We start from the raw sequence: 57,671 nt of genomic DNA, 5'->3' as shown, positions 1-57,671 counted from the left end.
ATCATTGGCTTATTATTTGTTTTGCTTTCGTTACATTATTTCTCTCGGGAACAGGGGTAACCTTGCTGGCAAAACGATATCAACGTCGAATATTTTCATTAAAAAGAGACGACAATAAACAGGCTATTTCTGTCATTTTATCTCATTCGCACACTCCAACACCGGCTCGCATAGAATCTGAGGCAAACTTATTTAATGCGCTTGCGGATGTAGGTATCGAGATACCCTCGGTGTGTAATGGTGCTGGTACCTGCGGTAAATGTAAGTTCTTTTCTGAAAACAGGCTTCGCGTTGCTCCTACTGAACGTAGGCTTTTGTCAGCAACTGAATTAGCTGAGGGTGTTCGGCTTGCCTGTCAGCATAAAGCTTCTGAAGTCACCGGTGTAATTGATGTGAGCGTGACAGGCTTTGCGACAAAGCGTCAGGACTAGGTATTGCGAATAGGCCTTTAAAGCGAGCTTCACTGGTAGCACCTCTTTCAGAGGTCGCAGTGATACCTACTTGTACAAATGGCGTATGAAAGATAGCAATAGGCAGTGCGTAAGTTGACGCACTTCTTATCATTAAAAGTGTTAATCAATATGGGCGAACCAATGAAGCGTTTCAGTTTTGTACTTTTTATATTTGTCGCCGTAATCAATATGGCAAACGGGGCACAAGCGGAAGAGTCTCGTTTGAGTAAAGGGTTACTGGCGGTTGTAAATAAGTCTGATAACAGCATTAGCGTGATTGATATAAATGATAAACAGATTATTAAAACACTGCCTACCGGTAAGGGACCTCACGAGCTTGTGATGTCTCACAATCAAAAGTGGGCGGTAAGTACCAATTTTGTAGGCGGCGACAGCTTGACGGTTTTTAATTTGAGGGAGCTTGAAGTGGAGAGAACAATTCCACTCGAGGCGTTGAAAGGTCCACATGGTGCTGCGTTTTTAACCGACAATAAACACGTTATTTTCACCTCAGGTAAGGCAAAGCATCTTGGCATTGTAAACGTTGAAACGGGAGCGCTCGAAACAAAAATAAAAACCGCGCAAGATACCACCCACATGGTGGCTTTAAACAAGGATGAAAGTAGAGCATTTGCCACCAATATTCGAAGTAATTCGATATCGGTACTAGACCTACAAAATCAAAGTCGAGTGAAAAATATTGCTACTTTCCCTATGCCAGAGGCTATTGGGTATCGCGCGAGTGCCCATGAGATATGGTACGGCGCAAACAAGGAAGGTAGGCTCGTTGTTATTAACCCTGACACCGAACAAGAGATTGCACAATGGCAAGGTTTTAGTTTTCCTTACAGAGTGCTGTTTAATCACGATGAGTCGGTAGCTATGGTGCCAGACTTTCAGAATCACTACATTCGTTTCTTTGATGCGAATAATAAAAAAGAGCTAGGCACTCTGGCTTTAGAAGAGGGGGCAGGACCGCAGGGAATCACTCTTCATCCAAAGCATGATATTGTATTCTTATCACTGAACTTGAAAAATAAGATAGTCGCGATAGACATTCATACTCAGGAAGTGATTGCAGAGTTTCCCACGGGAACTAACCCTGATGGCGTGATTTTTATTAGTCGCAGCTTTTAGTTAATAGGCTCGTATCCCCACGGTGTCCCAGGCGGTTCAACCGGGTTGGTTAAATCAAAATCTACCTGAACTTCTCTTGCAGGACGCACTAAGCGATAGCTAAAGTGGGTGGGGTAAATCATCATTTGCCAAACATTATCAGTTGAGGCAGTAATTCCAGAGTCGATAAATAGCTGTTTTGAATACGCATCGGCTGGGAACGACTGAACTTCGTTATAACCTCTGTCTGTTGTATGTCCTCCATACATGGTTGATGTGTGGAAGCTTCCGTCTTCATTGCGGTGATCGTGCTTAAGCATTAATCCCGAACCTGTTTTAGTGAGGATCCAAGTGCGAGACGCATCATCACCTACATGAAACGGGATATGCAGCTGGGTATTTGAACACTCTCGAACATGCATGATTAGCGTATTATCACCAAAGGTGTTGCCCACATTGTCTTTTGTTACTTTGCCAACAAAGGCCTTGCCGCAATGCGCTTTTATGGCGTTAAAAAATGTATCGTGAGTATCTATTGATACCAGCGGCGCTGGGTTCGCATTTACTGCAGCAGAAAGCACAGTAAACAATAAAGCTAAAATTTTGTTCATAGGGTTCCTATTCTCATTAACGGTAAAAGGAGACACATTATTTTCTTTATTGTAGTTTGATTTGTTCTCACCAAAAGAAGCCTATGTCGATGAATAATTTTAAATACTGTAGCTGAAACAATTAAAATCGATAGGCTAGAATAGCTTCAAACTGCGTAAATTTCTCTTGCCCAATACTTTGAACTGAAAGGTTAAAATCTAATGCTGCGTTAGAAATACCATACTGGTGCAATCCAAACTTAAATTCATCTAAGTATTGACTACTCCCGTACTGATTGTATGTACGTTCGATTTGCAGGCTAAGTTTGTTATTAAATTTAGTATATATATAGGCGCCAAAAACCGGGCGCACATATAAATACTGCTGCTCTTTATTTGCGCCTGCACCAAGAATGACATCAGAGTAAACACCCACTCCCTTGGTTATTTCTTTAGTAAGCCCCACTCCAAACTCTGTTTGAAAAACCAGATTTTGATCCCGCTCATCTGATAATACTCTATTAATTCCTATATTAAATGACGATGACAAGTTCGTAATATCCTGGGTAACCGGTATTCGAGATATCATCTGATAGAGCATTGCTTTGTCTAAATAAACGGTGCCTAAATTATCACTGTCGACACCCACTCTCATTTCAAGATCGGCAAGAATTAATTCGGTTTCACCTATCACTCCTCGGTTGTCATCTTCTACACGCCTTGCAACTGGAAAGCTTCTAATTTTTAAGTAGTTGCTATCATCTACGTGACTGTAGCCTATGCCTAAATAGCTTTCATTTTGAAGGTCTGTTGGCACTGGGTACTCTGATACGTCGAGAGCAAACCCAGGAAACTTTTCACTTACGGAAGTAAGAATCTTTGCGTTTTTTTCATATCTTTTTTGCGCAATTTGGTTTGATTCTCGAAGGTATTGGTTTAGTGCTTCAGCATATTTAGCTTCTACAAATGACAGTGAGAGCGAGCTTAAATCAACACTGTGAACTTGTTTTGCTATTTCAGCAGATCTTAAAGTGTCTAAGTTATTTTGAAGATTAGTTACTTTCCATTTGTTGGAGGGGGTAAATTCTGTGGATGATATTAGGTTATTATTTTCTGCAAATTTGACTACGTCCAGAGGCGTTAACCAGTTTGCCACGTCTCCTAATTTACCGGGGCGAGCAATATTCACTAGTAGTTGAGTTACCGTGGCACAATTAAAGATATGAAAAAAGTACTTTGGGCTCTGCTGGCCTAATTCCCAAATGAAGTCTTGTAAAAAGCGTTTATCTTCGGTGCTGAAGTTGAGCGCGTAACTCCATATATTTCGCTGCTCTTCATATAAATAGAAGTTTTCGAAATCCTCGTATGGCGCTACTTTGAATACGCCTTCTTTACCTGTAACTAGTGTATTGTACATTATTTTTGGGACATTCAAGGAATCAAGCTCGGTGAAGAAGGTGATACCGTGTTTTACGAAAAGGCCCTTATTGTTGATTCCGTCCATGCGCAGCATAATATGTCCCATCATTGAACTTGCCGAAGTCACGTTTTCAGAGGCGTAAATAAGCTTTAATTTGTCTGCCGGTACACTCTCTAGGAACTCCTTGTAGTCTTTGCAAAGAAGCTTGGGTTTCACATTTTCGAATGCGGGTATGTAAGATTGAATTAATCGTAAGCGCGCCGGATAACTGCACACGCTATCGACGTTAGTTTTAAATAGGTGAAGAGTTTTTTTTGTTTCGTCTAATGCGCTAACGAACCTTTGTCCAATATAGATTGAATTGTCACCGCCAATAGGGTGAGAATTTTTTAACTGTAACAAGAGGTGCCAAAGGGGGTCGTTTGCTACCGCAGTAATTTGAGCTTCACTAAAATGTGACAGTGAGTCGCTGCTGGTATAATTTGCGAGAGAAAAAGGGCTTATAAGTAAAAAAAAGGAAGCAACGATGCTTCCTTTTATCGCTTTTTTCAGCATAACTTATTTGCAAGCAATGCTTACTGAATCTTGATATTTCCACATCTTTTCAGAACCATAGTCAGTTGATGAGCCAAATACGCCACCACTAATTACGTTGATAAAGAATGCAGTTTCAACTTCTTTGTTAAGATTTACGTCAGTACATTTTGCATCGTCAGCAACTAGTACTTTATCTTTGTTTTCTTTTTGTACAGTTACAACGCCGGGAACAGTTTGGGAAACACCGTCAACAGTAACTGTTGTAGTTTCACCACTGCTTGTAGTCACGTTAATTTTGTGGGTATCTTCTGTAAGAATAGTCGCACAACCAGAAGTAAGGATAAGGCTTGCAGCTGCTAGTCCAATTAGTTTTTTCATTGTTTTTCCTTGAAAAATTTCACTCGTCGAAATTCCGACGACCGCTAATATATAGTTTGTTTAGGAAAAATCAATTACTAAATTAATGATTAGATGTGTGAGCCTGTAGGTTCAGTTTATTTTTAAATTTCAGCTCATTATTCATTTCATGAAGGCATAAAAATTAGTCAAATAAAGTATGTCAATTACTTAGTACATCATATTCTAAAAACTATCTATCTGTGCTTGGCGGCTGAGTTAATTACCGGCTAAAAATACGGCGAAGAAAGCAGCAAATTAAATAGCAAAGAAAGCCGCCAAGTCACAACTCATCAAGGTGAATCTTATGTCTAACGAATTTAAAGGTAAAACTGCAGTTATTTCGGGCGCTGCTGGCGGTATAGGGCTTGCGTTAGCAAACGCTCTGGCTGAGCAAGGTATGAATATAGTAATGGGCGATATTGATGCTGTCACCTTGGCTGAAGCTAGCGAAACGCTGAAAGAAAAGGGCCACAATGTAGTGACATGTCCTTTAGATGTTACCGATTATATGCAGTGGGAAAGTATCGTAGCGAAAGCAAAAGACACCTTTGGCAAAATTCATATGGTGGTGAATAACGCTGGCGTAGGCGGTACGCCCGGAAAAATTGAAGATACAGAGCATGCAACTTGGCGCTGGGTAATGGATGTAAACGTGATGGGCGTGCTTTATGGCGCTCAAGCTTGTGTACCTGCTATAAAAGAGCATGGCGAAGGAGGCTGGATTCTAAACGTGGCGTCTATGGCAGGCATGATGGGTATGCCTTATGCTGCTGCATATTGTGCTTCTAAAGCCGCTGTTGTATCTATGACAGAAAGCTGGATACCAGAGCTTCAGCCGCATAACATTCATGTTTCTGTGTTGTGCCCCGCGTTTGTTAAAACGCGCATTCATGAATCTCATCGCAATCGCCAAGAAAAATATGCTGTGGCAAAAGAGAAGCGCATAAGCAAAGAAAAACTCAAAGCGGGCGCACAGGCAGCGGCTACTGCTGTCGAGTCTGGTATTCCCGTCTCTATGCTCGCTGAGCGAGTTATAGAAGCCTTGCGCTCAAATCAGACCTATATCTATTCTCATCCAAATTACAGAAAGGTGACCAGTGGTCGCTCGAAAGCAATTGATATGGCTTTTATAGACGCTGAACAAAGCCCCGTTGTCGGCCACCTAATTAACGATGATATAATAACTTTTTAAAAGTCATATCAATGAAGAGGCTCTCTAGCAGCTACGCATTAAACATAAGGCATTTAGTGGGAGCCTTCACTTTGTTTGTCGCGATTTCTGGATATGCGGTGTTTAGATAATTGCTCAAAGCATACGCCTAAAACAATGAATAGCAGTGCGGTTTGCAGGTACGAATGGTGTGTGTCTAGCCCCGGCGCTTTGAAAAAAGCATAGATGGCCTCTAGCATAAAAATAAGCGCTGCTGCGCTAATACCATATTTAAAAATCATGTTGTGCTCTCTTGTAATGAAGAGGCTCACAGAGCCTCTTTATGTTTACTGACCTTTCTATTTAGCAGTCTATTTTGGCAGTTGATTTAAATTGCCCATTTACATGGACTACCAGTGATTTCTGTTCGTGTTGCCATAGGTGTTGTAAATAGACTCATCAGCATTGACCACTTGAGCAATAAAAGCACCAAGGTCGTAAAACAATCCCCCACCAGAGACTGCGAGTGCTTCGCTTTCTGAGAGTATGTGCTGTTCACCGAGTACTAAGTGTTTTTGTGCCTCGTTAACGGGGTTCATCACAATATTTTTCATGGTTACTTCCTTAATTTCTGTGGTCAGTATAGCCTTGGTAAAACTCGTACATACCCTCGGCTACAGTGGCAATAATGCCCAGTGTGCCAAGACCTCTGAGCACAGATCCGCCGGAAACCGCATTAATTTCATTAATTGTTAAATCAGTCATCGTATTTATTTCCTTATAAGTCATGATTTACCTTTTACAGAGAACGTTTCTATAAAAAGCTTTTTTGAAAGGCTGCTTTAAGATTAAAACGCCTTACAGCAGTGCTGTTGCAGACAGAAGTCTTAACACCAAACACTGTGATAAAAATAGCAGCGGGCTAAACAGCGCGAAACTGTACTACCTATGGTTTTTTTAAAGGGGGCAATGCATCTGCCCTCTATTATCGTTAATTGGTCGCTTGTTCCATTGAATACAGACGCGCTTGTTTGTACTTTCGATTACGAAAAGTCCAAAAATTAGGCAATAACAATGAAAAAAATCCTTAACGCTGCAGTGGCTGTAACCATGGCACTGTCCAGTGTGCCTGCATTTGCAGATAAATCAGAGACAGACAAGAACGCCCCTTTCAGTAGCAGTACTTTCAAAGCAATGGAAATGAGAAGTATAGGCCCGGCTTACATGTCTGGGCGAATCGCAGACATTGCTATCGATCAGAATGATCCTTCAACCTGGTATACCGCGGTAGGCTCAGGGGGTGTTTGGAAAACCACTAATGCAGGCACCACATGGAAGCCTATTTTCGACGATCAAGCTGTGTACTCTATTGGCGACGTTACCATAGCGCCCAGCAACTCAAACATTATTTGGGTAGGTACTGGTGAGAACAACGGCGGCCGCCACATCAGTTTTGGCGACGGTGTTTATAAATCACTAGATGGCGGTAAGACTTGGAAAAACATGGGGCTTAAAAAGTCGGAGCATGTTTCCGATATCATTATTCACCCTGAAAACCCTGACGTGGTCTGGGTATCAGCGCAAGGGCCATTGTGGTCTGAAGGCGGCGAGCGGGGGCTCTATAAAACTTCAGATGGGGGGGCTACTTGGAAGCAAGTACTTACTCCAGATGATGAATGGACAGGAGTGACGTCTTTACTTATCGACCCAACCAATCCAGATAAGTTATACGCGGCAACATGGTCAAGACAAAGAACGGTGGCTAATTATGTAGGTACAGGTCCTGCTGCTGGCATTCATACGTCCGATGACGGCGGTGAAACTTGGACTGAATTAAAAACCGGCTTGCCCACTGGTAATATGGGTAAAATTGGTATGGCTATCTCGCCCATAGATCCTAGCGTACTCTACGCCACTATTGAAATTGACAACCGCAAAGGTGGTTTTTATCGCTCATCAGATAAAGGTCAAAGCTGGGAAAAAATGTCTGACGAGGTAGGAGGCGGTACTGGTCCTCACTACTACCAAGAGATTTTTGCTGATCAACACCAAATGGATCGTGTTTATATTGCCAGCAATTACAGCAAAGTGTCTGACGATGGCGGAAAAACGTGGACGCCTATAAACACAAAGCGCAAGCACGTAGATGATCACGCCATGGCATTTCACCCCACCGACCCCGACTTTGTTTTAATGGGGTCTGACGGCGGTATTTATATGTCCCATGATCGCATGGCGAACTGGCGGTTCATGGCAAACTTGCCACTAACTCAGTTTTATAAGGTGGCACCAGATGACTCAAAACCCTTCTACAACGTTTATGCTGGTGCTCAAGATAATTCTACGCAGGGTGGTCCATCTCGTACCAACCGTTCCGAAGGCATTAAGAATAAAGACTGGTTTTTAACCTTAGGTGGCGATGGTCATCAGCCTGCGGTTGAGCCGGGCAACCCAGACATAGTGTATTCTCAATGGCAGCAAGGCAACTTGACTAGAATAGATATGACAACGAAGGAAGGGGTGTACATTAAACCTCAGCCTTTGCCTGGCGATCCGGCAGAGCGATTTAACTGGGATGCGCCTATAAATGTGTCTGCTCACGATCCAAAACGCATTTACTTCGCGTCTCAGCGCGTATGGCGTTCAGATGATCGCGGCGATAGTTGGACTGCCTTATCCGGCGACCTCACTAAAAACGGCAATCGTATGCATATGCCTATGATGGGCAGAACCTGGTCGGTAGAGGCTGGCTGGGACTTATACGCCATGTCGGAATACCACACCATTGCTAACTTTGCAGAAAGTCCGGTAGACGAGAATATTCTTTGGGTTGGAACCGACGACGGTATCATTCAGGTAACGACAAATGGCGGCAAGTCTTGGAAAAAAATAGAGCTTGATGATATTCGAGGCGTACCTGCAACAGCCTATGTTAACGATATTCGTGCCGATCTTTTCGACCCGGAAACTGTTTACGTTGCTCTTGATAATCACAAGTACGGCGATTACAAACCGTATTTAATTAAGTCGACCAACTTAGGCAAAAAATGGACATCCATGGCTGATGATTTGCCAGAAAAACATTTGGTTTGGCGTATTGTGCAAGATCACGTGAACAAAGATCTGATGTTCATTGGTACTGAATTTGGTGTTTTCTTTACCGTTGATGGCGGTGAACAGTGGGTAGAACTTGAAGGCGGTATGCCGACTATTTCAACCCGTGACGTAAAAATTCAGCGACGTGAAAACGACTTAGTAGCGGGGACATTTGGCCGTGGCATTTATATTCTAGACGACTACGCGCCCCTGCGCGGCTTAACAGAAAAATCGATGCAGGAAGATGCTTTACTGTTTGCACCAAGCCGACCTGTAAAGTGGTTCCAATTGGATGACAACCACACTGATTCAGACGGAGACGACCGCTTTGTTGCTGAAAACCCAGAGCATGGTGCCACGCTAACGTACTACCTCAAAGACAGCTTGCTTACGGCTAAAGAAAAGCGTCAAGAAGCTGAGAAAAAACTCATCAAGGAAAAAGAGAAGTATCCTAAATATCCTAGCTGGGAAGAGGTCGAAGCTGAAAATCAAGAAGCCGAGCCAGCGGTTTATGTCGAAATAAAAGACGAAGAAGGCGATGTGGTTAAGCGTGTATCGGGAAGTACCAAAAAAGGTCTACACCGAGTAACGTGGGATATGACTTACGCTAACTTAATGCCGATTACCGGCAAAGAAGGCTCTCGTCGTTCACGAGGCGCACTCGTGGCTTTACCAGGGACGTATTCTGCAACGTTATTTAAGCGAGAGGGCAACACGGTAACAGCACTATCTGAACCCGTTAGCTTTGAACTTGAATCGATTTACGATGGCGCGCTAGAAGGCGCTACCGATGAGCAAAGAGCTGCCTTTGATAACGCGGTAAGTGATGCTCAAAAACGTGCTGTGACCACAACAACAGTGCTAAGTAGTGTAGAAGAAACTATGGAAGCGCTACGCAGTGCAATCGACCGCACGCAGGGGGACATTACTGGTCTAGAAGCTCAGTATGCCGATGTACAGCGTGAAATCAACGCCGTTAATCGAGAGCTTTATGGATTAGAGTCTCGTAATCGCAAAGGCATTAAGCCTGCAAACATTACCAGTCGATTAGGTTATGCTCGTTCAGCAGTAGGCTCGTCTTATGGGCCAACGCAGCAGCATAAAGACCAGTTGCGTTTTGCAAACGAGGGCCTAGATAGCGTGAGCGAGAGAGTGAGTGTTCTGCAGCAAACAACGTTACCTGCGCTTCAAAACGCAGTGGTCAACGCGGGTGGTCCATGGACTATGGGATTACCAGTTATTACCCGTTAATGACCCAGTAACGAGCTTTTACAGGCCTTCTACTGTTAACAGACAGTTTATAGGCCTTTAAATTAATAGCTAAAAAACGGCAGTTTTTACAACTGCCGTTTTATTTTTTTATCTTTTTTATCTGACTTTGCATCTTAAAGCTGTATGTTACATTTTCAAATATTCGTTCCTTTCTCCTCTCTGCAAATTATTGGCATGGCAGTGCTGTTGTCACTTGCGTGTCCTCTTTCTGCTAACCCGGCAAAGGGCTCTTCTTCAGAGGAAGAACGAAAGTCTGTAACAGATAAAGCCAATGGAAAGGCGACAGAAAATGCACAGGCCATAGAAAATATAGCGGTAACGGCTAGGCGGCCTTACTACCATGAAACGCTCACCAAAATTTTTCCGCTTTATCAATATGATCAGCAAAACCTTACTGAGCCTACCACTGTTAACGACGTGTTAGTGCAGTCTCCGCTAGTGAGCTTGAACGGGCAAGGCGGGCAAATTCAAAATATCAGCATTCGTGGTTTTTCGCGCTGGCGCATTCAAACATTGATAAACGGTGTGCCTATAATAAGTGACAGAAGAGCGGGGTCTAGCACAGGCTTTCTGCCGCCGAGGTTCATTAGTAATATCTCAGTAATTCCTGGGGCGGCATCAACCTACTTAGGCTCAGGCGCAATGGGAGGTGCGGTCAATATCAGTCTATCTGAACCAAATGGTCATCAATTCCAAGCGGGCCTTCTTAACAACGCAGCTACGCAGGAAATTGCGTATTCCGGGCATAACATTAACACCGACTGGAAACTGTCATATCGACATGCTAGTAACGCCGAAGATGCCAACAACAATGTGCTTTACGACCAATTTGAGCAAACGGCGTTATTTGTTCGCCATCAATTTGAAAAAACGCCAATCACAGAAGCGTGGTCCCTTTACTCGCAAAATAGTAACGTAGGTAAGTCTAGCATTGACTTTCCTGAAGATAGAGTGACAACATACCCCCAAAATACCCATTGGCTCGGCAAAGTCAGCGCTAATTTTGGTGCAATTACCAGCAATGTATGGTGGCATCAGTCGCAGCTAGATACCGATACTTTGCGCCCTGAACAGCGCTTAAACGAGAGTCGTAGTCGCGCGTTTGACTATGGCGGGGACATGGGAAGTAAAGTACGCTTGGCAAACTGGAACATAAACTGGCAGGCCCAGATACAGGGGCGCAATGGAGTGCGTATTGATGAACGAGAATTAGCATTTAATTCTCAAGCCGCCCCAAATCAATATAACTACAGCGAAGAAACGTATAGCGTTGCGCCTCTTGATGCCAGTGAATTTGCTCTTGCTGGTGTATTTGATGCATCACGAACCGTGGGAGCGTTTTCGCTTGCAGTAGGAGCACGGTTCGATTGGCAGCGCCAAAATACCACCGATCAGAATGCTGGTGATCATAGCATCGCAAATTCGAATATGAGTGGATTTGCTGGAGGAAGCTACTCGATAACGCCCCATTGGAGAGCTAGTATTTATGTCTCGAGCGCTTTTAGAAACCCCTCACTTACCGAACGTTTTTACTCGGGAGAAACACCGCGAGGCACTGTAATAGGCGATGCCGAATTAAACACCGAAAAATCCCTCAATGTGCAGGGCGTAGTGTCGTACGCAAATAAGACAGTGACAGCAAGTGCTGAGGCATTTCATCAGAGCATTAAGCAGTATATTGAGCGCATTGCTATTAACGATAACCTGTTACAGTACGTTAATTTAAACAGGGCACAGATTGACGGAATAAGCTATAGCGCGAAGTGGGCGCCCGACACCTCGTTGCTTTCCCTAAAACTAAGCGGAGCTTTGTTGCAAGGTGAAGATTCCACTGGCAGTCCTATCTCTGATATTCCACCAAACAATCATCGACTCGATATAGTTTACGACCTTGGCCGAGTTCGTGCTTTTTCAAGCCTGCTGTATCGCGCAAGTAAAATAAGCGCTGCAGACGGTGAGCGGTCGCTTAGAAGCACACTCAGCTTGGATGTGGGCGTTTCTTGGGAATTGAATGAAAATGTGACTGCGAAAGTAAGTGCGAACAATCTCACAAATCAGTTATTTTATGTAAGCGCAGATGATAGATCAGCGTTTGCGCGTGGAAGAAACTTGAATTTCTACTTAATTGTTTTGCTGTAAACGAGCCTGTCTTTTGCGGTATTTGCTTTTAAGCGTAGTCACTAGCATTACCATTCCCGTAAGCCAAATAATCAACAATAAAATGGCGGCGGGTAGAAAAAGGTAGAGCTTGGCGCCTTCGAAAAACCAACTTCCGTCGTGAATAGACTCTATGGTATCGGCACGTCGATAAGCCGTTTGTAGTACCTCACCCGTGTAGGCGTTCAGTTGAACTTCCCAGTGATTGTTACCCCGTACCTTTATCACGCCTTTATTTGGTCTAATGTCTAGTCTGTCGATATCTTCCCACTGCGACAACTGCGCTTGTGGAGCGGCAGTAACCGACTGCAAAATTTGCTCGGCGCTGATTATTGCGGTTGATGTGTTTGCGGTGACTTTTTGAGTTGGAGGTTGGACCCAATCAACTTCTTTTTTTACTTGTAACAAAAGGCCGCTGCCTATCACAATGACGACAGGTATAAAGACACTGAGCGTTATCCAAAGATGAAGTTGGCGACTGATTTTGCGTAGTTTATTGGGCATTAGTTCACATATTTAATACGGAGTTTAACTATACTGCATAAGGTGTAAGTAGTACAAAATACAGCGAATTTAGATCTAAAATGAAGACACTAGGTTGCCACCAACCACATCCCCACGCCTACCATTAGCGTACCTGCAATTCGGTTCATAACCTGTACGTTATCACTTTTCATCAACATCGAGCGTAAAGTGCGCCCCCCAGATGCATAAATTAGCAAACAGGTAAATTCAAGTACTAAAATAATGGCAATTAAGCTAACTAACTGACTTGTTAGCGAGCGTGTGGGCTCGATAAAGGGAGGCAATAAGGCAATAAAAAAGGCCCACCCCTTGGGGTTTGCAATTGCGGTAATGAAGCCTTGAGATATTAAAGCAATACGAGAAGCCTGTTGGTTTTCACCACTGTGCTTTAGCGCCATTTTTCCTCGTGAACGCCACATTTGAACACCAATATAAAACAAATATGCTCCACCGATATATTTGAGCGCCGTGAATATATTTGGATAGTTAAGCAATAGCGCTGCAACGCCAATGGAAGAGAGTGTAGCAACTAAACCTACTCCAGCAAGCTCACCTAACATCATCCATAGAGCACGCTTTACACCAATACTCATTCCTAGTGTTAGAGCCAGCGTCATACACATACCTGGTGTAATAGATACAAAGAAAAATGTCGGTATAAACAGTGAAAGAGTGGCCCAACTCATAAGTTACGTCCAAAGGTAAAACGATGAGAAAAAACGAGCGGAAAAATGCCAGAAAAAGTACTCGGTAGCAATGAAAAATATAGCCACCTGAGACCAACAGCTCTTCTAAGCGATACATGGGTTGTAGATAAGCGTAATTGCTGTGTAAATCCTACCTGCTTTTTTGAAAATTAAGCCAGTAAATACACTGGTTGTTCTTTCTTTTTTTTATAAAATTATTATTTTTATCAAATGGTTAAGTGTTTTTCTTCGAGTGTTTACCTGGTTTGTTTTTTGCACCTGTTTTGCTAGAACCTACGCCTTTACACGAAAAGGGCGTTCTCTACGTATTTTGCCACATATATTAGGAGATTATTAATATGAGTCGTGATCACTCCGCAAGCAGTAAAGCAGGTCAAAACAAAAACGGTGAATCTAAAGTCGTTGTTATTACCGGGGCCTCTAGCGGTATTGGTAAGGCAACGGCAACAGCGCTTGTAAATGAAGGCCATCGTGTTGCACTTATTGCTCGAAGCGAAGATAAGCTGAATAAGCTAGTTGACGAGCTGGGTAGCGAAAATGCTTTCTCTGTAGCTGCGGATGTCAGTGAATACGAAGCGCTGGAAAACGCTTTTGAAAAAATTAACACGCGTTTTAGCCACATCGATGCGGTTTTCGCTAATGCGGGTACAGGAGCAAACCAACCAGGTATTGAGCAGGGAAGTGTTAGCGATTGGTCTACTATGTTAGGAGCAAACGTAAACGGGCTTTTATATACCGCCAAAGCCGGGCTTCCGTTTCTTAGAGAGAGCAAAGGGCACTTTTTGTTAACGGGGTCTGTTGCAGGAAGAATTGCACTTAAAGGTTCGGTTTACGGTGCAAGTAAATGGTTTGCTTATGGTTTCGGCTTAAACCTCGCCGAGGAAATGCGCGAGTGGGGTGGTAAATGCACCACCATTTGCCCGGGAATGGTGAATACACCGTTTTTCGATGAACCCAAAGAAGACAAACTTGCCCCAGAAGACATTGCCGATGCCGTAATGTATGCCTTATCGAGCAGTGATAAGGCTTGCGTAAGGGAAGTTTACGTAATGCCAACCTCGTAATTTCTAGTTGCCATTAATGAGCCATTATAGCCGTCTGCGTTGCCTGAAAAATCCGAAATTGATGGCAATGCAGATGGCAATAAAGCCTAGATTGAAAAACCATATCATTGATCACAAGGCCGTTTTTACTTAAACGCTGAAATATGCACATCGCTTTTCTAGCGTCTGTGCAGTTGCGGTAAGTTCCGACACTTTTTCATCGGTTTTTGTAGCAGTTATTGATGTCTCCTCGGCAAGTGAGTTTACGCCTACTATCAATTCGTTTATTTCTTTAGCCACCGTCGCTTGTTCTTCAGCCGATGAGGCAATTTGTTGATTCATTGAGTTAATTTGAATAACCGCATTATCTATGGCTTCGAATTCATGTTGAGCCCGTTGTGATGCAGTTTGTGTGGATTGAGCTTCTTGCGAGGTTTCCGCCATTAAACGCACAGCACTGTCAGATTTGCGCTTCAGGCTAATGAGCTTATTTTGAATGTCGTCAGTGCTTAAAGGCGTCTATTCATACAAATGATACTAGACCAAAAAGTCCTGCCGTTGGTCGGTTTTCAATAACGTAATGCTGGATAAATTTTGTCCAATCAAGCACCTTGAGTAATGTGTATTTGCCTTTCACTGCAGAGAAAAGACCAATACGCCAAACTTGAACGACAGACTGTTAATACTGAGTTACTGCCTTTTTTCTAAGCCAATAAAGCTCTGTAGGTACAATCTTGGTAGATAAAAGCTCAATAGGTAAAGATAATGAAAACAAATGAAGAAACACTAACCATTCCACAAGAAGCATTCGACTGGTACGACGAATATGCGCATGGCGATATAGACAGGCGCACTTTTTTAACGCGTATCGCGTCATTGTCTATAGCCGGCTTGTCAGCGGGTGTTATAGGCAGCGCGCTTATTCCAAACTATGCCAAAGCTGAGCAAGTATCTTTTAACAACCCGGCAATTAAAGCTACCTATGAAGCGTTTCCATCTGCCCAAGGCCATGGCACAGGCGGTGGGTATTTCGTGGTTCCTACCACGCCAGCTGACGACAAACCCATGCCAGCGGTGCTAGTTGTTCATGAAAACAGGGGGCTAAATCCCTACATAAAAGACGTGGCAAGACGTTTATCAATGCAAGGCTTTATTGCTTTTGCACCAGATGCGCTGTTTCCATTAGGTGGCTATCCTGGAAATGATGATGAAGGTAGAGCTATGCAGCGAAGTCTCGATAGAGATAAAATTGAGCAAGACTTCATTGCTGCGGTACAATGGCTGAATGCGCATAAAATGACAACCGATAAGCTAGGAGTTGTGGGCTTCTGTTTTGGTGGTTACATCAGTAATTTACTGGCAGCCACACTGCCAAGTAAAATAGACGCTGCAGTGCCATTTTACGGCACGCCTGCATCATCAGAATTACAAGGTAAGGTAAAGGGGCCGCTATTGTTACACTTTGGTGAAAACGATAAACGAGTCAATGCGACCTGGCCCGAATACGAAAAAGTGCTTAAAGCCAATAATGCCCAGTATACTGCCCATGTATACAGTAAAGCTCAGCACGGTTTTCATAACGATTCGACAAGTCGCTATAGTCCGAAAGATGCTGAGCTTGCTTGGCAAAGAACAGTCGATTTCTTCAATACCCACCTTCAATAATCTAAAAGCTTAGCGCCTTGCAATGGCGCTAAGCAGGTTTGATGGTTTTAGCTCTGTTAAATGGATGATGGAAGACCGAGATAGCGGTAAATTCGTAATTACGTTAAACTATTACAGTGGCAAACAGGCCCAGTATTTACTCATTCACTAGCACTTCCATCTCTATTTAAGGTTTCCATCCATGTTCCACAACGATGTTTTACGCCGTATTCGCTATGCGCTTGCGATAAACGATACCGCCGCTATCAGTATTTTTAAGCTGGTGGATTACGATATGGACATAGGTTATCTGCATAGCATTATGAAGAAAGAAGACGAAGAAGGTTATTTGCCTTGTAGAGATAAAATTCTTGCGTTGTTTTTAGATGGTTTGATCATCAAAAATCGTGGGAAGCAAGAGGGACAAGCTCCAAAAATATTGGGCCCGAAAGAGCGCTTGAGTAATAACGAAATCTTGAGAAAAATTCGTATAGCAATGAGCTACAAAGACGAAGATATGATCAACGTTTTGCTGTTAGCCGACTTCAGAATAGGCAAGAGTGAACTGTCAGCCCTATTTAGAAAACCGGACCATCGCAACTATAAAGCAGCAGGCGATCAGGTAGTGCGTAACTTGCTTCAGGGTATGGTTATCAAGTATCGCCAAAATATAAAGCCCCGTTCGTCTAGTCAAAACGCATTTGCTTCAAAGAGCAAGGCGGTTAAAAAACCGCAAAAAACGGCTACCAAGACAAGCAATAAGTACAAGGTGGTAAACAAACCATCTGATTCAGTGTGGGGTAAAGGATAGCCTTTGTTTTGAATCGCATGTAATCGAGGGGCGCCAGGTGGCAGGGAAATGTTGTTGAACAACAGTTGAACTCTGGCTGCTCGCTATCATATCTATAAGCATCTTACTTCAATAAGGAAATAGTTCATGAGTAGACATTTTGATAGTGCAGAAGGTCTTTGCGAAGAAAAAAGCGATGCCACACGGGGTTTCGTATTCAATCAAACCATGCTGCGTATTGCTGACCCAAAGCGTACCTTAGATTTCTACACCCGTATTATGGGTATGACGTTAATAAAACGGCTCGACTTTGAAGATATGAAATTTACCCTTTATTTTCTAGCCGCCGGTGATGACTTTTCCGATGTAAGCCAAGATGCTGAAACGCGAACAAAGCAAACCTTTGGCCGCCCTGCTATGTTAGAGCTTACCCATAATTGGGACGATACCCCAGAAACTGTGTCCTATCACAACGGTAACAGTGAGCCTAAGGGGTTTGGACATATTGGGTTTCATGTTCCCGATGCTGAAGCTGCCTGCGAACGATTTGAGACGCTAGGAGTACCTTTTCAGAAGAAACTCAATGATGGGAGTATGAAAGGAATAGCCTTTATAAAAGACCCTGACGGTTATTGGATAGAAATATTCGATGCCAAAAAAGTGGCAGAAACTTGCGCCCCTCATCTAAAAGCCTGAACGGTCGAGCTTGGCGAATAAAGTTCGAGCCTACAAAGCTTTCGGTTGCTTTGGCGACATAGTCTTATTAAACAATAAGTGGAGAAAGAGAAGAGCGTTATTTCTCAGTGAACAACGGTAAAACTTAATTCAGTTGACTCTAAAAACTCACCTAGAATACGAGACTGCTGATTACCTCTGGGCACCATGACATAGCATTTAGGCTTGGGGGATACCTCTGAAAGTTCGTACCACAAGGTGTCTAGAACATCGGTACCATGCTTTAAAAATGTTTCTCCCCACGATGTATTATAAAGTACGTATACGTCTTCCACCGTGGGCTTTTGGCGCAAGGTAGGAAAATTCACCAGAGCCATACAGGTTTCAATGCGCTCAGCAGCCAGTAAATTATGCCGAGGTAAAGCCGACACTCGTACTGGAGGAAAGAGTGTGCATAGCTGTTTTAATATATCGTTGAGGTCAAGCTCGCTTATTTCGCAGTAGTTGTAATCGAGGAGAACCTTGGTGTTGGTGTCCATTATGCGGCTTGAGACACACCACACTAACAGCGCAATAGCATTGGACGCTTGGGATATTTTTTGCGACTCGTCGATAATGCCCGACTTACTTAATTTATCGCCTGCGTAAGCGGTCCACACTTCATCTCCATTTTTAAGTGATTTCACCGATATGGTGACGGTGGGGCAGTATAAGCTTTCATCGAATGCTCTGCGTAAAAACTCAACCTTATCCTTTTTCTTGCCATAGAATGTGCTTAGCCGGCGCCCTAGAACGGTCATGTCTTTTTCGTCCATAATTTGGGTTTGACCGTCTAGCTGGGTGGATATTCGGCGGTAACACTTGAGTAAAAAGCGATGTATGCGGCGACTTAACTGAACGCGCTCGTTAAAGTTCCAGTTTTGAATGTTGTCTAAATGCGCTAAGCTTTTACGACTCCAACCCCAACTTCTGGCATAAGCAGCTATAATTCTTCGCTTAAAGTCCGGCTTTTCCCCTTCATACAACGACTGGCTCAGCTTACAGCCGCATTTTAAATAAAGGCACTGCTGCAAAATTAGAATATCTTCTGGCTGTCCCTTATCTGTATAGTGTGCAATAAGTTCGTTGAACATTAATGCATAGGGATCTATATCTGGGACTTTGCCAGGAGCATCGGTCCCCAAGTGCACATGTTTTTTAAGCAAGTTACATAAAGGCTGGTCATTTTCTATGTTTGCAAGGTACACCTCTAGCTTTGCCATTTTAAGTAGTGACTTAAACGGCGAATCCATAGCCTTGCCCAACTGCCAAATAGCAGCGCCAAACAATTCTCTGGCGTCTAGCCGCTCTAGGTGACCTAAATTCATAAACCAGTCGAGATCCGGAGAGCCGCCTTTCTCAAGACTGTTTAAAATACCTTCGTACTGTTTACTTGTTGCCTTTTCCGGGGTTAGCCACCAAAACGGTGCTTTACCAGCTACAACAATATTAGTGCTGTAAAATTCTGCTTTTAAAAATAATGCTTGTGCTGACCCAGCACTTTCACCGTCGGCAACCCCGAAATCATTGCTTTTTACTTTCTCAATATCAGACAAGAAAAAGTGTACTTCTACGCCGAATTTGTTGTCAGCCCATTGCTCTATTGCCTGGAGTTTTTGCGAGAGTAAATCCATTGATTTTGAGGAAAATTGTTTGCCATCAATGCAAACCCAATAGTCAAAATCTGAATCGTCGGTTTGCGCAATAGTGCCAGTGCTTCCCATCAGTACTAATGAGTCGATACAGCGCTGGCGCGGCCACACAGACTTTATATCGGAAAAAAGCGCGTGCAAAGAGGGAAAGCAACGATTGAGTGCCCGCTCAATGTCTTTTCTAAAGGAGTAATTGTTAATACCAAAAGGAACGCTTTCTGCTTCAGATGCAGATTCAATATACCCAGGTAATTCTGGGTGATTGACGTGGATTAAAAATGGAAGGACATGAAAAAGTGGCCTGTGCTCTTCTGGCAGTAGGCTAAGTGCACGCTCTATTCGTGCTTTGTTATACCGCAATACACGCAGTAGCCTTATTGTAAGGTTTTGCTGCAACGAGAGCGACTTGGGCTCATTCATATCTTATTTAGTGCCTAAATTTTGTAGCAAGTTTTTCTTCTCAAGCGTAGCGTAAGTTTAAAGCATAGCGCTATCAGAACCCGCCTGCCTGTTATTTGTCTTTTATGCTAGGGTAGCTATCGAGTAGCGATAACACCAACTGATTCAACGCTTGTTGAACGGCAATAACATCGTTAGATTCAATTTCGATGCTTCCCGATGCACTGTAAATAACGGTGCTTTTATTAATCACCTCAATTTGAAGATTTTGATAGTCGGAGAACTGCTCTCCAACGGGAACACTTAATACACCGCCCAGCATAATGGCTCCAGAGCGACCAAATGTTCCAGTACCAAGCCCAATATTTAATTGAGCTCCACCTTCTTTAGTTTCTGTGTAAGGGAAAAAGCTTACTACTACGTCAGCTAAATTTTCAGTAGTAGAGGAAAGCCCTTTTTCTGACAATGCCGAGGTAATGTCTTGTGCAATACTGTTTTCAAGCGTTGGGTTAACACTGTTAAGCGGTGACTTTACGAAAAAGCTATCAATTTCTTTGAAGTCTTGTGATTTATCTAAAGAGACAGTAGGGCCACTTGCTGCACACCCGCTCAAACCCAGACAAAGAATGAAAAAGCAAAAGATGCGCTGAATTTGTTGCCATCGTCTATCCATAAATACTCACTCCCAATGATAATGTGCTCATGATCACGCAAGATAGCGGCAATGTAAACGATAATGTTTTACTCTCAGCCGTATAAATATCAGACAAAATAACGATTGCAGTTAAATGGCGTTTATTAGAACATTAAGACATCTTCTTTGCTCTTTTTGAACCATGTCTAAATTCCCTTTTGTCATTTTCATTTTAAATCTACTTTTAATAAGCAGCATGAATGTAAACGCGGTTGGTTTCTCTGTTGGCGGCGCTCTTACTGTTGAAGCTGAGACTGGTTTTGATGCAAAAAACAGGGCAAGAGAGAGCCACGAAAAGGGCATAACTGAAGAGGAACGGCTATCCATCACATGGGCTGTAAACCCTGCACCGCCTTTTTTTATTCTCGAAGGAAAGTATAGGGCTCAGGGAATTTGCGATGCGCTCATTAATCAATTAAAGCCCACTATGTCTGATGTTAAACACGAGACAGTGGTTATGCCTCAGTCTCGGGTTAACTTACATACCGAGGAAAATGAAAACCTTTGTTTTCCGTGCGTAATTCAGCGAGAGCACAATACCACATGGCGCTTTTCCGATGTGACTACCTTGTATCCTCCACTGGGTATTATCGCGCTCCCAAAGACGATTGAGCCATTTTTAGATGAAAATAGGCGCGTGTCTCTGAAAGCACTGGTTAAGAGCAATAAGCTCACGTTTGCACAACCTATCTCGAGAAAATATCCAGATGCGCTTCAAGTTTTGGTCGATAGCCTGAAACAAACACCTCGTTATGCACCTATTGCTGGTACAGAAGCTACTACTCGTGTTCTTCGTCAACTGGAATACGGCCGTGTAGATTTTACTTTGGAGTATCCGTCAATTCTGAAGTATTTCACCTTAACGGAGGGTGATAGCAAGTTGCAATTTTATTACACCTCAGAGTTGGGCGAAGAGAAGATTCCAGGCGCAGTCGGGTGTACCAATAACGCGTGGGGAAAAGAGGCAATAGATCGCATAAACGCAGCATTAGATGAAGTCGTTAATTCTCCTGTCTACAGGGCGTCACAAGAATTCTGGCAGAATTAACTTTCTAGACTCTTTGCCCTTTCAGTGAGCCAAATTGAATGATTTCCTTGAACGGTGTGGTGGCAGGCAAGGTGCCGAACGCCAACCCATGTTGACCTGCTAAGCGACTTTCGCAAAAGCTTTCCGCCAAGATTTTCATATCGACAAGCTCATTGTTTAGTAATACACAGGCTTGCAGGGCCAAGGCTGTTTTCTCTGTTAAGAGTCGGCTTCGTATTTCTATAGAATCAGTGTTGCTAAATTCTTTTATCAAGTCTTCGACGAATACATCGAAATGAGGATTTTTGCCTGCCGCTGTTTTTAATTCTGCAAACAGGGCCTTTTTGGTTGCCGGCTCTTTTGACAATGCGCGCAATACATCCAGACATTGCACATTACCGCTACCTTCCCATATCGAATTCAATGGCGCCTGACGATAAAGGCGGGGCATTGCATTCTCTTCTACGTAACCAATTCCGCCAAGGCACTCTTGTGCCTCATTAACGAAGGTGGCTGTGCGTTTACACACCCAATACTTTCCAATAGCGGTAGTAATGCGGGCAAGTGCAGCTTCGTGAGCATTAGTACCGCTTGCGTCTACGGCTTTCGCAACACGCATGGTAAGTGCAGTTGCCGCCGCACTTTCAATCACTAAATCTGCTACTACATTTTGCATCAGAGGTTGGTTAATCAGCAGCTTACCGAATGCTTCTCTCTCGCCCACATGATGCAGAGCCTGCACGAGGGCTTGTCGCATTAGGGCTGAAGATCCAATCATACAATCTAGACGCGTGAGCGATACCATATCAATGATGACAGGAACGCCGCGCCCCTCTTCGCCAAGTAGGAAAGCGGTTGCTTCTTGAAACTCTACTTCTGATGAAGCGTTGCTCCAATCACCAAGTTTATCTTTAAGTCTTTGAATGCGAACGTGGTTTAAAGCGCCATTCTCTAAGATTCTAGGGAGAAGAAAACAGCTTAGCCCTCCTTCTGCTTGCGCAAGAATAAGGTGTGCGTCGCACATTGGTGCAGAATAGAAAAACTTGTGTCCAGTAATGGCATAACTGCCATCTTCTCGTTTTTCTGCCCGCGTGCTGTTGCGTCTTACGTCGGAACCACCCTGTTTTTCAGTCATCCCCATACCCACGGTTATTCCTTCCTTTTTGAAGGCAGGAAGCTGTCGGGGGTCATACTGTCCGTTTACTAACTTGGTTAACCAATACGAGGGCAAGTTTTTCCCTTGTTGTATGGCGGGTACTGCGGCATGAGTCATGGTTAGTGGGCACGTGGTACCCGCATCGGTTTGACTGTGAATATATAAAAGCGCCGCCCGCACAACGTGGCTGCCCGGTGTATCTAAGTTCTGCCAGGAGTATGAGTGCACCTTATTAGCCATAGCCGAAGACATTAAGGCATGGTAGCTTGGGTGAAATTTCACCTCGTCTATTTGACGTCCATACCGGTCAAACGCGTGTAAAACGGGCTTGTTTTTATTAGCGTCTTCACCGTGCTCAAATTGATCATGGCCAGCGAGGTGCCCAAAACTTTCCAACACAGAAGGTAGCGGCTTATCGCAATGCTGAGAAACAAAGCACTGAAGTAGTTCGTCTGCAAGCCAGAGGTTGTAGGCCGGCAGGGGCAGAGGTTGGTTTTCTACCTCATGAGTTTGAAATTTATTTGGTGATGTCATTTTCTTGCTCGCCTCTGTGAATGATGTCATTAGCCGGTAAAGTCTTACCCACTCTCGCTGACTACTTGTATTTTTATTACCTATATTAGAAATTACACATAAAGGTAAATTAAGTCAAAGTAAGTAATGTTTGTGTAATTTTCAGATTTACGGGTTATAAAAGTAACTATTGCTGCCTTATGAGAGACAGATTCTATAGGTAAGGTGCTGAAACCGTGTCGCAATGAAATCCGCAGTGGTAAAAAAATAACACGCAAAGGTAGGGTAGGTGTTTTGAAACAAACAGGCGCAAAAAAGCCGGTGGCGCGAAAGTTACTACTAAAATTGTTGGGCTCGCGAGACAACGTGCAAATGACGGCAGCCAGTGCCGTGCGTGTAGGCCAGTTGTTTGGAATTTCTGAAAACAATATAAGAGTGACATTAAATCGGCTTCAAAGCACAAAAATGTTGTCATTGCTTGATAGAGGATATTATCAACTGGGCAAAGGTGGAGAAAAGTTTGCTCGTGAGATAAATAGTTGGCGAGATGCTGAATCTTCTTTACTACCTTCTTGGAACGAAAGCTGGATTGCAGTGCAAACCAATATGCTGTCGAAAAGCGACAAAAAGCAAACTCGAGAAAACGAACGCGCTTTAAAAATTGTTGGCTTGAGAAAAGTATTCACTGATATGTACGTGAGGCCTGCGAATATAGCTGGTGGTGCGGCAGTGGTTAGAGAAAAACTCTGTACGTTAGGTTTAAGCAAACAGGCCGTGGTGTATTGCGCTAGTGAGTTTGATCTAAAACTGCAATCTAAAATTCGTAATCTGTGGAACACCGAAGAACTTGAAAAACAGTATAAGCAGGGCATATCTGATGTAGAAGCGTCACTATTGCGGTTACCAAACCTAACGTTAGAAGAGGCGACATTTGAATCATTTCACGTGGGAGATTACGCCCTGCACCAGTTGGTTTTTGACCCTCTTTTACCCTCGCCACTAACAGATGAAGCTTTGCGCAGAGAGTTTTCTGAATTAGTAAAACACTACGATGATGTTGGCGCTCAAATTTGGCATCGCTTTCTATCGTTGGATCAGTAAACAGGAGGGGGGATTTTCTAAAAACTCATAATTTTAATAGCCTCAGTCATGCTGCCAAGAGCTGCATATGTCATCTGAATGCGGGGCTAATATTACACACAGTTTTATGCAACGCATTTAACCATGTGCATTATCATGACAACATGGTAATTGCGTATAAGTACAAGGAAAAGTTATGTCTCCATCTCGCCCATTATTTAAGCATATTCGAAACCACACAGCGCTTTTTTCAGAATTGTCGCAGTATCGAGATAATGCATTGGCCCCATTAGGCGTTGAAAACTATGAGTTTCACAAAGTGCCCAAGTTTGTTACGGCAGATGGGAATAGGCTTACTATAGAGCCAGAACGAAGTATTGTGTTGCCAACTGTCAATATTTTGAAAGGAGTTAAAGCCAAGCTAGAGGCGCAAATTCCATCGTTAAAAATGGTAGAAAACAGCGAAATTGGCTACCGCTACCCTACTGCTGCGCTTGCGGGATTAGATGCACCTTTTATAAAACGAATGCGTTCAGAGTATTTTCATAAGGTTGATGAAGATCGCAGTATCTGCCGTCCAGTGAACCTATCATACGGCATAAAAAGCCGTGGTAAAGCCGATAATCGTCAAGAGTATGAAGTATGGATGCCAGACGAAGCCCCCAATCAAAATCCACTTCCTTTGCTGATTGAACGTTATGGCGAGGATTTACCTGAAGATGTCCGTCATTTCGTTGAACAACCTTCAAAGGTTCATGGCTGGATGGGCGTAAAAAGAGCAGCTTTTGAGGCGCTTTACTCGAATAAAAAAGAGTGTGGAGACCTAATTATTTGTATTGCTATGAGTGTAGACGCATACAATATTGGGGCAAGGCCAGACTTATCGTTTTCTCCAGAGGCTGATAGCTCAATAGCGGTAAGTAATGCCGAACTTGAGTGGGAAATAGAAGGGTATTATGCACCTCGCGGCTGGCGGTTTTGTCATGACGCTGTGTGGCATGCTATTCAGCATACCCTTGAGGCTGTCAATGAACCACTCGCTGATATGTTTAGCAACGATCTTATTCTAATTGCAGAGAGCAAAACAGAGCGAATACTGTCTACGCTTCACGGTCTTGGTGTCACTCAGGAAGAAATTGACCACCTTAACCTACAGCCCTGGGAATTTTTGCAAACAGAGAGTGAGCATCGCAGAAAACCGAAAGAGCCTCATCATTCTGTCAATTTACTTGGTCGGCTAAACCGGCTTTTCTATCAGCCGCAAAATCCATTGCCATCATTAAATTGGATGCACGACCTGATAAGTGACATATCAATGGTTACCTCTTCTTTTTACCAATAAAAGCCCAGTGAGTTTTTCTGCTGGGCTGTTTGCTTTGTAAACAATTCGAAAACGCTGATCTTTAAATGTAAATTAATTTCATTAATTGCGTTATTTGTAGCTTTTATTACCGCTAATTGTAATTTAATTACATAATTTGCTTTATTTTATGATTTTGTTGGTCATAATATGGACATTGCTCCAGCGAAATCTAATTAAGTTACAACATAGGGTTTATTATGAAACTGTCTACATTTGCTATTGCTCTTATCGCTTCCGTTACGGTTGCTCCATCTTTTGCAAAAAATATCCAGTTGCAACCTGTAACTGAAAATATTGAAACACAAGCGTGTTTAACCGCAGCCAATCAGGGCTATCAAAAAGCAATGCGTTTGGTGCGAGCTAATGGGTTTGATGCTGACGAGTTTAGTGCTTCTGTAAGATGTAATGGTGAATCGCTTAGAACATTTGCTTTCATGTACAGAAATAACGTTGCTTCTACAGATGCTAAGAAAGTTGCACTTGTAGCTAAAAACAAAAATGCAGCGTCGCAAGCCTGTTTAGAAGCTTTATCCATCGGTAAAGACGAAGCATTAGAAAAATATGGTTTAAGCGGTGAGACCGTGATTTGTAATCATAAAGATATCGCAGACTTTGTTCGAGCTTACAAATCTAAGAATGTTGAAGTTCGCATGACTGAAGAATAAAAATTATTTGAGGAGCTCATATCTGATCTCACAGTTTCGATGGATAGGTTTAAACTCCATCTGACAGGCAGCTATGAGGCGTGAATAGGACATTGGCATCTTGATTACTTTATAGTGTCAACGCGAGAATTTCTGACATTTCCACGATTGAAACCAACTTTCTGGTTTAAGTGCCTGTCTGGATACACAGTTTTAGCAGCCTTTCCCCTATATTCAGGAAAACGACGCAATCGCGCGTTTTTGTTTTTAAACACTTTATCCAGATCGCCAATTTCCCATTATGTAGCAATGTGATAACGAGTTTGGAGTTAATAATGAAAGTATAAAATTGAGCGATGCGTTGGCAGAAAAATGCGCAGTTCGCACTATATTAAATTGTTAGTTCTCTTTTCAAAATTATCTAACTTTAACAAAATCTATCTTTACCTTTAAGCAATTCACTGCTATCCTTTAAGTATTGTTTTTTCTTAAAGGATAAGACGTGGTATCTCATAGAGAACGTGGGGTAATGATTAGGCAGCAGATCATTCGGGACGTAAAACATCACCCCAAAGATATAGCAAATCACATTGCTGCAATTTTTAGCATTACTCCTCAAGCGACATATAATCACCTTAAAAAATTAGAGTCTGAGGGTTGGATTTCTACGACAGGTCGAGGAAAAGGCAAAACCTATTCATTAGGGGATAAACGGGAATATAAGCAGTTATTCGAGCTTACAAGTGATTTCGCAGAGGATAAAGTATGGCGCAATCACTATTCATTCATATTCGAAGGTTTGAATGAGAATGTAGTCGATATTTGTCATTACGGTTTTACCGAAATGGTAAACAATGTAATTGACCATTCAAATGGAAAGTCAATTTTTATTTCAGTTAGAAGATCAACTGAAGAAGTTACCATTTTCATAATTGATGATGGTGAAGGGATTTTTAGAAGAATTAAACGACTTTGCGATCTTCCAGATGACCGTCAAGCATTGGTAGAACTGTCAAAAGGTAAGTTAACTACTGATCCGGAAAACCATAGTGGTGAAGGAATATTTTTCACTTCAAGGGTATTTGATCTATTTGAGATTGATTCTAAAGGACTAAAGTTCAGTCATCAGGATAATGTGGATTTTGATTTTTTAGTTGATTCTGATTTCATGATTGATGAGCCTGGTACAATGGTATTTATGAAAATCAATAAAAACGCTTCACGTACTATAAAACAAGTATTTGATGATTACACTGCTGGCCCTGACGACTTTCAATTCAACAAAACGGTAATTCCTGTAAAGCTAGCTGTATATGAAGGTGAGAAGTTAGTATCCCGTTCGCAAGCCAAAAGACTGCTCGGAAGAGTTGAAAAATTCAGCTACGTTGTTTTTGATTTTGATGGTGTAACTTCTGTAGGTCAGGCTTTTGCGGACGAAATATTTAGGGTTTATGCAGCTAAACATAAAGATATTAATTTGATTCCTATGAATATGAATGAGGATGTTACTATGATGGTTAGAAGAGCAACTGCGAAGAACAAGAACTAACAAATTGATTATGGCGTGCGCCAAGGCGCACTGGGGCGCAAACACGCAGGCGGCTTCGCCATTATCGCGCATGCCTGCGCCCCAAATTTGTCGGTAACCAACGTCCGCTTCTGGTCATACACGAGTGTCAGATTTGATTGAGTTCTATTATTCGAATCTGACAGAGCAAGTTGAGACTAATTCACCTCATGCTGTTCACCTCATGCTAATTCACCTCATGCTTCTCGAAATTACATTCCCATGCAGTGTTCTAATACATCGGAAGTGCTTTATACATCGAAAGTGCTAAAGTTTAGTTTGAAGGGGATGAAATCAAATGAAACTTTGTTTGCCTTCCATCTAGATAAGACACAGACTTTCCGTCAAAAAAAGCATCTTCTTCCAACATTATTCTCACCTCTTTATTCCACTCTTTAACCATTGTTGCTGCATTTAATTCAATGGAATAAACCGTATTTTCATACATGGGATAGTCCCCTTTTACAGGAACGCCTTCCTGAGCATCCCACATGCCAATAGTGGGGCCTGCTGCGTGACCATGAAAACCAAGAGGGTGAGTATAAATTGCCGGCTTAATACCCTCACTAATAGCTTGGTTACGTGAACGCATTAGAATTTCATTGCCCGAGAGTCCTTCGCTAAAATTGCCTGTCAAGATATCTTGAAGTCTATTCGCATTGGCTAAGGCTTTTTTAAGATAACTCGGTGCGTCGGTCTCTCCAGGCTTTAAGATGTAGGCATGTTGCTGCTGGTCGGTATTTAACCGCAGGTAGGTAATGCCAAAATCTACATGAATAAGGTCGCCAGGCTGAATAATATTTTTTTCAGGGCGTTTACTAAATGCCTTAATCTGATCAAACTCTTCAGTATCTGCTCTTTGAATAGACACTGTGGGGTGAAACCAGTTTGTTAATCCTAACGCGGTAGTTTGGTCGCGAAGCCACCAAACCACGTCGTCTGTGGTGGTCACGCCTGGTGTAACTACCTCGTTTGAAAACGCAGTTGCAATAAGATTGTGTCCAATTTGAGTCAAAATTGGATAATACTCCATTTCCATATCACTTCGCGTTTCTAACCAACCAATAGCTAATCTCTCACCGGAAACTACTCGGCTTTCGAATTTATCGGGTAGCGAAGCCATGAACTTACTTTTCTCAGAAGATGACATGCCGTCGGCAAGGGCAAAGTCTTCCGATACATTTATGGCAATTTTCTTAGGATTTCTTTTTTCAATAATATCGGCGAGTGCTTTGAATTGATTTGGCTGTTTTTCTTTATCCCATGCTTTCTCAAAACTATCTGCTACCGCATATCGCGCCACTGCGAGTCGCTCAAGTGGTTTGCCTTCACCTTGGTCGTAAATAACGAGCATAGTATGACGTCTTGCCGATATCCAAGTAGAAGGCAGCATGGTTTTGAGTACAGGGTCTTCGTTATATTCTCGGGACATAATAACCCACATATCGATGTTTTCTCTTCGCATAATATGGGGCAATACGGTTTCAAAACGCTGGGATAACGTTTGGTCAATAATGTCGCTACGGGCTTTCATACTTAAAATTTCGCCCTCTGCATTCGCAGAGGAATATACGTATAAAAACATCATAGAACAGACTAATAACGCTCTCATAAATTTCCTTTTTTGTGGTACGATCTGTAAATTGTTTATCGTTGCAATGTGATCATTGTTTAACCAGTATGCGACATTTTTCAATCCGCCGCAGCGAAAAACTTGTACCTTAATTTTGATTATTGTTTTGCGTTATTATTGCCCATCTGATTTAGGGGCTTTATCCATTTATGAAAAGTGGTTATAGATGAAACAGATAATTTCGATTGTCTTATTAATGTTGTCGACAAGTATCTTTGCACAGCCATCGCCCCAGTTTATTAAGTGGGGCACAGATGTGTGGGCCAATTTTACCGAGCGTGACGGAACCGGGTTTTATCACGAGCTCTTGTCCGAAATTTTCAAAGAATCTCAGTACACAATGTCAGTAGAGTACTTTCCTTGGAAGAGAACGTTAAAAAATCTCGCAACGGGAAACATAGATATGACAGGCGCACTTCCCCAAAACACTGTGTTTTATCAATCAGAATGGCCTTTATTAACCGAGGACGTTTATCTTGTATCGAGAAAAGGTGAATATCTCACTAAAGACGCCTTAGCCAATAAAGTAGGTGCATACAGAGCCGGCTATGAATCAGATATCTTTTATGTTGCGTTACCCCGCAACGCAAAAGGGATCCCAGTGAATGACCCAGAGCAGGCAGTCTCTTTGCTGCAAAAAGGAAAAATTGACTACTATGTAGACATACACAGTATTGTTTCTCCACTGCTCTCAAGCGAAAGTAAGTCAAGCGAAACTAAAGATGCCGATTCGTCTTTTACGACCAGCAAGATTGGCAATTATAAGCTGTATTGGTCTTTTGTTATGAACGAGCGTGGCAAGCAGTTAAAGCGGCACTTTGATAGTCAGTTGAAGACGCTGAAGGATAGTGGCAAATTGTCAACGTTGTACGCAAAATACGCACTTAATATACCGCAACAACAGTAGAAGTGTGCGATTGTTAAGCGTCACAGGTTTACACAGCTATAGGTTTATAAAATGCACCCTCGCAATTATCACAAAGACGGCTATCCTATGGCGGCACTTTGTGAGTCATATCCGGCGCTCAGGCCCCACGTCATAAACGCCAAAAGTGGCAAAAAAAGCATAGACTTTGCAAACCCTGATGCCGTTGTCGCGCTAAATGGCGCTCTTTTGGCACACTATTACAATGTAGAACGTTGGCAGTTACCAAAAGGCTACTTATGCCCGCCTATACCGGGGCGCGCCGATTATATACATGGCATAGCCGATTTATTGGCTGAATCAGCCGTTGATGTGCGCAGTAATGAAAAAGCAGAAGCCGTAAAAGGAGCCCATATCAAGGGGCTCGATGTGGGAGTGGGCGCAAACGCTATCTATCCTATCATTGGCTCGCAAGTTTACGGCTGGTCTTTTGTGGGAAGTGATATCGATAAAAACTCTTGTGACAATGCGTTGAAAATAGTCAAAAGCAACAAAGTTCTACGCCCACTGATCAGCATAAAACAACAGATAAAGCCCGAACACATATTTAAGAATATTATAGAAAACAACGAGCGCTTCGCGTTTACTATGTGCAACCCTCCTTTTCATAAATCTAAGCGTGATGCACTTGCCGGCAGTACCCGCAAGAGCAAAAACTTAGCAGCAAACAAGTTAAAGCGCTCGGGAAAAGGCTCTTCTGCAAGCTCCCGTGAAAGTAACGCTGGTACTAGTTTGAATTTTGCAGGGCAAGCCAACGAACTCTGGTGTGAGGGAGGCGAGCTGGCGTTTATACAACGTATGATAAAAGAAAGTATTGAGGTTAGAGACAATGTGGGTTGGTTTACCTGCTTAGTGTCTAAATCTGAACATTTAGCGCCGATAAAGAAAAGCCTTGCCTATTATTCTAATGACAACGAATGCGAATTAGTGCACAAAGTTATCAATATGGGGCAGGGGAATAAACTGAGTCGTTTTATTGCTTGGAGTTTTCAATAGCCTAGTGAGCTAGATAGTTGATAGGTGTTGGGCATACAAACTTAATTAAACGAGATAAAACCCTAATAACTGTGTGAGGTATTGCTAAAGTCAGAGGTCTTGAATCAGAGCTCCACTGCTAAATCAGACCTCGACTACTTGGCATTCTATACTGAGTGTAATTTAGTCTTTCATTTTTTCTATTGTCGCTTTTCTCAGTTGTATTTTTGATTCTGCAAAAGCGGCTCGCGGAAGCATTTTTAATTTTTCTGCATAGCCCATGGCGGTTCGTAACACTTGGTCTTGAGGCACTGCAGCGTCTAGAAATCCGGCCTTAACGGCTTCTTTGCCTTCAAAAATACGAGAGAAAAGTAACGCTTCGGTTTGTGATGTGAGCGAAAGTCTCGCTTTGGCCAATTCCATACCAAATGGTGGGAGTACCATACCTATTGCTGTTTCGTTCAGGCCGTATTTAGTGCCGCCATCTTTACCAATGCGCAAGTCGGCAGCCATCAACATAATGGCGCCTAATGCGATACTGTGTCCCTCTGCTGCAACAATTACAGGTAGGGGATATCCATATAGACGAACTATGAGATCAGCACCGGCTTGAACCAATTTGTTCTGCTTTTCTTCATCGCCGCTTTTCATAACCGAAAGGTCAAAACCGCCGCAAAACTTGCCCTCGCCACCATGAAAAACTACCGCGTTTGCGTGTTGTTCTGCTTCATCTAGCGCCTTATTAAACTGCTCGATAAGGTTAAAACCGACCGCATTCACTTTACCATCATCAAACGTAATTAATGCAATGTCGTTTTCTATTTTTAAATCGAAAGCCATAATGAGTGTCCTTTACATAATACGAGCCGCTTAAAACAGGGGGCGTGTACTGGTATTACCAGATGTGTGGCAAAGCATACGTTGCTTTGGTTCACTGATCAAATTCTTCATTTATATAAAGCTCGTTAACGAGATGGGTTACAACCTTTTTCTTATAGCGCCGCTGTCTGCGTCTTGCTTTTGCATTGTTTGCGCGCCAGTGTGCTCGTTTATCTACTACCACGTCTTCTAAATCTGAAGCTGAATGTATTTTAGTTGCATCTTTTGGGTAAGTTCGCTGCGGCATGAAAGTCCTCCCAAAATCCTTAATCTTATGGATTGCACGTTATGACTTAAACGTTGCGGTTTAGACGTTATGGTTTAACGACAGTGATCATCCAGTTTAATGTCATTAGCAAGAGCTAAAAAACGATGCTTGCCTGCTTTTTTCGCCATGCTTTCGAATTGTTGTTCAGCGTATTTACACACTCTAAGTTACCTGCAATTCGCTCGCACAAGTTTTTTGCTGCGAGTGCCTGCGTCAAAGAAAGGTTTTTATACGCGGGCGAAGGAATAACTTCATACCAGGCTTTTTGACAAACAGTGTCTAATACAACACGCTGAAAGCAATGGTCATTTTTGATTGGCCAAGCTCTGCTTTCACCCTCAGATTGAGCGAGTTCTGGTAACACAACTTTTGTGTAGTGCAGATAAATTGTTACAGCTTCCTCTCTCATTTTTTCTTCTGTGGCTTTTGTACAGTTGCTAGGTGCTGCAGTGGTTTTAAAAGAATAAGCATTGGCGGAAGGTGATTTCGTCATTGTTGTACATTTGTTTAAAGAGACATCGTAAGAATACAAAAAAATAGTGAATTAAGGAGTTACATTTGTTTAAGAGTAATGGGTATATCCATGCTTAATCTTGTATTGGCGTTATTATCGACTTGAGTTTTCATTCACATAACTTAAACTTGCGCGCATCAATTGAAAAGGGCTAGCGACAATGAAACTAAGTGATGTGAAGAAGCTGCATCAGAAAAAGTATCGAACTCAGTTCGGATTTTATCTGGTGGAAGGAGAGCATTTAGTTTTAGAGTTGCTGAAGGCCATTAGGCAGGATGTTAACTTTAATACCATACCCAATGAGACGTTGAGTATTTATGTAACAAACGAATATGAAGTTTGGTTAGAACACGCTCTGTCTCAAGAGGCCGCGGTGGAAAGCGAGCAATCGAAGATTTCTCCAAATGAGCGTGTGCCTGCTGTCAAGGTCGAGCGCTTAACATCGATACAAATGCAACAGTTAAGCGATACTAAATCGCCTCAGGGAATTATTGCCAGAGTTCCTCTCAAAACAGCATCTTCAAACAAAGATATTAATAGCGTTAGCGACGAAAGCGCAAATAGTCAATTAAACCAACAGCGATACATTTACCTTTATGAAGTACAAGATCCGGGCAACCTTGGTACAATACTTCGCACGCTGGCATGGTTTGGTAACTTTAAACTTTTGTTGAGTCCCAACAGTGTAGATCCGTTTAACTCCAAGGTAGTACGAGCGAGTATGGGCGCTATTTTCCACGTCGACATGGAGCTCAACGTGACGTTAAAAGATTTAGCATCGCGTTTTTCTCAGTTCGCTTACCTAGATATGCATGGCGATGAGATAAAATCGCAGCATTTTGGCAACTTCCAGTGTTACCTTTTTGGTAATGAGGCAAGGGGCGTCCCCACTGAAGAAATCGCTCGATTAAACGCAACGGCATTTACAATCACTGGCAGCGGTAAAATAGACTCCCTGAATTTAGCCAGCGCTGTTAATATTTGTACTTACGAATTATCTCAATAATTTAGTTCGCTTCCACTTTAATTCAGCAATTGTTGTTCACGCACTTTTTGTTTAAGTATCAATAAAATATAGGATTTACGCATGGCTCTTCAATGGTTTCCAGGTCATATGCACAAGGCACTCAAAGAAATAAAAGAGTCGCTAAGCAAGGTAGACATACTCATCGAAGTTCTCGATGCGCGAATTCCATTTTCGAGCGAAAACCCTGAAATTGCCAAAATACGCGGTGATAAGCCCTGTATTAAAATACTGAATAAATACGACCTGGCAGACCCTGAAATTACCGCTCGATGGCAAGAAAGCTTAGAGAAAGAGCGCGGTGTTAAAACTATCACCACATCAAGCGATAATCCGGGCAACAGTAAACAACTGATGCAGCTTATTCGCAGCATTTGCTCTCACAAAGATGGTCAGGCAAAAGTGATTAAGGCTATGATTACCGGAATTCCGAATGTCGGTAAGTCGACCCTTATTAATATATTAGCCGACAGGATCATAGCTAAAACTGGCAACGAGCCTGCGGTGACAAAAAGTCAGCAACGCATTAATTTGGGCAGTGGTATTATTTTGTTCGACACGCCGGGAGTACTTTGGCCTAAGTTAGAAAATCCTAATTCTATATATCGTTTAGCCTCTTCTGGTGCTGTAAAAAATACAGCTATGGAGTATGACGACGTCGGTTTTTTTGCTGCTGACTATTTAATAAAGGCCTATCCTGATGTTCTCAAAGAGCGATTCAAGCTTGATGACCTCCCCGGCACGGAAATAGAGTTCCTTGAAGCTGCCGCAAAAAGCCGAGGTGCCATAATGGCAGGTGGGCGGGTTAACCTGCATAAGATCTGTGAAATTTTGTTAAAAGAACTGCAGTCAGGAAAGCTAGGGCGGGTTACCCTAGAAACTCCGGAAATGCTGGTTGAAGAAAAAGTTGAGATTGAAGAAGCGGCCGCAAAGAAAGCAGAAGCAAAAGCGAAGCGGAAGCAAAAATTTAAAACTGGCTCGCTCACCCCAGACAAAAAAGATCGAAAGGAAAAGCGCGAAGAAAAAAGGCAAGAACAAAGCCGACGAATGCGAAAATCTAAGTAGCGTGTAAGTTTCAACGGGGAGCATAGGTGAAAACAGTCCAACTATTTGACAGCAAAATGTTCAGCGAGCTAAAAGATAGAGCGTCTAATAGCGAGCGAAGAAGGGCAAATCTCAACATTCATCAGTCTTACAATGACGTTGTGCAACGTTTGTTTATTGCTATGATGCCAGACTCTTACGTAAGACCACATAGGCATGTTCAGGCGTATAAGTGGGAATTCTTTATGGTGCTTGAGGGAGCGTTGGACCTGTTGTTTTTTGATGACCAAGGCGTTGTCATAGAGCGTGTAACCTTAGAACCCGAAGGACAGTGCGTTGGCCTTGAAATACCCCCGAACACTTGGCATGCCACAGTATGCTTTGAGCCCGTTGTTTTTATGGAGGTGAAACAGGGGCCTTACGATGTGAATGAAGATAAGGGGTTCGCTCCTTGGGCTCCCGAAGAGGGAAGCATGGAAGTACCCGAGTTTTTAGCAAAGCTTAAACATACGCCTACAGGTACATCTATCCTGTCTGAATAATTTCATAATAGTTCGACGTTGCCCCACTACTTTCCTTTTCGGAAAGTAATTGTTATTGTCATTTAAAATGATATGTTCAAGCATAGCAAGGATTGTTTCAAATGGTTGTTCCGCCAATTTCTGTCATTGTTGACGACTACATCTGTTAGCGAATACTTTTGTTAAAGACTGCTGTTGCAAATGGATCTCATTAGGGACGACCGAAGTTAACAAATTCTAGAATTGCTAGATAAAAAGACCACGAAAAATGACGCTGCAAAAATTGCACGTTAAAGCCATTAAGAGAAGAATTATGCAAAACGTTTCACAATACAATTTTTATCGAAGCTCACCGAGAAAACTCCGTGATCAGAACGAAGTGATGTCGCGGGGATGAATCGGTGTCACCCCTGCTCTTGAATATATTTTCGTATTGTCTCTGCACTTGCATTTCCTACAGAACACACAAAGTATCCATCAGACCAAAATTTTTTCTCTTTCCAAAATTGGTTTTTGAGATAAGGAAATGATTTCCAGATTTTAATTGTTGTAACTTGCTTAATCCTCCTTGCGTGCTGACCTACTGAATATCGAGTGCCGATTGTAATCAGCATATGAATGTGATCCTTGTCTATCTCAACCTCTTCGATCCTAAAGTCAGAAAATAGAGAAACATCGAAAACTGTTTTCTTAACAAACTCACCTAGTCTTCCATTTAGTAAAGGTTTTCTGTATTTAACTACCAGAATTAAATGAAGTGCTATTAGATATTTACAGTGAGATTTAGTCTCATATTCCATCTTGACAATCCGTTCTTATACAGTAGTCTGTACAGTATATGAAAAAGACGCTCAGATACAATTACAGGCTAAATCCTACGCCAGTTCAAGAAGCTAAACTCATTGAGTTTGGCGCTACAGCGCGTGGCATTTGGAATCTGTTGTTGTCTGAAAATAGGCGTCGATATGAATACGATAAAACATTCCTGTTTTACAAAGACATGGCTTCTCTCCTTAAGGAAATAAAGCCATTCGAGGAATTTGAGTGGATTAAAGCGTTTGATTCAGCGGCAGGCCAGCAAGTCGCTCGTGACTTAGAAACGGCGATGAAGAATGCGTTTTCAAAAGGTCGTTTGCAGCGGTTTCCAAAGCATAAAATATCCTACAAGAAAAAGAAGCTTCACAATGACTCGTTCCGAGCTGTCAATAACTCCAATTGCATTCGAATCGAAGATGGTGCTATTAGCATCCCAAAAGTTGGCAAAGTGCCAATCGTTTTGCATCGTGAGTTGGTCAGTAATATTAAAACAGTGACTGTCCAGTATCGTCACGGAAAATGGGAGTGCAGTATCACTCAGGAAGTTGAGTGTAAAACCGCTAAACAAGTATTGGAAACGCTCACTGGCTTTGACATCAACTCAAAACAAACGGTGGTAGGTTCTAACGGTTTTGTGGCCGACAACCCTAAATTTTTAAAACACTCAAAAGAGAAATTAAATCAATTGCAACGCCAGCTTGCTCGCCGAACCAAAGGTTCAAATCGCTGGCAAAAAACAAAACAACGCATCAATAAATTGCACGGCAAAATCTCAAGGCAAAGACTCGACTTTGCGCACAAAGTATCACGACAGATAATCAATGAAACTGATATAGCGTGTTTTGAAGATCTGAATGTAGCAGCGATGCAAAAGTTCAATGGCAGCATGGTTGTTGATAATGTGATGGGGTTAATCACTCAGCTTTCAAAATATAAGGCCGAGCTTGAGGGTAAGCTCTATCACGAAATTGGTCGCTTTGAAAAATCCACTGGGATTTGCTCAGAATGCGGTCAGCGTCATGTATTATCATTGAACGATAGATATTTCACCTGCTTGTCTTGCGGAACATATCAAAACCGCGACCTCTCAGCAGCTAAAAGTATAGCTCGAACAGGTGAATTAGATTTAATTGCGGCGGGAATCGTCGCAAAGGTTTTAAAGCCTACATCTCAGCAGAAATATTCCATTAAAATGAAAGTCTTCGAGCTATCGAAGTTGGATTGTGGATCTGAGAAAAGAGAAGCAGCTTAGCTCAAAGCTAGACTGTGGAAGCCCAGTGATCAGAACGAAGCGATGTCGCTGGGTAGTTCACGAACTAATCGCACCTGACGCGAGTTGTTCAGGGGCAAGTATTCGCTTCTGGGCATAGATAAAAACGTTTTGAACAAGCCCGGAAGGTAACAACCATCCGGGCTTAATTAGATGGTCCGCCTCACCTCTAAGCTAATCTTAGAGTTAGGCAATCAAAGAGGCGAACCATCATGTCTACTATTAAAGTTCTTGGAATCGATTTAGGCAAATCATCTTTTCACGTGATAGGCCGCGACTATTCAGATAATCAAATCATTCGCAAAAAATTTTCCCGCTCGGCACTCATTCACTATCTTCATCAATTAACGCCATGCACAATTGCTTTCGAAGCTTGTGGCGGTGCGCACTGGCTTGGCAGGCAGTGTGAGTTGATGGGGCATACGGTCAAACTAATCCCGCCACAATACGTAAAACCTTTCGTTAAAAGCAATAAGAATGATTTTATTGATGCAGAGGCCATATGCGAAGCATCAATAAGACCGAAAATGCGGTTTGTCAGCGTCAAATCTGAAGAAGCCCAGGTCATTTCAGCTATTCATAAAGCAAGGCATGGGTATGTCAAAGACAGAACAGCCTGCATGTCCCGTATAGGCTCCTTACTGCTGGAGTTTGGCATTGCACTTCCAACAGGCCATAGCGTAATGAAGCAACTGTTTAACTGGCTTTCACAGCAGCGGCAGGTCTTGCCAGGGTTACTTATGGAAGAGCTCATGGAGCTGCACGAATATTACCTGCTCCTTAACAGGAACATTGAGAGACAAGATAAAAAGCTAAAGCAACTGGTTGATACAAACCCGATAGGGCAGCTTCTTAAAACCATCCCAGGTATTGGCGATATGACCGCCAGCCTTTGTATTGCCAACATCAGTAGCGCTACGGATTTTAAAAACGGAAGAAACATGGCTGCATGGTTAGGGTTAGTTCCAGCGCAGTACTCAACTGGCGGTAAACCCAAATTACTGGGGATAAGCAAGCGGGGTAACAAAGAACTCCGAACCTTGTTTATCCATGCCGCCAGGGCGGTTATGTCCAGGCCGGATAAGACCGGAAAGATTTATGGCGAGTGGTTGATAAATTTACGCGCCACCAAGCCATTCAATGTTGTAACCGTTGCCCTGGCCAACAAACTGGCCCGAATAGCATGGGCAGTGATGAAAACAAAAAAAGCATTCAACAGCAAAGCGTTAGCACCGGGTTTGCAATGATAAATATGATGACGAAAACGGTAGAACCACTGGATTAAAACCTGACATAAAAAACAGCTCTCAGAAGCTTTCGGTTTTTTGAGGATAATCCAGCGCGGATCTCATCGTGGAGCGGGTTGCGAAAGCGCCTAAACAGACTCCGAATACATTAGCGCATAACCAACCCCGTTATCGAAATTAATCATTGCAATAACGAGGCGGACCATACATTTTTGTGCCCATAAATTTGGAATAAGAACATGAAAGAACTAACACTGGGCGATATTAGAAAGCAGCATCGCGTTAAGCAAGAAGTCGTCGCGATGGCGCTTTCGGTAACAGCATCTGGCGTAAGTAAATTAGAATCGAAGAGAATTCAAGATGTTTCTTTACAGCGTGCTGCTGCTTATTTAGCTGCTGTAGGTGGAAGCTTAACGATTGAAGTAACGTTGCCCGATGGGCTAACCGTTAATGTTTCATGAGAGAGACGGTCGCTGGTTTGAAAATCTTTCGTAAGGTTGAGCTAATACAGTTGAGCAATGCGAGTATCGGCGTTTCGCATAAATCGAGACAGAGCGATTCATAACATTTAGTATAGTGGCAATTAAACAACCCAATTAGGAGCTTCTATGGCCGTTCATGAAATAACTCACCCGCTTATTGCCCACAAACTTGGGTTAATGCGCAACGCAACAATCAGCAGTAAAGATTTTCGTGAATTAGCCTCTGAGGTAGGCAACTTATTAACTTACGAAGCCACAAGAACATTGCCTACAGAACGAGCCTTTATAGAAAGCTGGTCTGGCGATAATGTTGAAGTTAAGCAAATCAAGGGTAAAAAAATAACCGTAGTGCCAATATTGCGCGCAGGTTTAGGGATGTTAGAGGGCGTGCTAGAGCTTATTCCCAACGCTAAAATAAGCGTAGTTGGACTTTATCGAGATGAAGAAACGCTTCAGCCAGTGGCCTACTTCGACAAGGTGGTCAAAAACATTGATGAGCGCACGGCTTTAATTGTCGATCCGATGTTAGCGACGGGAGGAACGTTAATAGCAACGATAGATCTGTTAAAAGAAAAAGGGTGCAAAAATATTATGGGACTTTTTCTTGTTGCTGCACCAGAAGGTATTCGTTCGGTAGTTGATAAGCACCCCGATGTCGATATTTTCACTGCTGCAATTGATGAGCGTCTTGATGAAAATGGTTATATTTTGCCGGGGTTGGGCGATGCTGGCGATAAGATTTTTGGCACACGATAGACCAGTAGCAAGGTTCAATACGCTCTAATTTAAGGCTTATTTATTGTTTTAAGTTTTCGTTGTTATCGCGTTAATTTTTTGTAGGTTAAACGTTTAAGATAATGTTATTATTGTGCGGAAATTTGTATTGTTCGGCTTGATTAAAGAGTCGGAACAGATATCGATTAAGATTTGCACAGTGAGTTATTACTAAATGAATAAGACCAAGTTAACGCTTAAAGATGTCGCACAACAACTTGGCGTATCAACCGCAACTATATCGAACGCTTTTAACCGCCCCGACCAATTATCCAAAGCAAGAAGGGAAGATATTCTCTTGCAGTGCGAAAGAATAGGGTACTCGGGGCCAAATAAAGCCGCGCAAATTCTGCGTAAAGGAACTTCAAACATTGTAGCTCTCGTACTTGCTGATAGTATTGCCTATATGGTAAGCGACCCGGTAGCGAGTACGTTTATTAAAGGGGTTTCTACTACGCTCCAACAGCAAGGTAAGCACCTTCTTCTTTATGCCGGCGATTCAAAAAGCATTTTAGACGTGGTTGACTTTGTCGATGGCTTCATTTGTTATGGAGCTCCGCGAAACTACAAATTAGCTCGCGAAATTGCCGCACAGCCAAAGCCTGCAATAACCGTTGATTTTGACATCGTCGATGTGCCATCGATCAACATAGACAACGAAGATGCTGCTTACCAGGTTGCCAAAGCTGCCATAGAAAAAGATGATGTGGTGGCAATCCTTGGACTGCGCCTAATAGACTCGCCCTCTACATGTCGAATTTACGATAACCCGCTTATTGATACCGACAGCTCTATTTCTCACCGCCGTCTTGATGGCTATTTGCGGGCTGCTGAAGAGAAAGGAGTGTCAATTCAAAACGAGTGGATATGGCATCTTCCAGAAAGTGATAGAAACTATGCAAGGCAGGCAGCAAAAGAAGTACTTATGAGTTCACCTCGCCCATCTACGGTATTGTGTATGAGTGATATTATTGCATTAGAGCTACTACACAGTGCAATCGCGATGGGTATTGATGTGCCTAATGAGTTAAAAATAACTGGGTTCGACGGTATCGAAGAGGCGGATCGAGCGCGACCCCACCTTACAACCATATGTCAATCTAGCGTATCGAAAGGCGAGGCTGCTGCTAAGGCATTATTGGCAGGAGAAGTAAGAAAACAAATCCTGCCCTTCGACCTAAAGATCGGCGAAACAGTGGGGAAGCGGTAGCGTTTAATAATGAAATTAATCGTTCCAGACTAAAGCTTTAAAGTGTTTACGGCACATCGATTCGTATGTGTCGTTGCCGCCAATTTTTACTTGGTCTCCGCCTTTCACTGCGTTGCCATCTTGGTCGAGCCGGACAACAAAATTGGCTTTGCGACCGCAGTGGCACACTGTTTTTAGTTCGAAAAGTTTATCTGCCCATGCCAAAAGGTAATGGCTTCCCTCGAAGGTTTCACCAAGAAAATCAGTTCGCAGTCCGTAAGCCAATACAGGGACGTCTAATTCATCTACTACTTCAACTAATTGACGAACTTGCTCTTTAGTTAAAAACTGTGCTTCGTCTATAAAAATACAATCAAGTGGTCGTGCTTGTTCATCTGCTTTAATTGATTCAAAAAGGTTGTCTGCAGTCCCGTAGAGCTTTGCATCTGCCTGCAAACCTATGCGAGAGGTAACTTTACCAACGCCAAATCTGTCGTCTATGGCAGCAGTATAAATAATAGAGTGCATACCGCGTTCGCGATAGTTATAGGCAGATTGTAAAAGTGATGTGGATTTTCCTGCGTTCATCGCGGAGTAGTAAAAGTAAAGTTGTGCCATTGTCGTTAATTTTTATCGTTATACCAAGATTTAAGTTCTGCGAGCTCAAGAGGCTTAGCAAAGTAGAACCCTTGTAGGTAGTCTGTACCAAGCTTTGCTAGGTGTTCTCGCTGCTCGTTTGTTTCAATTCCTTCAGCAATCGTCTTGCAGCCAAATTCTTTCGCCATTAATAGTGTTGCTCTTATAATTGTATCACTCTCTTCAGACCCATTCTGTACAAAAGATCTGTCTATTTTAATAAAGTTGAAGGGCATGTTTTGTAATCGAAATAGCGAAGAGAACCCGGTACCAAAATCGTCAATGGATATTTTTACCCCTCTGGTTACCAGTGCTTGCAGCCTTTCAGATACTAACTCTTCATCATTGGCAAAAACACTCTCTGTAATTTCTAATGTAAGACGCTCTGGAGCAACTTGTGTTGTTGCTAATGCGCTATCAAGAATATGGATGAACTCATCATTGAGTAATTGCGCGATAGAAACATTTACAGATATGCAAACTTCACTGGCACCAGACCAATGGGATAAATCGATAAGCGCACGATTAAGCACCCAAGCACCTATTTCTGGCATCATCCCTGATTTTTCGGCAAGAGGGATAAACACACAAGGCGAAATATTTTCACCTTCGCAAGTCCACCTCAACAGCGCCTCTACCGATGAAAGAGTGTTGGTTTTTACGTCGATAATAGGCTGATAGTGAACACAGAGCTCGTCGTTGTCTATGGCATAGCGAAGGTGCTCGCATAAATACTGCTCTCGTTTAACCTGGTTAAAGAGCGTTTGATTAAACACTCCAATTGAACCTCGCTGTTTTCGTTTTTGATCATACATCGTCAAGTCGGCATGCTGAATTAAGTCCATTGAGCTACTGCCGTGCTCGGGAAACATGGCAATGCCAATGGTAGCGTCTAGGGTTATTTGATTTTGGTTTGCCACCACAGGCACGTTTATCCCACTGCGCATGGCTTGCGCTATTGTTTTTGCTGTGTCTACATTGACGTAGGGTATTACGGCTACAAACTCATCACCGCCCCAACGCCCGAGATGATCTTTTTCGCAATACTTGCGCAGTCGCTGCACGGTCTCGGCAAGGATTACATCCCCCACTTTGTGGCCCAAGCTATCGTTCACCTGCTTAAAGCCGTCAAGGTCAATAAAAAGTAGTGCGAAGGTGCCGTTCAGTGCCTTAGCATTATCAAGCAGAGGAGACATCTGTTTAATAAATCCATTTCTATTGAGTAAACCTGTGAGTTGGTCGTGATTAGATAAACGAAAAAGTGCTTCTGTGCGCTTACTCACTTTAATTTCTAAACTTTCATTAACCTCATCTAGCTGCTGATTGGTTTGGCGAAGCAGCGTATTAACCTTTTCCGTTTCTTGCCTCTCTATACTCATTTGTTCCATTAACGCGGTGTTTCTTGTTTTGAGGTGCACCGTATCTACAAAAAAGTTGTTATATCTAAATGCACTGGCAAACATGCCAAACCAAAAAACAATGCCGAATACGCCCAAAACAAAAAACTCATCGTGATATACCAGTGCACACAAAGACATTGGAATAATAAGTGCTGTTGCGTAGATAGCTACAAGCACTTTACTTGGTGAAAGGACAGTGCTGCCACCAGCAGCCATATTGGCGATAACAACCATAGTTACTGCAAGCTCAATAGTTCCCATAGAGTCAAACAGTAATAATGTATAAGAAGCCCAGATGAGTCCTGTGGCAAATAGTCCCATGGAAAAGCGCAAAAATGCAGGGTAGGGGTTGTAGTTTCGACCTCTAAGGTTCCTTCGCCAATAAACAGCATCCAAAAACCGGGCGACTAATACAAAACACATCACAAATAGCAAAGTTAGCTTTTTTGTTTGAAGGATAGGGTCTGCTGGCAGAAAAAATAGTACAAGCCCTGAAAAGCAGAATGCCGTCATGGAAAGGCCAATCAGACAGTTTTCCATGAGCATATTTACAGCATCTCGTTTAATACTCTCTTTTGTTGCTTCACCGTGGTTAAGATGCAAAATACAACGCCTTTTCTTGTCTTTGTGTTAAGTACTAATAAACTAATGGGGGATTCGATTAAGATATGTCAATGACTTTCTAAATCGTTTTCTAACCTTACACTATTTTTTGTGACTAACGTGCAATAGTGATAAGTAATTTGTTAACACAATTCATCAGTAAATTAGTTGATTTAAATTAACAAAAATTACCAAAAGTAAGGCAACCTCATACTATTTCCGTCATTCTTTACTACAATTATCTTAGCAGTAAAGGGTAGGGATGACCGTAATTGCACGTTGTACAAGGCTATTCTTCATTTTTTCTTAAACGTTTTAACTTTATTTGGTGCAAACGTTTATCTTTAAAATCATTTATATACCTGTAAATGAAATGTATGTTAGACGAATTGCTATACCTAATTGTGAAAATTTTCTTCACAGAATCTTTACAAGACAAAAAACTTGGTATACATTCTTAATCGATTAAGCAGCGGGTGCAATCGCTGTGTCAAATTAACACGCTATTTGGATTTCAAGGCTCTAACACACCGCCGGAGAAGACATGAAAAACACACTTAAATACAACACATTGACACTCGCTGTTTGCGCAGCACTTTCTTCAACCGCTTTCGCACAAGAAGCAGCGCCTTCAGATGCTGAGAAAAAAGCAAAAGAGAAGTACGAACAAATTGTCGTCACTGCTGCACCGGGTGGCGCGACTATGCAAGAGGCGAGCGTTTCAGTTAGCTCCTTCGACGAGAATGATATCGTTAAATTAGCGCCTCGTTCTACTGCTGAAGTTTTCCGCGCATTACCAGGTATTCGTGCTGAATCATCAGGCGGTGGCGGTAACGCTAACATCACTATCCGTGGTATTCCTCTAGCGACTGGTGGTTCAAAATTCTTACAAATTCATGAAGACGGCCTTCCAGTTTTAGAATACGGTGACATCAACTTTGGTAACGCTGATAACTTTATTCGTTACGACTGGTCTGTGGCAAATGTAGAAGCCATCCGTGGTGGTTCTGCATCAACATTTGCGAGTAACTCTCCAGGTGGTGTTATCAACATGATCAGCAACACCGGTGAAGTAGGCGGTGGCGCTATTGGAACTTCATTTGGTGTCGATTATGAAGAGTTCCGTTTAGATTTCCGCTACGGTGGTGAAATCAGCGACGACATGTACTACCACATTGCGGGTTTTGCACGTGGCGGCGAAGGTCCTCGTGAGACTGGTTACAATGGTGATCAGGGCGGTCAAATCAAATTCAACATCACTAAGATGCTAGATAACGGTCATATCCGTTTCTATTACAAAAATCTTGATGATAAAGTTTCGACGTACCTTCCTTCTCCAGTATTGGTGAAAGGCGATGGCGAGTATGGTCCTGTTCCAAACTACGATGCAAGTTCACAGGCTCTTAACTCTGCGTACAACACTAACATCTCTACTTTCGATAGCTTCGGTAACCCAGAGAACCGCGATGTGCGCGATGGCATCGAGTCAAAAGTAAGCTCTTTCGGCATCGAAGTTGATTTAGAAGTAGCTGACAACTTATTCCTGTTAAATAAATTCCGTACTTCAGATATCTCTGGTGGCTTTATTGCCCCATTCGTAGACGGTTTCCCTACTGGCCCTGGTGACGTATCTAACTTCGCTGATGCATTATGTGCAGGTGCCCTAGATGGTGACGGCAACGCGCTTAACTGTGATACTACTACAGTAACACTAGCGAATGGCCCAGGTGCGGGTAACGCATACTCTGGTCAAGCGTTTACTAACCTACAGTTCGACACCCGCATTAACGATCTTGGCAACATGATCAATGATTTCAGCTTGCGTAAAGAATTTGATAACGGCGTTGACCTAACTGTTGGTTACTACTACTCAAACCAAGAAATCGCGACTAGCTGGTCAAGCTGGCAGACGTTCATCCAGACTTTGGATGGCTCTAACTCACAAATGCTAAACATCACTAATGGTGACGGTGTAGACCTTGTTTCTAACGGTTTACTGTCTCCTAGCTTCCTTTCATGGGAATGGGATCTTAACTATGTGACAACTGCGCCGTACATGAACGTTGGTTTTGAATTGTCTGACAACATTCTTATCGATGCGTCAGTTCGTTATGACACAGTGGAAGCTTCTGGTGAGCTAATCAACTCTTGCTGTGGTGGTAACACAGATTTTGATATCAACGGCAACGGTGTGATTGAGCAAATCGAAGATGCATCGGCAACTAACAGTGGCTTTATTCGCGGTGGTGTAATTAACCTTAACCGCGCAGGCGCAGCATCACAAATCGTTGATTACGATGCGAACAACACGTCTTACTCGGTGGGTGGTTCATACCTTCTTAGCGATAGCCAAACGTTCTTCGCTCGCTACTCTAAGGGCGGCCGCGCAATAGCAGACCGTTTGTTACAAATCGGCGGAACGCTTAACCAAGACGGAAGTCTTACTAGCACTACATCTGGTTTTGATACGACTAAACAGCTTGAAGTTGGTTATAAGTACGGTACTTCAGACCTAATGATTAACGCTACGTTATTCGATACGGTTACCGAAGATACACAAGCGGAAGTAACTAGCGGTCTTACCTTCATGCGTGAGTACGAAGCAACAGGTCTTGAATTTGAAGGTCGTTGGAATGCCACTGATAACTTCGTAATGGCTGGTAACTTAACGTGGACAGATGCGGAAATTAGCAGTGATGTTAACAATGCAGCAATCGTAGGTAATACACCACGCCGTCAAGCAGACTGGATTTGGACAATTACACCTGAGTACGTAACTGACACTTGGTCTGTAGGTGCGTCACTACAAGGTTCAACTGAATACTACGTGCAAGACAACAACGACCTTAAGCAAGAAGGCTACACGCTAGTTAACTTGTTCGCGACTTACTGGGTTAACGACCAGTTCTCAGTAGCACTTAACGTAAACAACGCAACTGATGAGTTCATCATCACAGAATCTGAAGAAGGTTCTGCAGCAGTAGGCAGCTATGTACGTGCTCGTCCACTGAATGGTCGCACAACTGTACTATCTCTTAAGTATATGTTCGACTAAGAGAAGCCATAACATTAACTTGAGTCACTAGTGTTAATAACGTACTCAAATTAATAGCGAAAAAAATGCCTGCTTTATGCAGGCATTTTTGTTTTTGGGGCTCTATACCATTCCGCATAGATACTTACCCACTCAGCGAGACTTAAAATGTTCGTAATCGCGGCGTGTTACCGCAGGTATAGGGTTCTACATCAAGGTGACACAACAAAGAGTACGGACATTTTAAACTCGCCCTTCGGGAAGGCCTGGCAAGCTTCCTAGCTTCATTCTGGGAATTTGGAAGGAAACAGCCATTACTGCATTCCCACGCTTTGCTAGGAAACTTGCCAGTGCCATCTGGGTGGGCAATTATTTATGCGGACTGGTAATGATAGTAGAGCTATTCTGTCGCTTTCTCTCGCCTGATAAAAACTGCTCTATAAAAGCAGCTTAATTCACTTAGCGCTTTCGGCGTTATTCACTTTGCTAATGGCAAGCTGGTGCTCGATAGCTTTCGATAAGGCTGGCTGAAGGTTGAGATGCTTTTTGTTAATCACATGAATTAAGCTATGTTTTACCAGCGGAATATAATTAAAGCCAAGCTCCTCAAATACGTGTAAATCTGAAAAGTCACTCGGCGCAATGGCATAGCTAAAACGCTCTGACTTTATTAATTCTACAACGTGATAGAAGTCATCGAACTCATAGAAGTTTGCCGCAAGATCGCTTGGCTGCTTTTCAATGTTATAAAAAAAGCGAGTAGTTACTGCAATACCGGTATCAGGTTTATTAATTATGTCTTTGTTGCAGGGGACATCAGGCACGCACAGTAAAAACGATGCACCAATTGACAGCTGAGGTTCAATAGCAATCACGTTGCTATTATCTTTAATCACTACGTCATAGCGAATAACATCCGCGTCTGTCATGCCCTCATTAAGTAGTTTTAAGCCTCTCATGCCGCCTACTTTTTCAAAGGTCACACTAATACCTATTTGTTTGTACGCCCTTTCTATAAGGGGCTTATAAAATTTATTTACCTGTGGGTGGTTTATATAGCCAACAACAAAATGGGCATCATCGTGGTCGGCATATCCAGAGTTGGGAAATAGTGCGATGGCAGGGCCTAAAAGAGCCAGGCACACTGAAACGGCGCTTTTAGCGTAAGTCGTTTTAAAGGCACGTGCGGGCATTTAGTTTCTATGCTTATAAGGTTCATAATGTTAAGTAAGCGTAGAAAACAATCACATAATATTCCATTATTTTAAAAACAACTGTGCAATTAAGCATGTAAATGAAAAAGCCCTGACAAGTTGTCAGGGCTTTGTTTGTTAGCGTTTGAATATCCGTTAAATTAACAACGTAAATCAACGCAATATTCAATGTTGATGTTTATGCAGCGTTTTTGCCGCCATCAACTGCTTTCAATGTTTGTGACGCTGGCAGTAACTCTAGGTCGAACGTGTATTCATCAACACGTACAGCTAGCTTACGCTTCTCATTGTAGTCATGCAGTTTTGCTGCTTCTTCAGCGTTAATAACACCTTTTTCTTGAAGCTTATTAAGCGCATGCTCAAAAGAGATAAACGGAACCACAGGCTCTTTGCGAAGCGCTTTTTGCACTTTGCTAAGCAAGTGAGCAACGGCGTGTTTCGCTTTAAACGCTTGCTCGTTAATGTCGTTACCATCACCTGGAATTACACGTACTAGGTGGGTTAACTGGTCCTTCACACTGTTGTCTTGCATAGAAGCAAGTGACAATTCACGTACTAGGTCGTCGCTAATACCCTTAACACTGTTTGTGTAAGTGTTAGTTAACAAACGCATTAGGCCGCGCGTTGCTGTATTCGGGAAATTGTTGATAAAGTTAACAATCGCCTGATCAGCCTGCTGTAGAGACCACTGTATCGCGTACTCAAAGTACGGTAGTGCCAGCTTTCTGTCTTCAATGCGTTGCTCGTAGAAGCGAATTGCCGCCATCGCACCGTATAGATAACTCATTACGTCGCCTAAGCGAGCAGACAGAAGCTCTGCTTTCTTAAGGTCGCCGCCAAGCACAGCAAGAGACAAGTCAGCAAGTGGCGCTAGTTTTGCAGCAATGCTGTTCACACGCTTTTCATACTGACGTACTTCTGGCAACGCTGACTCAGACTCGCGTAGGAAAGGTAAGTAACCTTTACCTAAACTGCGGAACGCGTTTTTAACGCTAAATCCGATAGTTTTGCGAAGTACTTTGTTAAATTCTGCATCAGCAGAACTTTCGTTGCTGTGAATTAGGTCAACCATATCTTTAAGGTGTGGGTGACAACGCATTGCACCTTGACCGAAAATCATTAGGTTACGTGTAAGGATGTTGGCACCCTCAACCGTAATGGCAATAGGTAGCGCTGAATAGCCGCCTGCCAACGTGTTTTGAGGACCACGCTGAATGGCCTTACCTGCCTGTACGTCCATTGCCGAGTTTAATACATCACGACCTAGCTCGGTCATGTGATATTTAGCAATAGCAGTTACAACAGAAGGTTTAACACCTAGGCCCAAGCCTTCAGTAGTAAGAACACGCATAGACTCGAGCAGGAATGTTTTACCCGCGATGTCTGCCATCTTCTCTTGAATACCTTCAAAACGACCGATAGGTAAACCAAACTGTTCACGTACAAAAGAATACTCAACGGTGCCTTTAAACGCTGTTTGAGCACTCGCAACGCCCATCGCTGGTAGTGAAATACCGCGACCTGCACCTAAACAGCTCACCAACATCTGCCAACCGCGGCCAATGTTTTTCTGACCACCAATAACGAAATCCATTGGTATAAACACGTCTTGACCACGAGTCGTACCGTTGTAGAAACGAACGCCCATTGGGTCGTGACGATTACCTAACTCAACACCAGGGTGCGACTTAGGTAGCAATGCACAGGTAATACCGTGTTCAAATTTATCGCCAAGAAGTTGGTCTGGATCGAATACTTTAAATGCCAAGCCTAACACAGTTGCGATAGGCGCTAGAGTGATGTAACGCTTGTCCCAGCTTACGCGAAGGCCAAGAACTTCTTCACCGTTGTATTCACCTTTGGTGACGATTGCTGCATCTGGAATAGCGCCCGCATCTGAACCAGCCTCTGGGCTAGTTAGGGCGAAACATGGAATGTCACGACCGTCTGACAGACGAGGCAACCAGTATTCCTGCTGTGCTGTTGTACCGTAATGCATAAGCAGTTCGCCCGGACCTAACGAGTTAGGTACCATTACGGTTACTGCAATTGCGCCGCTTTTCGCTGCAATAGTAGCCACTATGGTAGAGTTTGCGTAAGGGCTAAACTCTAGTCCGCCGAATTTCTTCGGGATTATCATTGAGAAGAAACGATTCTTACCCAAGAAATCTATAATCTCTTGTGGGATATGCTTTTCGTTTCCAAGCTCAAAATCGTCAATCATGCCCAGTAGCTCTTGTACTGGGCCATCTAAGAAGGCTTGCTCATCCGCACTCAGTTTTGCCTGAGGGATGTCGCGAAGTGCCTGCATGTCGGGCTTACCCTGATAAATCGAAGATTCAATCCATACGTCACCCGCGTCCAGCGCTTCTTGCTCTGTCACTGAAATTGGGGGAAGCACTTTTTTTAAGCTAGTTCTAATACTCATGTTTACTCATCCGCTCATCTGACCAGTTGTATTGGTTAATACTACAACAAATTTACAAAAGATCAAAAAAATTCGTCGATTGAGAAGTTAAAATCCTGTAATGTCCATGTAAATCAAGAGGTTAGATGTTCAAACGCTCTTCACCTGACAGTTAATGTAACATCGATTAAATCTAGTCAGACGTTTGGGAGATAAGCGCAGTGTCTTAATGATGGTTAAAGGAGTACACTTTTATCAAAACAAATTATCAAAACAAATGCCAAGGAGTTGTGATGGCTCACAATTCAGAACAGTCGCCATTCTATTTAGCGCACCCAAAAGTATCCTTGCTCATTACCGCTATCGTGATGGTTGTTGCGTTAATTGGCGCGCAAAACCTTTATTTTAGAGGAGATTATAAAGTCTTCTTTGAAGAAAAAGACCCTCAGCGGCTAGCATTCGAAGAGATGCAGAATACCTTTAATAAGTCTGAGAATGTAGCGTTTATGATCGTACCCAAATCTGGGAATGTCTATAACACTCAAACACTCAACCTTGCTTTTGAACTAACGGAAGCTGCATGGCAGATGCCTTTTTCGACCCGGGTTGAGTCTGTATCAAACTATCAAAATACCTACGATCTAGACGGCGACCTAATTGTTGAAGACCTCATACTTGAGAAGATGAGAGCAGGGGAAGCAACTGCACACGTTCAAAAAGTAGTAGAGAGCACTCCTGAACTCATTGGTCGTCTTGCTTCTAGAGACGGAAGAGCACTGGTGGTGAACACCATTATTCAAATGCCCGATGGCGACCAAACTAGACATATACTGGATATTGCAAGTGCTGCTAAGTCATTGAAAGCCGACTTACTGGCGCGGTACCCTAGTCATGACATATACTTAACTGGCATTGTGATGATGAATGATGCGTTTGCAATTGCTGCAAGTCACGATGTTATGACGTTAATACCAGCGATGTTTCTTCTAATATTTGTTTCCATAGCAATTATTGTTCGCTCGCTTTGGTCTGCAATTTTTACGATGGCAGTGGTGAGTGTGTCTATCGCTATTACCATGGGAGTGACCGGCTGGTTCGGTGTGTTTTTAAGCACGGCCACAGTAAATGTCCCCACCGTTATTACCACCTTGGCCGTTGCAGATTGTATTCATGTAATCGTTGGTATGAGGTATTTCCAGCGAAAAGGGAGGTCGCCTCACGACGCTATTCTTGAAAGTGTAAAAGTGAATAAAAAGCCGATATTTATAACAAGTATCACTACTGCAATCGGCTTTCTTATGCTTAACTTTTCTGCCGTTCCCGTGCTTGCTCACTTAGGAAACATGACTGCCATTGGTGTAATGCTGGCATGCTTATTCTCGCTTACTGCGTTGCCGGCCATGTTATCACTAAGACCTCAGATACCCGACAATCGCTCTCAGAATGCATTGTTCACAAAATGGGGGCAGTTTGTAATTGTAAATCACAAATTAGCGCTTATCTTGTCCAGCGCAGTCATTCTGACCATAAGCCTGTTTGCACTTAACAACCGCTTAAACGATATTGCAGTAGAATATTTTGATGAGGGAAGTTCTTTTAGGCAAGCGGTAGAAGTAAACAATAAGATATTTGGTGGAATGTCCAATATAGACTTTGTTCTATTTACGGATATTCCCCATGGCATTACAAAGCATGAGTTTTTAGACGATGTTGAATCGTTTTCAGATTGGTTAGAAAAACGGGATGAAGTCAATCACGTATTGACGTTTACAGATACGCTGAAACGTTTGAATAAAAATATGAATGGCGACATTGAGAGTTTTTATGAAATTCCAAATGACTCTGAGCTAACGTCGCAGTACTTGCTTTTATATGAAATGTCACTGCCTTTTGGGTTAGATCTAGGAAACCAAATAGATATTGATAAGTCAGCGTTGCGAATAGTAGCTGTTACTCAAAATTTAGGCAGCAACGAGCTAACAAAGCTAGAAACCGAAGCAAAAGCATTTTTTCATACCTTAAATAGCAGTTATAGAATAGAGGCGGCGAGCCCGCCCCTCATGTTTGCTCATATCGGCGAGCGAAATATGTCTAATATGGTGTGGGGCAGTATATTTGCTTTAGTACTCATCTCTGGTCTTATCATATTTGCTTTGCGTTCTGTTAAGCTCGGTGTGGTTAGCTTATTTACTAATCTACTACCAGCGGCAGTGGGGTTTGGTATATGGGGAATGTTGTCAGGTGAAATTAATATGGCACTTTCCGTAGTGGTAAGTATGACAATGGGCATAATTGTAGACGATACCGTCCACTTTCTATCAAAATATCAAACTGCACGCATCCAAAACCAAAGTAACGAGCAAAGTATTCTTTTTGCTTTTGATTCCGTTGGCATGGCGTTAACGACCACCACTATAGTTTTGACGTTGGGCTTTGCCGTTCTTGCTTCCTCTAGTTTTATGCTTAATGCCCACATGGGCATGTTAACAATAATTATTATTATTGCAGCGCTGCTGGTTGATTTTATTTTTCTTCCTGCATTACTGGCTTGGTTGGGAAACAACGCGCATAATCGTAAAAGTAGAGCAAAATTAGCGCAAACTCAGAGAGGGTAGAATATGAGCGCCACATGGACAAAAGCGTTATTACTTATCACTTTCGCAATAACCCCACCTAGCACGTTATTAGCAAGCGATAGTACAAAAGCTATTGAAATTGCAACGGAGAGAAAAAAACGTGATTTAGGATGGGAAAGTTCAGAGGCCAGCGTCACAATGCTTCTTCGTAACGCCCAGGGACAAGAAGCAAAGCGGGCTCTTAGCATAAAATCTCTTGAAATTGACGGCGACGGCGATAAAGCCCTCACGGTATTCGACTCACCCCGCGATGTGAAAGGCACCGCATTTTTGAGTTTTTCTCACGCACTAGAGCCTGATGAGCAATGGATTTACTTACCCGCGTTGAAAAGAGTAAAAAGAATCTCTTCAAGAAATAAGAGCGGGCCATTCGTAGGAAGTGAGTTTGCGTTTGAAGATATGACGTCCTACGAAGTAGAGAAGTTTTCTTATGAGTACATTGGCGAAGAAGAGGTAAATGGCGAAGAGTGCTTTGTTATCAAGCAAGTCCCGCAATATGAATATTCAGGGTATACATCACAAAAAGTGTGGATAGATAAATCGCATTACCGAGTGCAAAAAATTGAATTTTACGACAAAAAAGAAACACTGCTTAAGGTTTTGCATTTGAAAGACTATCAGCTTTATGAAGATAAGTTTTGGCGACCTATGCGAAGTGAAATGCGAAATGTTCAAACTAGAAAGTCGACCTATTTGATCACGGAAAAAATAGATTTTAATACAGAGCTTTCAGACGGTGACTTTGATAAAAACAGGTTGAAAAGAGCGCGATGAAAAAAGGATGGGCGTGTTTTGCGCTATTTGTGGCTAGTAATAGTTATGCCGATATAGAAATTTCAGGCGTTGCGGGCTTAGAACAACGCTATTTTTTGCAAGATGCACTTTATGAAAATCAGGAGCGAAGCTACAGCTCTGCTTTTCTGATGCCCGAGCTATATAGTGAATGGAATGACGGTACAGACACGTTAGTAGTGAAACCATTTTATCGTATAGACCAACACGATAATGAAAGAACACATGGCGACATTAGAGAATTTCAATGGGCACATTACGCTGACTCTTGGGAAACAAGAGTAGGAATAGGAAAAGTGTTTTGGGGGCAAACAGAATCGTTGCACCTAGTCGATATCATTAATCAAACTGATACGGTAGAGCAGGTAGATGGCGAAGCTAAGCTTGGCCAACCTATGGTGAATTTTAACTATTTTTCCGACTTCGGTATGTTTTCTATCTATGCAATGCCCTACTTTCGAGAGCGGACGTTTCAGGGAGAAAATGGCAGGCTTAGGCCTCCAATCGCAATAGGTGAAGCACTGTACGAATCTGATGACGAAGAGCGAAATATGGATGTCGCTATCAGGTGGCAGTCTTCCATAGATGACTGGGAAGTAGGAGTTTCAGTCTTTTCGGGTACCACACGCGAGCCTGAACTTGTTACTGTTCCCAGCGAAGATGGTGAACCTGAGATTCTGCCTTTTTACGCCCAAATTGACCAAGTTGGCGTCGATCTTTTAAAGGTTTCTGGTGCTTGGCTACTTAAACTTGAATCTATTTATCGTTCTGGTCAAACTGAAAATTTTGCGGCATTAGTCACCGGATTTGAATATACTAAGCAGGGCGTGTTTGGTTCACGGTATGGATTGGGCTTTTTGGCCGAGTACCAATTTGATGAGCGAGAGGACAACTTTTTTGCCGTGGGTCAGAATGATTTAATGGCTGGGCTTCGGGTAATGGTTAATGATATTGCCGAAACCGAAATGCTGTTTGGTTTTGTGCAAGATTTAGAAGAAAAAGGAACCTATTCGGCCTTTGTAGAGGCGTCTAGTCGCTTAACGTCAAACTGGAGTTGGAAACTCAACGGTTATTTCTTCTCATCAGACGATATTGAAGATCCTTATTATTTTTTACGTAGAGACGATCACGTACAATTTTCACTAGAGTATTATTTTTGAGGTTTAGATGAAGCAGTATTTATGGATGGCGGGTGCATTATTAATGGGAACATTGGGTTGTTCGAACGCAGAAGCTGCACCTGAAAACTACGGTGTGATCACGGTAGGTTATACGGATTTTGAATTTAATGACGGGAGCGATCGCGAAGTCGCATACAGTGCAGCATATGGTCATAAAATACATCGCCAATGGTATGCTGAAGCGGGTTACATGAACTTATTCGATTACTCTGAAAGTAACGAGAATGGCAGTGTTGACGCGCAAAGTGAAGCCCTTTACCTAGCCGTTCTTGGAAAAGCGAGCAGCACTACTGGCGAACTTTTTTATAAACTTGGTGTAGCGAGAGTAGATGTTTCTGCCACTCTCTCTTGCGGTACAGATGCTGTGCCAGCAACCTGTGGTTACGACGAAGGTCTAGCTGCTGGGTTAGTTGGTTTGGGTTTCGACTATTATGTGTCACAAAATGCCATGATACGTTTTGAATATACATACCTCGGCGGTGAAGATAGCTTTTCTACCAACATGCTGAATTTAGGATTGCGCTATAACTTCAATTGATTGATTTTTCGAGCAATCCAAAGCAAGTCTAAACGAGTATTAATCTTAGGCGGTTATAAAAGGTTAAGAGGATACTAGAAAATGAAAAACGAATTAGACAGCAAGTTTTTACTCCAAGTGTTCGATAAAATTCGCCAGCACGGCGCAAAAGAAGGCGATGAGTATAAGCTGATGGGAATAACCGCGTTTACTGACCACGACGGATACACCTTGTTCATAGAAGACGTGAACGTAAAGCTGCAATTCGGCTTCCATAACAAGTACCATTTCGACTACGACTCGAGCGATCACTACGATGCTTTTGAGAAAAAGCTTAAAGAGATTGATAAAACTTACTAGAGCGCTACAAATTTAAAAAGCTCGCAATTTAAAGAGCTATCCAATTGAGTATTTAAATTTTGCGGTTGCGTAGGTGGGCTGTCTAATTAGGCTAGCCCACTAAGTATTAAACTACAATCAAACCTCAAACCTCCAAACACAAGACCTCCTCAGGCTTCTGTCCACTTCCATGTCTTCTCAATGCGTGCTTCGCATAGCTGAAAATAAATCCTTCTGGTACAATGCCAGCCTTTACATTTATGCAGAATTATACGGATAGTAACTTGGCTGCAGCAATTAAAGCTCCAGAATTTAAACTCTCTTTTCTTGGTCCTCGCTATTGGCCTGTGTGGTTAGCTGTAGGTATTTTGTATCTAATAACTTGGTTACCGCTACCAATCATCCGAAAATTGGGTGCCGGAGCGGGCAAGCTCATTGCGTTAATCGTGCCTAAAAGATCCAAGGTGGCTAAACGAAATATTGAGCTGTGGAATCCATCATTATCTGTTGATGAAGTGGAGAGTCTTTATCGTGAAAATATTCGTCGAACAGGTATGGCGCTTTTTGAAACTGCAATGGGGTGGTGGTGGCCTACTTGGCGAATACAGCGTGCGTTTGAAATTGAAGGTGCTGAACACATAGAAGCGGCTAGGGCAGCCGGAAAAGGTGTGTTTGGTATGGCGCTTCATAACATGAACGTTGAGTTTGCTTGTCGAGGTATCGGCTATTCCTATCCTAGCGTCGCTTTTTACCGAAAACATAACAACCCTCTTATAGATTATCTTCAGTATCATGGACGCAATCAGTCAAACAAATATATGATTGATAAGCGCAATGCAAAAGCACTGTTAGCTGCGATGGAAGATAAAGAACTATGCTTATATTTGCCGGATCAGGATTATGGCCCTAAACAGTCTATTTTTGTTCCTTTTGGTGGTGTAAAAGACACAGCAACTACCACGGCAACGTTAATGTTTATTCGTCGCTCTGAAAGTGTTCCTATGTTGATTACTTCGCAGTACACGAAAAAAGGCTACAAAATTAAGATTTTTCCGCCGTTGCTTGGCCTAGGTGAGATGGAAGACCATGACGCTTTAACCTTGCTTAATGAGCATATCGATAACGCAGTGAAAGAACAGCCGGAAAGTTATTTGTGGATGCACAAGCGATTTAAAACTCGCCCATCGAAGTCAACTCCTTCTCTCTATGATTAGCAGAATGTGCGGAATTTTTTTAAAGTTTAATAGTTTTATTAGGAATAAAGTTTAATGGCGCAAACAGGTTACTCAAGCACATCGTTTTGGGCTAAACAAATTACATTAGCGGTGGTGCTGGTATTGGCTGCTGGGGCCCTTATCTACTTTTTGCAAACTAAAGAGGCTTCGCCTGTTCCTGAAAGTGGCAAAGAGGAGCGCTCTGTTTCCAAAGGGCTCAGTGAGTTTTACAGCGAATTCAGAATGTCAGCGACAGATCCGTTAAAAGAAGAACAGGGCGATTTCGTGCTTGATACAGCGGGAGTAGACCCAGACCTCGACGGTACGCTAGAAAAAATGGCGAGTAAAACTCGCCCTGTAGATTCTAATTGGACGGGGGAGTACAAGTTTCGCAGCTTTAACGAGGGTAATACACTTCGAGAGGCTATTT

At 42.7% G+C, this 57,671-nt stretch carries 54 protein-coding genes (2 of these 54 cut by a window edge); 33 read left to right on the top strand and 21 right to left on the bottom strand.

Translation table 11 applies throughout. The features are described 5' to 3' along the window. Together CW735_RS14145 and CW735_RS14140 are read left to right on the top strand one after the other, a co-directional pair. On the top strand, positions 1-431 hold the end of the coding sequence (locus CW735_RS14145; RefSeq protein ID WP_100972754.1) for a PepSY domain-containing protein. The gene continues 679 nt to the left of window position 1, outside the view; only the last 431 of its 1,110 coding nucleotides appear in the window; its start codon lies off the left edge, out of view; its stop codon occupies positions 429-431. A 162-nt stretch (positions 432-593) separates the two neighbouring features. Then, the gene (locus tag CW735_RS14140) at positions 594-1,589 is read left to right on the top strand and encodes a YncE family protein (protein WP_157812701.1); all 996 of its coding nucleotides are present in this window, start codon (positions 594-596) and stop codon (positions 1,587-1,589) included. On the opposite strand, the gene CW735_RS14135 is transcribed toward CW735_RS14140, so the two are convergent. From CW735_RS14135 to CW735_RS14125, 3 genes are all read right to left on the bottom strand, one after another. Beyond that, a complete protein-coding gene (locus tag CW735_RS14135; protein ID WP_071980278.1) occupies positions 1,586-2,179 on the bottom strand; it encodes a hypothetical protein in 594 nt (197 codons plus the stop codon). The genes CW735_RS14140 and CW735_RS14135 overlap by 4 nt on opposite strands. Before the next feature lie 121 nt (positions 2,180-2,300). Continuing rightward, entirely contained in the window at positions 2,301-4,133 is a 1,833-nt protein-coding gene (locus CW735_RS14130) for a lipoprotein N-acyltransferase Lnb domain-containing protein (RefSeq protein WP_100972752.1), read from the bottom strand. Positions 4,134-4,136: 3 nt separating this feature from the next. Next, the gene (locus tag CW735_RS14125) at positions 4,137-4,493 is read right to left on the bottom strand and encodes an adenosine deaminase (protein ID WP_071980276.1); all 357 of its coding nucleotides are present in this window, start codon (positions 4,491-4,493) and stop codon (positions 4,137-4,139) included. 325 nt (positions 4,494-4,818) lie between these two features. Between CW735_RS14125 and CW735_RS14120 the strand changes: the two genes are divergently transcribed. Continuing rightward, the gene (locus CW735_RS14120; RefSeq protein WP_100972751.1) at positions 4,819-5,706 is read left to right on the top strand and encodes an SDR family NAD(P)-dependent oxidoreductase; all 888 of its coding nucleotides are present in this window, start codon (positions 4,819-4,821) and stop codon (positions 5,704-5,706) included. Between the two features lie 53 nt (positions 5,707-5,759). On the opposite strand, the gene CW735_RS14115 is transcribed toward CW735_RS14120, so the two are convergent. The 3 genes from CW735_RS14115 to CW735_RS19595 form a co-directional block, all read right to left on the bottom strand. Next, entirely contained in the window at positions 5,760-5,966 is a 207-nt protein-coding gene (locus CW735_RS14115; protein ID WP_157812700.1) for a hypothetical protein, read from the bottom strand. A gap of 108 nt (positions 5,967-6,074) precedes the next feature. Further along, on the bottom strand, positions 6,075-6,278 hold the full coding sequence (locus CW735_RS14110; protein WP_071980273.1) for a hypothetical protein: 204 nt from the start codon (positions 6,276-6,278) through the stop codon (positions 6,075-6,077). Between the two features lie 10 nt (positions 6,279-6,288). Further along, positions 6,289-6,429, bottom strand: coding sequence for a hypothetical protein (locus CW735_RS19595; protein ID WP_156844070.1), 141 nt, complete (start codon positions 6,427-6,429; stop codon positions 6,289-6,291). Positions 6,430-6,738: 309 nt separating this feature from the next. On the opposite strand from CW735_RS19595, the gene CW735_RS14105 reads away from it, so the two are divergent. Beyond that, the gene (locus CW735_RS14105) at positions 6,739-10,011 is read left to right on the top strand and encodes a VPS10 domain-containing protein (protein ID WP_100972749.1); all 3,273 of its coding nucleotides are present in this window, start codon (positions 6,739-6,741) and stop codon (positions 10,009-10,011) included. A 144-nt stretch (positions 10,012-10,155) separates the two neighbouring features. Further along, on the top strand, positions 10,156-12,171 hold the full coding sequence (locus CW735_RS14100; RefSeq protein WP_100972748.1) for a TonB-dependent receptor plug domain-containing protein: 2,016 nt from the start codon (positions 10,156-10,158) through the stop codon (positions 12,169-12,171). Here the strand turns inward: CW735_RS14100 and CW735_RS14095 are convergent. Next, on the bottom strand, positions 12,154-12,693 hold the full coding sequence (locus CW735_RS14095; RefSeq protein ID WP_100972747.1) for a PepSY-associated TM helix domain-containing protein: 540 nt from the start codon (positions 12,691-12,693) through the stop codon (positions 12,154-12,156). The genes CW735_RS14100 and CW735_RS14095 overlap by 18 nt on opposite strands. An 89-nt stretch (positions 12,694-12,782) precedes the next feature. Next, positions 12,783-13,400 (bottom strand): LysE family translocator, encoded by a 618-nt coding sequence (locus CW735_RS14090; protein WP_071980269.1) that lies wholly within the window; start codon positions 13,398-13,400, stop codon positions 12,783-12,785. A gap of 359 nt (positions 13,401-13,759) precedes the next feature. Between CW735_RS14090 and CW735_RS14085 the strand changes: the two genes are divergently transcribed. Continuing rightward, positions 13,760-14,485, top strand: coding sequence for an SDR family oxidoreductase (locus tag CW735_RS14085; RefSeq protein WP_100972746.1), 726 nt, complete (start codon positions 13,760-13,762; stop codon positions 14,483-14,485). A 129-nt stretch (positions 14,486-14,614) separates the two neighbouring features. Here CW735_RS14085 and CW735_RS14080 read toward each other — a convergent pair whose 3' ends face one another. Beyond that, the gene (locus CW735_RS14080; RefSeq protein WP_100972745.1) at positions 14,615-14,908 is read right to left on the bottom strand and encodes a hypothetical protein; all 294 of its coding nucleotides are present in this window, start codon (positions 14,906-14,908) and stop codon (positions 14,615-14,617) included. 321 nt (positions 14,909-15,229) lie between these two features. Here CW735_RS14080 and CW735_RS14075 point away from each other — a divergent pair, with 321 nt between their 5' ends. From CW735_RS14075 to gloA, 4 genes are all read left to right on the top strand, one after another. Next, positions 15,230-16,129: a dienelactone hydrolase family protein gene (locus CW735_RS14075; RefSeq protein WP_100972744.1), complete on the top strand. Its 900-nt coding sequence runs from the start codon at positions 15,230-15,232 to the stop codon at positions 16,127-16,129. Positions 16,130-16,151: 22 nt separating this feature from the next. Further along, positions 16,152-16,280: a hypothetical protein gene (locus CW735_RS20030; RefSeq protein ID WP_269529636.1), complete on the top strand. Its 129-nt coding sequence runs from the start codon at positions 16,152-16,154 to the stop codon at positions 16,278-16,280. A gap of 30 nt (positions 16,281-16,310) precedes the next feature. Then, complete coding sequence (locus tag CW735_RS14070; RefSeq protein ID WP_071980265.1) at positions 16,311-16,919, top strand: DUF1456 family protein; 609 nt, start codon at positions 16,311-16,313, stop codon at positions 16,917-16,919. Between the two features lie 126 nt (positions 16,920-17,045). Next, positions 17,046-17,594, top strand: coding sequence for a lactoylglutathione lyase (gene gloA / locus CW735_RS14065; RefSeq protein ID WP_071980264.1), 549 nt, complete (start codon positions 17,046-17,048; stop codon positions 17,592-17,594). Between the two features lie 104 nt (positions 17,595-17,698). On the opposite strand, the gene CW735_RS14060 is transcribed toward gloA, so the two are convergent. Both CW735_RS14060 and CW735_RS14055 read right to left on the bottom strand, forming a co-directional pair. Further along, a complete protein-coding gene (locus CW735_RS14060; protein ID WP_100972743.1) occupies positions 17,699-19,684 on the bottom strand; it encodes a class I adenylate cyclase in 1,986 nt (661 codons plus the stop codon). Between the two features lie 91 nt (positions 19,685-19,775). Further along, positions 19,776-20,336, bottom strand: coding sequence for a DUF4136 domain-containing protein (locus CW735_RS14055; RefSeq protein ID WP_100972742.1), 561 nt, complete (start codon positions 20,334-20,336; stop codon positions 19,776-19,778). Positions 20,337-20,499: 163 nt separating this feature from the next. On the opposite strand from CW735_RS14055, the gene CW735_RS14050 reads away from it, so the two are divergent. Then, positions 20,500-21,405: a hypothetical protein gene (locus tag CW735_RS14050; RefSeq protein ID WP_198520974.1), complete on the top strand. Its 906-nt coding sequence runs from the start codon at positions 20,500-20,502 to the stop codon at positions 21,403-21,405. A gap of 4 nt (positions 21,406-21,409) precedes the next feature. On the opposite strand, the gene CW735_RS14045 is transcribed toward CW735_RS14050, so the two are convergent. After that, entirely contained in the window at positions 21,410-23,074 is a 1,665-nt protein-coding gene (locus CW735_RS14045; protein ID WP_071980259.1) for an acyl-CoA dehydrogenase family protein, read from the bottom strand. Positions 23,075-23,347: 273 nt separating this feature from the next. Here CW735_RS14045 and CW735_RS14040 point away from each other — a divergent pair, with 273 nt between their 5' ends. The 4 genes from CW735_RS14040 to CW735_RS14025 all read left to right on the top strand — a co-directional run bounded on the left by CW735_RS14040 (position 23,348) and on the right by CW735_RS14025 (position 27,689). Further along, complete coding sequence (locus CW735_RS14040) at positions 23,348-24,154, top strand: PaaX family transcriptional regulator C-terminal domain-containing protein (protein WP_071981324.1); 807 nt, start codon at positions 23,348-23,350, stop codon at positions 24,152-24,154. A 175-nt stretch (positions 24,155-24,329) separates the two neighbouring features. Further along, positions 24,330-25,475, top strand: a complete 1,146-nt coding sequence (locus CW735_RS14035) for a hypothetical protein (RefSeq protein WP_071980258.1) — start codon at positions 24,330-24,332, stop codon at positions 25,473-25,475. A gap of 218 nt (positions 25,476-25,693) precedes the next feature. Next, positions 25,694-26,161, top strand: coding sequence for a DUF3718 domain-containing protein (locus CW735_RS14030; RefSeq protein WP_071980257.1), 468 nt, complete (start codon positions 25,694-25,696; stop codon positions 26,159-26,161). A 481-nt stretch (positions 26,162-26,642) separates the two neighbouring features. Beyond that, complete coding sequence (locus tag CW735_RS14025) at positions 26,643-27,689, top strand: STAS-like domain-containing protein (RefSeq protein WP_198033563.1); 1,047 nt, start codon at positions 26,643-26,645, stop codon at positions 27,687-27,689. A gap of 292 nt (positions 27,690-27,981) precedes the next feature. Here the strand turns inward: CW735_RS14025 and CW735_RS14020 are convergent, their stop codons facing one another. Beyond that, a complete protein-coding gene (locus CW735_RS14020; RefSeq protein ID WP_071980255.1) occupies positions 27,982-29,319 on the bottom strand; it encodes a M24 family metallopeptidase in 1,338 nt (445 codons plus the stop codon). A gap of 187 nt (positions 29,320-29,506) precedes the next feature. Here CW735_RS14020 and CW735_RS14015 point away from each other — a divergent pair, with 187 nt between their 5' ends. Next, a complete protein-coding gene (locus CW735_RS14015) occupies positions 29,507-30,247 on the top strand; it encodes a substrate-binding periplasmic protein (RefSeq protein ID WP_071980254.1) in 741 nt (246 codons plus the stop codon). A gap of 51 nt (positions 30,248-30,298) precedes the next feature. Next, positions 30,299-31,261, top strand: a complete 963-nt coding sequence (gene rlmF / locus CW735_RS14010) for a 23S rRNA (adenine(1618)-N(6))-methyltransferase RlmF (RefSeq protein WP_100972740.1) — start codon at positions 30,299-30,301, stop codon at positions 31,259-31,261. A 162-nt stretch (positions 31,262-31,423) separates the two neighbouring features. Here rlmF and CW735_RS14005 read toward each other — a convergent pair whose 3' ends face one another. The 3 genes from CW735_RS14005 to CW735_RS13995 all read right to left on the bottom strand — a co-directional run bounded on the left by CW735_RS14005 (position 31,424) and on the right by CW735_RS13995 (position 32,880). Next, positions 31,424-32,080 (bottom strand): crotonase/enoyl-CoA hydratase family protein, encoded by a 657-nt coding sequence (locus tag CW735_RS14005; RefSeq protein WP_100972739.1) that lies wholly within the window; start codon positions 32,078-32,080, stop codon positions 31,424-31,426. 91 nt (positions 32,081-32,171) lie between these two features. Then, positions 32,172-32,366 carry a hypothetical protein gene (locus CW735_RS14000; protein WP_100972738.1) on the bottom strand — a complete coding sequence of 65 codons (195 nt, stop codon included), beginning with the start codon at positions 32,364-32,366 and terminating at the stop codon, positions 32,172-32,174. 115 nt (positions 32,367-32,481) lie between these two features. Further along, complete coding sequence (locus CW735_RS13995) at positions 32,482-32,880, bottom strand: hypothetical protein (RefSeq protein ID WP_100972736.1); 399 nt, start codon at positions 32,878-32,880, stop codon at positions 32,482-32,484. 181 nt (positions 32,881-33,061) lie between these two features. Between CW735_RS13995 and CW735_RS13990 the strand changes: the two genes are divergently transcribed. From CW735_RS13990 to CW735_RS13980, 3 genes are all read left to right on the top strand, one after another. Beyond that, the gene (locus tag CW735_RS13990; RefSeq protein WP_100972734.1) at positions 33,062-33,907 is read left to right on the top strand and encodes a TrmH family RNA methyltransferase; all 846 of its coding nucleotides are present in this window, start codon (positions 33,062-33,064) and stop codon (positions 33,905-33,907) included. An 81-nt stretch (positions 33,908-33,988) separates the two neighbouring features. Continuing rightward, positions 33,989-34,990: a ribosome biogenesis GTPase YlqF gene (ylqF, locus tag CW735_RS13985; RefSeq protein WP_071980249.1), complete on the top strand. Its 1,002-nt coding sequence runs from the start codon at positions 33,989-33,991 to the stop codon at positions 34,988-34,990. 26 nt (positions 34,991-35,016) lie between these two features. After that, a complete protein-coding gene (locus CW735_RS13980) occupies positions 35,017-35,511 on the top strand; it encodes a WbuC family cupin fold metalloprotein (RefSeq protein WP_232230491.1) in 495 nt (164 codons plus the stop codon). Between the two features lie 383 nt (positions 35,512-35,894). Here CW735_RS13980 and tnpA read toward each other — a convergent pair whose 3' ends face one another. After that, a complete protein-coding gene (tnpA, locus tag CW735_RS13975) occupies positions 35,895-36,290 on the bottom strand; it encodes an IS200/IS605 family transposase (protein WP_100972732.1) in 396 nt (131 codons plus the stop codon). Positions 36,291-36,328: 38 nt separating this feature from the next. Between tnpA and CW735_RS13970 the strand changes: the two genes are divergently transcribed. From CW735_RS13970 to CW735_RS13950, 5 genes are all read left to right on the top strand, one after another. Further along, positions 36,329-37,558 carry an RNA-guided endonuclease InsQ/TnpB family protein gene (locus CW735_RS13970; protein WP_100972730.1) on the top strand — a complete coding sequence of 410 codons (1,230 nt, stop codon included), beginning with the start codon at positions 36,329-36,331 and terminating at the stop codon, positions 37,556-37,558. A gap of 230 nt (positions 37,559-37,788) precedes the next feature. Then, positions 37,789-38,823, top strand: coding sequence for an IS110 family transposase (locus tag CW735_RS13965; protein WP_100970746.1), 1,035 nt, complete (start codon positions 37,789-37,791; stop codon positions 38,821-38,823). A gap of 239 nt (positions 38,824-39,062) precedes the next feature. Then, on the top strand, positions 39,063-39,284 hold the full coding sequence (locus CW735_RS13960; protein WP_071980247.1) for an XRE family transcriptional regulator: 222 nt from the start codon (positions 39,063-39,065) through the stop codon (positions 39,282-39,284). A 147-nt stretch (positions 39,285-39,431) separates the two neighbouring features. Next, positions 39,432-40,061, top strand: coding sequence for a uracil phosphoribosyltransferase (gene upp, locus CW735_RS13955; protein WP_071980246.1), 630 nt, complete (start codon positions 39,432-39,434; stop codon positions 40,059-40,061). Between the two features lie 193 nt (positions 40,062-40,254). Then, positions 40,255-41,289, top strand: a complete 1,035-nt coding sequence (locus tag CW735_RS13950) for a LacI family DNA-binding transcriptional regulator (RefSeq protein ID WP_071980245.1) — start codon at positions 40,255-40,257, stop codon at positions 41,287-41,289. 15 nt (positions 41,290-41,304) lie between these two features. On the opposite strand, the gene CW735_RS13945 is transcribed toward CW735_RS13950, so the two are convergent. Both CW735_RS13945 and CW735_RS13940 read right to left on the bottom strand, forming a co-directional pair. Then, a complete protein-coding gene (locus CW735_RS13945) occupies positions 41,305-41,886 on the bottom strand; it encodes a thymidine kinase (RefSeq protein WP_071980244.1) in 582 nt (193 codons plus the stop codon). Between the two features lie 5 nt (positions 41,887-41,891). Next, positions 41,892-43,907 (bottom strand): putative bifunctional diguanylate cyclase/phosphodiesterase, encoded by a 2,016-nt coding sequence (locus CW735_RS13940; RefSeq protein ID WP_232368291.1) that lies wholly within the window; start codon positions 43,905-43,907, stop codon positions 41,892-41,894. Positions 43,908-44,451: 544 nt separating this feature from the next. Between CW735_RS13940 and CW735_RS13935 the strand changes: the two genes are divergently transcribed. Continuing rightward, the gene (locus CW735_RS13935; protein WP_071980243.1) at positions 44,452-46,962 is read left to right on the top strand and encodes a TonB-dependent receptor domain-containing protein; all 2,511 of its coding nucleotides are present in this window, start codon (positions 44,452-44,454) and stop codon (positions 46,960-46,962) included. 434 nt (positions 46,963-47,396) lie between these two features. On the opposite strand, the gene CW735_RS13930 is transcribed toward CW735_RS13935, so the two are convergent. Further along, positions 47,397-48,134 carry a hypothetical protein gene (locus tag CW735_RS13930; protein ID WP_100972728.1) on the bottom strand — a complete coding sequence of 246 codons (738 nt, stop codon included), beginning with the start codon at positions 48,132-48,134 and terminating at the stop codon, positions 47,397-47,399. Positions 48,135-48,333: 199 nt separating this feature from the next. Continuing rightward, a complete protein-coding gene (locus CW735_RS13925; protein ID WP_071980241.1) occupies positions 48,334-50,583 on the bottom strand; it encodes an acyl-CoA dehydrogenase in 2,250 nt (749 codons plus the stop codon). 272 nt (positions 50,584-50,855) lie between these two features. Between CW735_RS13925 and CW735_RS13920 the strand changes: the two genes are divergently transcribed. The 7 genes from CW735_RS13920 to CW735_RS13890 all read left to right on the top strand — a co-directional run. Beyond that, complete coding sequence (locus CW735_RS13920) at positions 50,856-53,177, top strand: efflux RND transporter permease subunit (RefSeq protein WP_100972726.1); 2,322 nt, start codon at positions 50,856-50,858, stop codon at positions 53,175-53,177. A gap of 3 nt (positions 53,178-53,180) precedes the next feature. Continuing rightward, positions 53,181-53,972 (top strand): outer membrane lipoprotein-sorting protein, encoded by a 792-nt coding sequence (locus tag CW735_RS13915; protein WP_100972724.1) that lies wholly within the window; start codon positions 53,181-53,183, stop codon positions 53,970-53,972. Continuing rightward, positions 53,969-55,150, top strand: coding sequence for a hypothetical protein (locus tag CW735_RS13910; protein ID WP_100972722.1), 1,182 nt, complete (start codon positions 53,969-53,971; stop codon positions 55,148-55,150). The genes CW735_RS13915 and CW735_RS13910 overlap by 4 nt, the downstream gene beginning before the upstream one ends. A 7-nt stretch (positions 55,151-55,157) precedes the next feature. Continuing rightward, positions 55,158-55,709 (top strand): outer membrane beta-barrel protein, encoded by a 552-nt coding sequence (locus tag CW735_RS13905; RefSeq protein WP_100972720.1) that lies wholly within the window; start codon positions 55,158-55,160, stop codon positions 55,707-55,709. 81 nt (positions 55,710-55,790) lie between these two features. Further along, on the top strand, positions 55,791-56,048 hold the full coding sequence (locus CW735_RS13900) for a DUF3081 domain-containing protein (RefSeq protein ID WP_100972718.1): 258 nt from the start codon (positions 55,791-55,793) through the stop codon (positions 56,046-56,048). 263 nt (positions 56,049-56,311) lie between these two features. Next, positions 56,312-57,241, top strand: a complete 930-nt coding sequence (lpxL, locus tag CW735_RS13895) for an LpxL/LpxP family Kdo(2)-lipid IV(A) lauroyl/palmitoleoyl acyltransferase (protein ID WP_100973275.1) — start codon at positions 56,312-56,314, stop codon at positions 57,239-57,241. Between the two features lie 54 nt (positions 57,242-57,295). Next, positions 57,296-57,671: the 5' portion of a TcpQ domain-containing protein gene (locus CW735_RS13890; protein ID WP_100972716.1), read on the top strand. Its footprint extends 239 nt past the window's final position; the window shows 376 of its 615 coding nt (coding positions 1-376); the start codon lies at positions 57,296-57,298; its stop codon lies beyond the right edge, outside the window.

It is taken from the genome of Alteromonas sp. MB-3u-76, from assembly GCF_002831605.1.
GTDB classification, from domain to species: domain Bacteria; phylum Pseudomonadota; class Gammaproteobacteria; order Enterobacterales; family Alteromonadaceae; genus Alteromonas; species Alteromonas hispanica.
Note: the sequence above shows the minus strand (reverse complement) of the source record. Positions and strands in the feature narration are given on the sequence as shown.

Coding starts and splice junctions, on each gene's coding strand:
- CW735_RS14035 (WP_071980258.1), top strand. CDS start 24,330: ATGTCTCCATCTCGCCCATTATTTAAGCATATTCGAAACCACACAGCG.
- CW735_RS13970 (WP_100972730.1), top strand. CDS start 36,329: ATGAAAAAGACGCTCAGATACAATTACAGGCTAAATCCTACGCCAGTT.
- CW735_RS14085 (WP_100972746.1), top strand. CDS start 13,760: ATGAGTCGTGATCACTCCGCAAGCAGTAAAGCAGGTCAAAACAAAAAC.
- upp (WP_071980246.1), top strand. CDS start 39,432: ATGGCCGTTCATGAAATAACTCACCCGCTTATTGCCCACAAACTTGGG.
- CW735_RS13925 (WP_071980241.1), bottom strand. CDS start 50,583: ATGAGTATTAGAACTAGCTTAAAAAAAGTGCTTCCCCCAATTTCAGTG.
- CW735_RS13935 (WP_071980243.1), top strand. CDS start 44,452: ATGAAAAACACACTTAAATACAACACATTGACACTCGCTGTTTGCGCA.
- CW735_RS13905 (WP_100972720.1), top strand. CDS start 55,158: ATGAAGCAGTATTTATGGATGGCGGGTGCATTATTAATGGGAACATTG.
- CW735_RS14015 (WP_071980254.1), top strand. CDS start 29,507: ATGAAACAGATAATTTCGATTGTCTTATTAATGTTGTCGACAAGTATC.
- CW735_RS19595 (WP_156844070.1), bottom strand. CDS start 6,429: ATGACTGATTTAACAATTAATGAAATTAATGCGGTTTCCGGCGGATCT.
- CW735_RS14005 (WP_100972739.1), bottom strand. CDS start 32,080: ATGGCTTTCGATTTAAAAATAGAAAACGACATTGCATTAATTACGTTT.
- CW735_RS14000 (WP_100972738.1), bottom strand. CDS start 32,366: ATGCCGCAGCGAACTTACCCAAAAGATGCAACTAAAATACATTCAGCT.
- CW735_RS14070 (WP_071980265.1), top strand. CDS start 16,311: ATGTTCCACAACGATGTTTTACGCCGTATTCGCTATGCGCTTGCGATA.
- CW735_RS14130 (WP_100972752.1), bottom strand. CDS start 4,133: ATGCTGAAAAAAGCGATAAAAGGAAGCATCGTTGCTTCCTTTTTTTTA.
- CW735_RS14105 (WP_100972749.1), top strand. CDS start 6,739: ATGAAAAAAATCCTTAACGCTGCAGTGGCTGTAACCATGGCACTGTCC.
- CW735_RS13965 (WP_100970746.1), top strand. CDS start 37,789: ATGTCTACTATTAAAGTTCTTGGAATCGATTTAGGCAAATCATCTTTT.
- gloA (WP_071980264.1), top strand. CDS start 17,046: ATGAGTAGACATTTTGATAGTGCAGAAGGTCTTTGCGAAGAAAAAAGC.
- CW735_RS14120 (WP_100972751.1), top strand. CDS start 4,819: ATGTCTAACGAATTTAAAGGTAAAACTGCAGTTATTTCGGGCGCTGCT.
- CW735_RS14060 (WP_100972743.1), bottom strand. CDS start 19,684: ATGAATGAGCCCAAGTCGCTCTCGTTGCAGCAAAACCTTACAATAAGG.
- CW735_RS14055 (WP_100972742.1), bottom strand. CDS start 20,336: ATGGATAGACGATGGCAACAAATTCAGCGCATCTTTTGCTTTTTCATT.
- CW735_RS13910 (WP_100972722.1), top strand. CDS start 53,969: ATGAAAAAAGGATGGGCGTGTTTTGCGCTATTTGTGGCTAGTAATAGT.
- CW735_RS14075 (WP_100972744.1), top strand. CDS start 15,230: ATGAAAACAAATGAAGAAACACTAACCATTCCACAAGAAGCATTCGAC.
- CW735_RS14135 (WP_071980278.1), bottom strand. CDS start 2,179: ATGAACAAAATTTTAGCTTTATTGTTTACTGTGCTTTCTGCTGCAGTA.
- CW735_RS13900 (WP_100972718.1), top strand. CDS start 55,791: ATGAAAAACGAATTAGACAGCAAGTTTTTACTCCAAGTGTTCGATAAA.
- CW735_RS14125 (WP_071980276.1), bottom strand. CDS start 4,493: ATGAAAAAACTAATTGGACTAGCAGCTGCAAGCCTTATCCTTACTTCT.
- rlmF (WP_100972740.1), top strand. CDS start 30,299: ATGCACCCTCGCAATTATCACAAAGACGGCTATCCTATGGCGGCACTT.
- ylqF (WP_071980249.1), top strand. CDS start 33,989: ATGGCTCTTCAATGGTTTCCAGGTCATATGCACAAGGCACTCAAAGAA.
- CW735_RS14095 (WP_100972747.1), bottom strand. CDS start 12,693: ATGCCCAATAAACTACGCAAAATCAGTCGCCAACTTCATCTTTGGATA.
- CW735_RS14140 (WP_157812701.1), top strand. CDS start 594: ATGAAGCGTTTCAGTTTTGTACTTTTTATATTTGTCGCCGTAATCAAT.
- CW735_RS20030 (WP_269529636.1), top strand. CDS start 16,152: ATGGCGCTAAGCAGGTTTGATGGTTTTAGCTCTGTTAAATGGATGATG.
- CW735_RS13915 (WP_100972724.1), top strand. CDS start 53,181: ATGAGCGCCACATGGACAAAAGCGTTATTACTTATCACTTTCGCAATA.
- CW735_RS14020 (WP_071980255.1), bottom strand. CDS start 29,319: ATGAGAGCGTTATTAGTCTGTTCTATGATGTTTTTATACGTATATTCC.
- CW735_RS14045 (WP_071980259.1), bottom strand. CDS start 23,074: ATGACATCACCAAATAAATTTCAAACTCATGAGGTAGAAAACCAACCT.
- CW735_RS13930 (WP_100972728.1), bottom strand. CDS start 48,134: ATGCCCGCACGTGCCTTTAAAACGACTTACGCTAAAAGCGCCGTTTCA.
- CW735_RS14050 (WP_198520974.1), top strand. CDS start 20,500: ATGTCTAAATTCCCTTTTGTCATTTTCATTTTAAATCTACTTTTAATA.
- CW735_RS14080 (WP_100972745.1), bottom strand. CDS start 14,908: ATGGCGGAAACCTCGCAAGAAGCTCAATCCACACAAACTGCATCACAA.
- CW735_RS13960 (WP_071980247.1), top strand. CDS start 39,063: ATGAAAGAACTAACACTGGGCGATATTAGAAAGCAGCATCGCGTTAAG.
- tnpA (WP_100972732.1), bottom strand. CDS start 36,290: ATGGAATATGAGACTAAATCTCACTGTAAATATCTAATAGCACTTCAT.
- CW735_RS13950 (WP_071980245.1), top strand. CDS start 40,255: ATGAATAAGACCAAGTTAACGCTTAAAGATGTCGCACAACAACTTGGC.
- CW735_RS14115 (WP_157812700.1), bottom strand. CDS start 5,966: ATGATTTTTAAATATGGTATTAGCGCAGCAGCGCTTATTTTTATGCTA.
- CW735_RS13920 (WP_100972726.1), top strand. CDS start 50,856: ATGGCTCACAATTCAGAACAGTCGCCATTCTATTTAGCGCACCCAAAA.
- CW735_RS14030 (WP_071980257.1), top strand. CDS start 25,694: ATGAAACTGTCTACATTTGCTATTGCTCTTATCGCTTCCGTTACGGTT.
- CW735_RS13990 (WP_100972734.1), top strand. CDS start 33,062: ATGAAACTAAGTGATGTGAAGAAGCTGCATCAGAAAAAGTATCGAACT.
- CW735_RS14090 (WP_071980269.1), bottom strand. CDS start 13,400: ATGAGTTGGGCCACTCTTTCACTGTTTATACCGACATTTTTCTTTGTA.
- CW735_RS13995 (WP_100972736.1), bottom strand. CDS start 32,880: ATGACGAAATCACCTTCCGCCAATGCTTATTCTTTTAAAACCACTGCA.
- CW735_RS14110 (WP_071980273.1), bottom strand. CDS start 6,278: ATGAAAAATATTGTGATGAACCCCGTTAACGAGGCACAAAAACACTTA.
- CW735_RS13945 (WP_071980244.1), bottom strand. CDS start 41,886: ATGGCACAACTTTACTTTTACTACTCCGCGATGAACGCAGGAAAATCC.
- CW735_RS14100 (WP_100972748.1), top strand. CDS start 10,156: ATGTTACATTTTCAAATATTCGTTCCTTTCTCCTCTCTGCAAATTATT.